This window comes from Paenibacillus sp. ACRRY (genome assembly GCF_022346995.1).
Classification (GTDB): Bacteria; Bacillota; Bacilli; order Paenibacillales; family Paenibacillaceae; genus Paenibacillus.
This window is the reverse complement of the sequence record NZ_JAKRNM010000019.1, coordinates 1-54883: the sequence shown is the minus strand read 5'-3', so window position 1 is coordinate 54883 and position 54883 is coordinate 1. Positions and strand designations below refer to the sequence as shown.

The following is a 54883-nucleotide window of genomic DNA, read 5'->3' as shown; positions in this document are numbered from 1 at the left end:
AGACAGGCCTATCCGCTTTGTCTGAACTAGATCATCTGAAATGGCTGGAGATTTCCAACAACGAGATTGCAGATCTGACTCCGCTGGTCAATCAATCCCGGCTGCAGCAGCTGAACGTAGCGAATAATCGGCTTCAATCACTGGCTCCACTGGCCGATATGGACAATACATTATTGAGATTAAACGTGGCAGGCAATGCAATCTCAGACCTGACCCCCTTGCAGCATATGACGCGTCTTCAGGCGCTCGATATCTCAAGTAATCAAATTCAGCATCTCAAGGCACTTGAAGCCTTAGTGCGGTTAACCGAGCTTAATGTGGAATCCAATCAAATCTATGATCTGGAGCCATTACGACAGCTCACCAAGCTGGAGGTGCTGAAGCTCGCAAACAACCGTGTATGGGATCTGACACCGATTGCCGATTTTACTTTTACACAGGCTAATCCCGTGAATGCAGTACAGGACATCGGAGCTTCCACATCTGTATCTCCGAACGTACAGACCCCGGTAACCGAAGCAGAGTCTGCCGGATTGACGGTGCAAAACAACTACCTCGACGTATCGAGCGGCAGCAGCACCATGGGCCTGCTTAACGAGATGAATGTGCGGGAACAAAAACGCACACCGCAAGGCCGTTTCCAGCGTCTGATTGAAGGATCTACCACGGCCTACGTGGGGGATCGCACATACGCTCTGGAAGCTGCACCTTTTATCCATGAAGGGCGTACGTATGTGCCACTGCGTTTTGTGTCTGAACAACTGAATGCCCAGGTGGATTGGGATCGCAACAAGCAGGAGGCCGTAATCACACAAGGTGATAAAACCATTCGCTGGACTACCGGCAACAAACAGGTGGTTGTAGATGGTTCGCTCCTGATGAATGATGCCCCATTGTTGACCGAAAACGGCACAGCTTTTGTGCCTGTCCGCTTTGTTTCGGAGCAGCTTAATACAACTGTCGGATATATCGGGCGAAGTAAAACGATCCTGATTTTTGAAAATAAACAGGCGGGAAACAGTTTAGGATTATAAAGGTTTACGAAAATAAGCCTACCTCATGTAGTATCCTTCTCCGCAAGAGATACATGAGGTAGGCTTATTTTTCTGCTTTTCAAAGTGTTATATTAATATGTTATAACAGGTTGTTGGCGGTCCACTCAAGTACTTTAAAACAAATTAATATAATCGTTCGGCTCAATCAAAAATTCAACAAGGAAACCCGAAATTGCTATAAGAATACCTACAAAAATATTGGTTTTCCTCTCACTTAATCCTGATTTCTCGCATAACACAACAAACAATATTAGAAAAAGTAAATACCATAAATTTTGCCTACCTAGATTGCCACCCAGAATCTCTGAAAACCAGGTTGATAAACTAAGTGCTAATAGTATCAAAGGTATTCTTAATTTAATTTTTTTTCATTGTTAAAACTTCCTTTTTTACCAAATTTAGTTGTATGATGTCGACGGCTATGATAACATTATAATAAATTATGGGAAAAAAGAGAAAAAATATGAAATTTACCAAAATTATTGTTTCTTTAGCCTTATTAATTTTTATGTTTAGCTCAACTTCTTTTGCTGCTAATTTGAAGAGTGAAGGCTCTCTAGCCGAATTAAAAGAAAAATTTGATTTGAGAATTTCCGAACTAAACCATCAGCTTTTAAATATTTATAAAGATTACAATGGTTTAGAACGCGAAACTATGTTAGAAGATTTTTTTTCAAGTGAAGAGGTAGTAAATCTGCAGCAGGATTATAAAGAGGAAGTTTTAGGTAAACCGGAGTTAGAACAAGCGTACTTTGATCTTATTAAAGCTATTAATACTCCTGCAGAGATCAAAGAAGAGCAAACATTCTCACTTAATTCTCTAATGAAAAGTGATAGCTCTAAAACTGAGGAAATAATTGAATACGAAGATGGAAGTTTTACTGTAGTCACTAGTAGTGTCAAGGAAATTAAAAAGGATGACGGCTTAATTACACCTCAAGCTTATACAAATGGTATTGGAGATTATGAATATAAATGGACATTTGAAATTAGACACCTGCTTTACCCTAATACTAAATTAGATTTGAACACCTATTATTCGACACATCAATCTTCACCACACCTGAAAGTATATAATGCTTCGACATCAGGTACCTTTAGTCAATTACCAATCGTGACTGTTGCCTCCTCAGCTGCAGTTAACCAGCCAAATGCAACTAAATCAACACCCGCTAGAACTAGTGGTACTTATACCGTCACTTATGCAGGGTACAACGGTATAGGCTTAGCCTCCGAGACTTACACGACTAACGCAAAATTTATAATACGTTCTTATACAAGCAATACAGTAACAATCTCTACTGAAGCCACGAATACTTTGTAGTATTAATATATTCCGTCTAGTAAATTGTTAGCCCTCGGCCTTTCTAAATAAAAGCCGGGGGCTTTTTAGATTTAAAATTCTATTTGGTTTAATATTATTTTTTATTGAGCAATATCTGAACATACCCTGCTAACTGTGTGCTAGCTCCTTAATCTTCTGAATAAAAGAGTCCACCTGGATGCCGTTCGTTTGTTCCGTAAATTCACGCAGCTCCTCTGATTCCCCTTCATACGCAGATAGCACGTAATCCCCATCCACAATATAGTACGTTCCGTAACGGGTAAACGAATAACCTCCTACCTGCTCCCCCGTTGTACCCTTCTTGACCACGGTAACGATCCTCATGCCTGGTTTGAGTTCCGGCTCCATGCCTGCAAAGTCAGCATTATAAAAGAGAAATGTGTCCTCTTTCACATCCTCACCTGTTAAAACCTGATGCACGTTCACCTTGTACGCAATGAACTCAGGCTTGTATGGAGCAATGCCAGCAGCCCGATCCTTCTCTGCAGAATCACCTTCAGGTGTACCCGGTTCGGCCCTCAAGTCGACGCTAAAATTCGGGAGTTCGCTCACTACCTCTGCAACAATGACGGCTTCCCCGAAATCCATCATCTCTCTGAAACTCACTTCCCTCATATTGATCGTCGGTGGAACGCCAGTGGAACGTGGATATTCTTCTCTAAGTTCCTCTATCCGGTTCAGGGGCAGTCTGTTCCCTGCATCTTCATGAGCGTTGGAAAAAGGGGTAGAGCAACTAGTTAAACCCATCAGTAATACAACACTTATGAACCAATGCTTGGCACGAACCCGTTCCACATCCCCACCCCCTCATCCGGCGTATTCAGATTCATACAGCCTGGTTTAATCCTGCGGCACATCCCAGTTAGCCAGCATGCCTCTCGCCATCTCCATGGTCGACTCTTCCCCTGTGATTAGAGCAAACTTAGCAACCAGTACCGGGTAAGCAGCCCACTGCTCCCGAATATGTTCAAACATCAGGGGCCATGTTCTTCCTCCTGCCTTTTCGTACCGCTTTAACAGATCGCGCAATCCATCATCCTCGAAGAGTCCGTAATAAATCACGAAATCCTTACCGGGATCAGCGATCTCCGCTTCCGTCCAGTCGATGAGCCCGGTTACCCGCTGTGTATGATCGACGATAATATGCGGTGGATGCAGATCACCATGATTGAATGTGACGTGCTCAGGCCAGAAATGGTCTGTTGATAGCCAGTTCTCCCACCTCTTGGCCAGCCGATCTGGCACCGTGAAGCTCTGCTTGATCTGCTCCATATTGGCGGCAAACTCCTGCCGCACTTCTCTAGGCGTCTTGCTCCGCACTCCGCCTTGTACCGCTTCACTGGCATCAATGCCATGCAGTTGTACGAGTGCAGCAGCCAGCGAGTCGAAAAATACATCCGATAAGCCTTCCTGCGGAAAGCGCCATGCATATCCTCCCCCAGCAGGATCGACCACAGCAATGGGTTCACCGTCCAGCAGGGGGTAAGCAATTAGCTCCGGTGTACAGATTTGCCAATCCGGCACCTTAACAGACAAGTGCTCCTTCACAATCCCCAGCACATGACGCTCATTTTCAGCACGCTGCCCTACGTCTCCACGTCTTGGCTGACGCAGTACCCACTTTTGCCCATTCTCGTCCGTAGCAAAGGTCACCCTAAAGTCCATCCCGGACTCATTGATTTCCATCGAATCTTTGCGGATTCGAAGCCCATTTTGTTCAGCGAGCAGCCATATCTCCTGTTGAAGTTTTACCTGTTCATTCGAAATTGGTCCTGTCATACCCATTCCTCCCCTTTTCCTCAGAAAATAAAAAAACACAGACATCCACGCCTGTGCCTTGATCTCGGATTAAGGGATATACCTAGATATGTGCAGTCCCGTAGTAGTACAGCAAAGAACCACTCCTATGCAAGAGTGTCCACTATGGATTACGGCATACGTGTAAATAGGCAAACCTCTCCCGATTATCTGCACACAGGCAGCAAACAGCACGCGTAAACAAACGTTTCGCTACTATCTCAATCGGAAAAAATGTGCCACACGTATCCCTCCGTTCAGTAAGTTACCCCTATGCTAACATATTCCAATTCCTGGTTCCAGCATGAATTTCCTGATTTGCCCACCTATCTGGATCAATTCCTCCGCTGGCCTTCCTGCATATAGAGTATAATGAACAGGTATACGATATAGGTATGGTGCAATGCTTATAGTAAGCATCCTGCACATCTCTGGTATGAGTACTTAAAACTAATGCAAAAGAGGTTAACGATGAGCAAGCAACAATTCAAAGATTATAAACTTGGTGAAGAGATCGTCCGGGCACTGGATAGTCTGGGTTATGAAACGCCAACTGAGGTTCAGACTGAAGTGATTCCGGTCGCTTTGGAAAATAAAGACCTCGTGGTCAAATCCCAGACAGGCAGTGGTAAAACAGCTGCGTATGGTATTCCGATCTGTGAGCTGGTGGAATGGAATGAAAATAAACCGCAGGCTTTGATTCTCACACCAACCCGTGAACTGGCCTTGCAGGTCAATGAAGACATCACCAACATTGGACGCTATAAGCGGATTAAAGCCACGGCACTCTATGGACAATCTCCTTTTTATATTCAAAAAGCAGAGCTAAAACAAAGAACACATGTCGCCGTAGGTACGCCGGGACGTGTGCTGGACCATATCGAACGCGGTACACTGCCGCTCGAGCGGATTGCCTATCTCGTCATTGACGAGGCGGATGAAATGCTGAACATGGGCTTTATCGAGACAGTACAAGCCATTATTCAGGCCTTGCCTCGCGAGCGCGTAACGATGTTATTCTCCGCTACATTCCCTGAGGACGTTGCCCGTCTCTCACGTAAGTACATGGATCATCCGGTAGAGATCGAGATCAAAGCAAGTGGTCTCACAACAGCTACAATAGAACATGAGGTTGTTCGGGTATCCGAAGTCAACAAGACTGCTGTGCTGGAGGATCTGTTCATCGTAGAAAATCCGGACAGCTGCATTGTATTCTGCCGTACACAGGAGAACGTGGATAAACTGTTCCGGGTGATGGCGGACCTGGACTACCCAGCAGACCGAATCCACGGAGGCATGGAGCAGGACGAGCGGATCGAAGTCATGAATGCATTCAGAAGAGGCCAATTCCGTTATTTGGTCGCAACCGATGTTGCGGCACGCGGGATCGATATCACGAATATCACTCATGTTATCAACTATGATATTCCGCTGGAAAAAGAGAGCTATGTGCACCGCACAGGCCGTACCGGACGTGCTGGTAAGACAGGCAAGGCCATCACGCTGGTTACACCGAAGGATGGCAGACGCCTGGCCGAGATTGAATCCTATATCGGATTCAAGATCCCCGTTGTTCCGGCACCATCTGAAGAAGCCGTCGATCGCCGTAGGGAAGAATTCGAGAAGCGTCTGAAGATTGTACCTGAACGTAAAAAGGACAAGCGTGAACAGCTGAACCAGCAGATCATGAAGCTGAACTTCAATGGCGGCAAGAAGAAAAAGCTGCGTGCCGTGGACTTTGTAGGTACCATCGCCAAACTGGAAGGCGTCACCGCAGATGATATCGGGATTATCACTATTCTCGATAATGTAACCGATGTGGAGATTCTAAACGGCAAAGGCCCGCTTGTACTGGAAATGATGCAAAACACAACGGTCAAGGGTAAGCAGCTGAAGGTCCGCAAAGGGAAGCATGTATAAGCAGAAGATACGAAGTTAATACACTTTAGAAGAGGGAGTGTCTTGAGGCACTTCCTCTTTCATGTTGTTTTTTTACTGTCTGGAATCCCTGACGTTGGCCTCTACAAACGCTGTAATATCATTTGAGTACTCATCCCATCGGTAATCTCTATTCTCGATTACCAATTTTGGTATGTCCCATGCATCTATTGTTGTTCTAACAAAGGTCTGGCTACTTGACCAGAGTTCACCCGCTTCTCTGAAATCATCGTCCGTATGTAACGATACAGGTCCCCACTCATTGCCACGCACGCTGCAAATAAACCGCCAATGTGCCTCAACATCCATCTGATAAAAGTAAATCAGGACCGGGTTCAGCGGAGCTAGAATCTTCGCAAGACTAACCGCAAAGTGGCGCAGCTTATCCGAATTCATTCCCATATGGTGTGCACTGTTAATCGTATCCTGGAGCATTACACTCTCGATGATGGTTACCTCATCTTCATGTTCCAGTCTCTCTTGAACAAACGCTCGGTACTTCTCCAAGAGCAATGTGATAAACAACTCCGCCTGTTCTTCTTCTACCAATGAATCAAAGGAATAACCATAAATGAACAGCGGATGCTCCGCTTCAAGCTCCACAATGCATCGATTTGAGATATTCCAGGCCGAGAGCTGCTCCGCAACCCGCAGTGCACTGGTCGTCTTGCCCGACCCTGGCATGCCATCCATAATAATCAGTTTCTTTTGTCTTACCCCCATGTTACAGACCTCCATATCAATCTACTCTGTACTCCTCTGCTAGCTACTTATCTCATGTTAAACGCGAGCTAAATTATAAAATATACCATTAATTACAATACATCTCTATTCTTATTCTAACGGTTGAATCTTGATTTCACCATAATGATTCTTTCGTCTCTCGTGAAGGATCCCTCCCGCTCTCGCCGCTTTGTATCGAAAAGCACTTCTTTGTTCATTAATGGATGAATTGTTCACTTGAAACAAATGGGAGTCAAGCTAGAATATATGTGAAAGCGCTACAATTTACTCATAACCTTGGGGAGGTGCATGTAATGAGAAGCAGGAAGTATGCATGGATTCTGGCTCTGACCCTGACACTGACGATGTTTGGCTTCCATCCCGAACGAACGGACGCGGCGAGCGTGACCATTAACAACGGCTCCGATTGGCTGGATACCGCAGGTAACCCCATTCATGCGAACAGCGGTAATATTCTGAAAGTGGGAAGCACGTATTACTGGTATGGCGAGCATGCGGTAGGTGGCAAGTTTGACAGTGTTAACGTCTATACTTCAACCGATCTGAAAAACTGGACATTCAGCAATGCCATCCTCACCAAGGATTCTGCAACGGAGCTTGCCTCCAGCAAGATTGAGCGCCCCAAAGTGATCTACAATCCCGCTACGCAGCAGTATGTGCTCTGGGCACATTATGAGAACGGAACGGATTACAATTTGGGACGTGTCGCCGTAGCGACCAGTAATACACCGAATGGAAAATTCACGTATGAGGGCAGCTTCCGGCCACTGGACTATGAGTCCCGTGATATGACGGTGTTCGTGGATACCGATGGTACGGGTTATCTCATCAGTGCTTCACGCAAGAATGGCGGCGCGAACGATACGATGGCCATTTTCAAAATGAACGCAAGTTATACAGGTGTCGAATCCTTTGTAGGCTGGCAGTTTGAGAACAGCTACCGTGAGGCTCCTGCCGTTGTGAAAAAGGGAAACCGCTATTACCTCTTCACCTCCCAGGCCGCTGGCTGGTATCCGAATCAGGGGGCTTATGCTACAGCCACATCCATGGCTGGACCATGGTCTGCACTTACCCCCTATGGCAATCCTTCTGCCTTTGGATCACAGATTCATGATATTGCCACGGTTACGGGCAGCAGCACCACGTCCTATATCTATATGGGAGACCGCTGGAATCCAATGAATCTGGGCGAGCATAAGCACATCTGGCTTCCCTTGACCCTGAACGATACCAACGGAACGGCATCACTGGAGTGGTACAAGGATTGGAGTATTGATGCTGCTACAGGTACGGTAGCGCCGTCCTCTCTCGTCAACCACGCTCAAGGCAAGACAGCTACGGCCATATCGACAGCCTCCGGTTCATCCGCCGCCCATGTGAATGACGGCAACTATCAGACTTCGTGGGCAGCTTCTTCCAATACATGGCCTGCGTGGTGGCAGGTTGACTTCGGATCGCCGAAGACCATTACCGAGATCGATATCTCCTGGTTTATGTATAAAGGATCGGAGGGGTATTACAAATACAAGATTGAGATCAGCAATGATGGCGTCAACTATTCCACACTGGATCGGACCAATAACCTGACCTATGGATTTACCACAGATGCAGTACACTTCACGGCCCGCTATGTACGTATCAGTATGGTGAATGCCGTGCTGTGGAACAACCCGGGCAATTGGTACACTCCAACGCTGCATGAGGTCAAAATGCTGGGTCCTGCTGCCCCGGAAGCGACAGGCTACAGCCAGTTCAGCTCACATAATTATCCGGATCGTTACATCCGGCATTCCAATTTCACAGCTCGTGTTGATGCGAATGTCTCACCTGTACTGGACTCCCAGTTCCGCGTTGTTCCAGGTCTCGCCAGCTCTACGGGCATTTCGCTGGAGTCCATCAACTTCCCGGGGTACTTCCTGAAACGAAACAGCAGCAATAAAATTGTGCTTGAAGCCTATGCAGACACTACTGCTTATAAGGGAGATGCAACCTTTCTGAGCAGCCCCGGCTGGGCAGACAGCTCCAAAATATCACTTCAATCGTACAGCCAGCCCGGATATTATATCCGGCACTATAACTACGTACTGCAGCTCGATACCATTAATGCATCCAGCAGCTCAACCGTGAAAAGCGATGCCACGTTTGGGCGAACCAATTTCTAGTTTTACGTTATGAAGTCTGTCTGATCTAAGATTCCACTATCAAAAAGGCTGCCTCTTAGAATCTGATCTAAGAGTGCAGCCTTTTGTTATCTTGATCCGTTCGTATCACGCTACTCTTTTACTTCATAAGCGATATTTTGCAAATCTTTGATATTATAGGTGTCGTCCTGGATGCGCCATTCGCCTTGGTCCTGTAAAAAAGTGATATCACCTGATAATGGTATGTTTTTCAACTGTTTGCCTTCGCGATCAGTCAAGACTAGATTCAGTCTATATTCTACAAGGATCCAATCGTTCTTGCTCTCTTTGATCTCCACGAGTATATTTTCGGGATGAAGTAGAGCCTTCTCCTTGTCTGCCACCATTAGGGGTAACGTTGCATACCGATTAGCCATGTAGGACTCATAGTTCTTCTCCGTCAGAAATGGTTTCAACGTCTCCCCTTTGGCCAATAGCCCCTCTACGGTCAGAGTATCTTCATAATCTGCGTAATCAACAGTTAATTCTGTTTTCTTATATTCCAAGGACATATCCAGAGCCTTCTGTTCATCCTGAGCCGTAGCCTTCTCGCTCGTTGGCATATTCTGCTCGTTGGTTGGATGTGTTGTCTCTTGAACAGGATCGGTCGTCTTCGATTCAGTACATCCCATAATCATTGCTGATGAGAGTAGTACCGTACTCATAGCACTGACTAACTTACGCATAGTAGATCAAACCCTTTCGTTCCTTCATTACTTTCAATTATCACCTTTATTTGGTTAAAATGTCCAGTGTTCAGAAATATTCAGCTGGATTACCTTAACGTTCATACGTAACCAATCTCCGTATTCAATTTATACATCCCGTTGTACAGGGCGATAATTTCATTGTATGTTCTTTCGCTATATATGAAGGTGTAACGAACATTTAATAACGGATCTTTACACAAAAAACCACATTAGATTTCTCTAATGTGGCTCTTCATCTTTATTTTTTGGAATACACAATTTTCTTGATACTGTCGATGGACAGGAAAAATCGTTCCGTCAGCTCATGCACGGTTAAACCTGCAGCGAACAGGCGCCGGATCTGCTCATTACGCTCTTTCACAACCGCCCTGCTGCCCGATTTTTCGCCCCACCTTTTATGAGCTTCCTTAGGCTTTGGAATGTAAACCAGCCCACCTGGGATGTGCCTCTGGATCTCTTTTAATAGTTCTTCCGGCAAGATGGCATCTGCATTGATATAATTCATGCTGCTCCGCTCCTTAAAATTAGTCTTTAAGGCAGCAGAGTCCTACGACGTACACTTCTGAGTTCTATGTGGCGGAAAGGAAAGTCATGGCTCTATGCAAACAACCGCCGTTGTTCATCGCATGGACTCTGCATAGAGCGCATCGTGAAACTTCTTATGAATTGAATCATGGTAGCCCCCCATTCGGCACCCATATGTTAGGCGCTGTTTGATCCCTGCACATTAATTCATTCGATTACAACGGAGCGATATCCTCTTAATATACATAAGGTTCATGAATACTGACTCAGACTCTTCTCCAACATCTCCCGAACAGCATCCTGCAAGGGTGCTGGTGTGACCACCTTAACTTCAGGACCATAGGCAAGAAGCCTCCGTGCGGTGAACGGGAATTCCTCCGGGGGAACCAACCCTCGCCATTCATTGCCTTGAATCGACTGGAACAGCACATCCGAATGTGCGAGCCTAGTACCAAACTCGGTGAAATGCAGTACTACTTCCACGCCTTCCCTGTCGTCTTCGGATTTAAACCATGCTTGCAGGCTGGGAATGGACTCATCTATGGAATCAAGCAATCTCAATTGCTGCATGCGGTCCACGCGATATAACAACACGCGCTCCTTATGGCGGGCAGGCATGTACCAAAATCCATTTTCATAATAGATGCCGATGGGATACACCTGTGTTGTTTTATTTCCATTCCGGGAATGATACGTAAATTCAATCTCTCTTTTATCTACAGCAGCATGAAGGATCTCCGTCGTTAACATCTCATCGTGCTCACCCGGATGCTGTACAAACGTCACATGTTCTCTCATGCGTACAATCAGATCCTGCACATCCTGCGGCAACGTGGAGAAATACTGTTCCGCCAAATGCTCGCGCATGGATCCATACGGAAAATCCGGGACCTGCTGCAAATATTCGATCATCAGGAACAGACCGAGTGCCTCGTTCTGTGTCAGCTGAAGGGGCGGCAGAATTCGATTAGGCAAAACCCTGTAACCTCCATTCACGCCAACCTCCGTGTACAAAGGAAACCCTAACTCCTGCAGCGCATCCAAGTCACGCTGAATGGTCCGGACGGATACACCGAATCGTTCCGCCAGTTCACGGGCGGTAAACTTTTTTCTTGAATCCATCAGTCTCATTATGGCTAGTTTTCGACCATTCATGATTCCACCACCTAACTACGTCAATATTTGTCATAGTTAAAGTGTATCATACGAAACAGAAGGGAGCGATCAATAATGTCCAATAAAGTAGTGCTGTACATTGCGATGAGTCTGGATGGTTATATTGCAAGAAAGGACGGTTCGGTAGATTGGTTGTTTGACGTGGAAGGTGACGGTGGAGATAACGGGTATGCTGCATTTTATCAAACGATTGGAACGGTAGTCATGGGCCGAACCACGTACGAAGATGTGCTTAAGCTATCCGAAGATTTCCTATATGCAGACCGACCCACATATGTACTCTCCCGTTCGGAGCAGCCACCCGCCCCGCATGTGCAGTTTACAACCGAGCCAGTGGAGAGCCTGATTCCCCGTTTACAGCAGGCATCCGATGCCGATCTATGGATCGTTGGCGGTGGCCAGCTGGTTCAGGCTGTTATGGAAAAACGGCTGCTTCATGAAATTGAAGTTGCCATCATTCCGAAAATTCTCGGAGAAGGCATTCCCTTATTTCCTGAAGGAATTGTACCGAGTAATCTGAAGATGATGGGAACACAGACACTCGGTCAGATCATATCCATCCGTTATCAGGTTCAGATTTAACTCAACCAATACGAGAGAAGACCACGCCTCCCCAAAAAAGAAGTGTGGTCTTTGTTTTATTCAGGCCAGCCTTGGTCCGGCATTCTTCATTAAGCCAGAATTCCTTGCAGGTATTCTGCTAACGTCTCTGCTGCCCGCCTGTGGGATAACTCGCCCGGATGAGTCCGAGCCCCAATTGTCTCTTCCGTTGTATCCGGGAGCTGCAGGATAGAGACCATTCGGTCGCCTGTCCGCTTCGTATAACGATCAACCGCACGATAGATGGCAGGCATCATGGGAGAACCAAGCATGCCATAGGCCCAGACAAGCTGTGCCTTCGGATTATTTTTGCGGAGTTTGACCAGAAACCGGTCTACCGCATTCTCAAAAGCAGTCAAATCCTCTTCATGATAGCTCCCGTCATCGTTTAAACGCTGTTTATGTACCTTTCCAGTTACCGGATCTCTCCATTCCGGTGTCTGGAAGGCACCTCCATCGTTGCTTCCCAGGTTGATCACAACCACGTCCGGCTGCCAGGACTCAAAATCATGCTGGTCCCCGGCTCCGAGTGCCTGGTTATTCTCACCCGCGAGCAGGCCACAGACTTGTTCATAATAATCAGGAATGTTATTGTTCGGGTTGTTGTCCCAGCTTGTGAGTACACCCCAACCACTCTGGGAAACGACCCTGTAGTCCGCGTTCATTGCTTCTGCTGTCATGTACGTATAGTTATGTATCGCGCTGAACCACATTGGGATCCAGTCTTCTTCCGCTCTGGCCCCTATTGCACCTTCTCCAGATGTGATGCTATCACCAATAAACTCAATCTTGTACGGCTTCTCTTCCATAGGCAGGAATGCACCATCCGACTTCAGGGCGTAGAACTGCAATAAGCAACCTGGGTCTGCACTCATGGCTTGCACATCCTTGACGATGCGTACGTTTTTCACCGTACCCTCACTCATGCCCCGGAAGACACAGATCCAATACCGTCCTGCTGTGACCATCTGCCTGCTTACAGGAACTCCATTGATCAGGATACTGATCCACGGTTCATAGATATCATAGTCCGACTCCACTTCCACCCAAAGCTCAGATCCTGTGACCCGAAGTTCAATGGCGCTGCCTGTCCAAAATAACGTCAGCGGTGTCCTCTGCTCTGTTGTCCTGCCATGCACTTTCAGATTCTGTATCTCTGACAGGACATGCACCTGTAACTTGTCACTCTCTTTCACCCGGTATTCCTCCTCTACGATAACTAATCCAAGCCATGCAGGATATGAAGCGCTTCCTCTTTTGTTTTTACAAAAAACACATGCTTGCCATTATTGCACTCATAAATGAAATCCTTCAGACTTTTGCTGCTGTAACCGTCAAAATCGCCAACGATGGCAAGCTTCACCTGGTAGTTAACGTACTTTTGCAGGATCTCACCGGCCAGCTTCGTCTTCAGATCGAAGAATTCTTCCGTAATGTTGGATTTGTCGATGATGAGCTTGTATGCCTCGTTCAGATAATTCACCGACGCCATCAGATCCAGCGCATCTTGCACTTCGTTGATGACGATGTCGTTACTCTTAATAATAGCCACCTTGGAGTTACCCTGTTGATCGATCATAATATCCATTTCACGTGCTCCTTCCATATCTCATTTCCCTATACTATCTCGCAAATCCTTCGTAAAAAGCAATGTGTTTTTCACAATCGGAATGGAAATTTTCAGTCTTCCGACATTCTGGGTTTTGCTTCTTATTTGTAATCACTCGCTGGAATTCCTCTGCTATAATGGATTTATTTCCTATAGAACTATATTTCGAGATTTGCCTAAGAAAGAGGGATGCTAACATGGACATGAAGTGGCTCGATTGGGCTAAACAGATTCAGGCTATTGCTCAGACCGGTTTAACTTATGGCAAAGATGTATACGATATCGAACGCTACGAGGAATTAAGAAAGATTAGTGTGGATATCTTGGCTAACTATACTTCTGTAAACAAGGAGAAGATATCACTCACTTTCGCGAATGATTCTGGATATGCAACGCCCAAAGTCGATATTCGAGGTGTTGTTTTCAAGGATGATAAAATCCTTTTGGTGCAGGAGAAAATCGATGGAGCCTGGGCATTACCAGGAGGCTGGAGCGACATCGGTCTCTCTCCATCGGAAGTAGCCGTGAAGGAAATCAAGGAAGAATCAGGCTTCGATGTAGTGCCCCTGCGCCTATTGGCCGTATTGGATAAAAAATTCCATGGCCACCCACCCGAACCTTATCATGTATACAAGATGTTTATTCAATGCGAGATTACAGGTGGTACAGCTGAGTCCGGTGTGGAAACCAGTGCAGTCCAGTTCTTCGACAGGCATGATCTGCCTGAGCTTTCGCTTGAAAGAAATACAGCAGCGCAGGTGAAGACCATGTTTGAGTTTCTCGATCATCCCACCAAAGAAGTCATTTTGGATTAAAGTCGAACACGCCAAATAGCGACTCTCCCTTGTGATGGGTACAGTCGCTATCTTTCTGTTTATCACAGATTCTGATCTGCGCGGATCGTGTTCTCGAGTTCCGCTCCCTTAATCAGGTTCCTCTTGGGAATCGACACATCAAAGGCGGTTCCTTGCCCGCTTTTCTCAGCAAATTTGACCGTGATATGTCCCTCCAGAGACTGGACAATATCTCGGACATGGGACAGACCAATTCCTGTCGCGGCAATGCCAGCCTGATTGAATTTTGTCGTATAGCCAGGTTCAAAAATAATATTTCGTTTGGCTTCAGGTATACCCTTGCCAGAATCGATTACTGTAAAATGTACATCCTCATCCTGCTCATGTACCTGTATCCGAATAGTCCCTTCGAACTCGATCACTTCCACCGCATTGGCGATCAGATTGTTCATCACCGTTAAGAGTGGAATATAAAAAGGAGATTCGCAATCATACTGTTGCTCCATTTGAATTTGTATTCTTTTATCCAGCATCTCGCCATATTTAAGATTGCCCTTCACGGCAAAATTCAGAACCTCCGACAGGCTCATGTTGACTGCTTTCTCACTGTCATATAGTTTCAGCAATCCGGCCAGAATGCGCTGCGAGTCTTTCTTCACCTCATGGATCTGCTGAGCAATCCCCAGTGTCCGATGACTGTATTGATTCATGTCCTGTTCCCTAAGATCCCGATAGAGGTCGTAGCTATCCGCCGTTATGCCTTCGATTGTCTTCATGGCCTTTTTCAGATAAAAGACCTCGCCGTAGAGGCCGGAGTTTACATTGAGCATTTGTTCCATTCGCTTCTCCTGCTCCGCATGCATGAGCCTCATCTGTCTCACCGCGATACTGTTATACAAACCGCTTATAAAGTAACTTCGCAGCCCACCCACAACGAGCAGATACAGCCATTCTCTCATATCGAAGATGCTGGTCCCATTCAATACGCCGCGAATGAGAAGCTCAATGAGATTGGAGGAAAAATCTACACATGTAATTAAGCCACCCAGGAGCAGTGGTTGGATCTCGTGAAATCTGTTCTTGAACTTGCTTAGACCATAAGTGAAGACGATATAATAGATGCCAGCTCCAATGTTGTCATGCAAGCTTTCCAACACCGACATCGAATTCACATCGTACAGTAAATCAATGGATTGCACGATAAAGCTCACGATGCCCGTCAGAATCCCCGTCTTGACATAAGACAGATGCGGCATGATCATAAGCAGGAATAATAGGATACTTACGCCCAAGCCGATTCGAAAATAGTCTTCCTGAAAAGGATTAATCTTAAATTGTGCACCAATGGCCGTAGCCAGGGCGATCGCTGTCATTTGTACATTCTCATTTTTAAGCCAATTACGCATATCTTTCTCCTACTGTGAACTGGATCCGTATTGATCACTCGTGCTGTATTTCTGATGCCCTTGTACTAGCATACACATTTTCTATATGAATTAGTTAAGGTAGCGGCTTTCGTTACTTACCCATAAAAAAAGCAGCCCTCGGGGCCGCTGGACATTCTTCATTTCAAGCTCTGCAGAATGTTTTTCATTTTGTTGTAATGCCCGCTTACCCGGTCAACCATGTAGTTATACATGAGCTGGTTCTCCGACAGGTTCGCCATTTCGGCATCAATATCCACATTATTGCCGTTGTTGTTCATCGTTGTTTCGGTGTTCTCCACAATCCGGTATGGAACGACGGAAGAATTGAGATCTTTGGCAGGCAGATGCTTCGGATGTGTCCGGTGCATGTCCAGCTCTCTGGTTGTACCATTTTCAACGATACGTCTCAGCGCTTCTTCAAACTCCACCGATTTCTTTTTGTAATTGGGTGTGTCTGCATTGGCAATATTGTCAGTGGTGACTTTGTGCTGCACGTTCAGCACTTGCAAAAGAGATTCATTGCGTCTTGACGTGTTGGATTCAATCACGGCTCAGTCTCCTTCAGAGCATAATGGTGCAGTCCCACTTATCATAAGAAAAAAAGTTGCCCTATGTCAACATTCACTCAATTCTTACATATAAAACTTAACACAACATTACCGATTCAACTTTTCAAAAATCTCCGCTAGTTTCTCCCGGTCCTGTGCTGTTAGCTTTTCAAATAACGCTCTGCGCAGCTTTTGCCCCTCCATGGATGCTCTGCTAAGAACTTCGGAGCCATCCTCGGTGATATCCAGGTAACTATTGCGGCGATCGGATTCATCAACGACTCTGACAGCCAGTTTCTTCCCGACAAGCTTATCGGATAAATAACTGAGAGTCGGCGGGGTAAGCCCTAGCACTTTCGCAATATCCGACGGTCGACTTTTTCCGTTTTGCTTCAAATGGGAAAGCACAAGAACATGAGATACGCCCAGGTCCTCATTAAATGATTTGTTCCACTGTATAATCAACTTGTTGGTGAAGGTATCCATATTGTGTATGATTTCAAAAATTGTTTTCTCTTCCATAACTGCCTCCTCATAAAAAAGACAGCCCCTAATGAAAATTAAGAGCTGTCATTATTCTACACACTATTGTGCGGAGTATCCACCATCAATAACCAGCTCGGAGCCGGTAATATAGGAGGAATCATCGGAAGCCAGGAACAGTGCAGCTTTGGCAATATCCATGGCCTGACCCAGACGCTGTAGAGGCGTTGCCTGAATCAGCCGACCGAGCAGTTCTTTGGACGTGCTCAGAGATTGGGTCATAGGCGTTTCGATAATCCCTGGGAAAAGAGCGTTGACACGAATGCCCTGACGTCCGAATGTCGTAGCCGCTGCTTTGGACAACGCACGTACCGCGCCCTTCGACGCCGAGTAGTGATTGAAGCCCTGCCCAATCATCGCAGTATACGAAGAGATATTAACGATAGAACCTTTCTGCTGAGCTGCCATATATGGAGTCACATGCTTCATGCCTGCAAACGGGCCAAATCCATTAATGGAAAGCATCTTCTCCCAGTCCTGTGCATTGATCTCCTCAAAAGGTTTTTCGGATGAGATACCTGCATTGTTGACCAAGATGTCAATTTTGCCAAAACGTTCGCTCACGACCTTCGCCAGTGCTTCCCAGTTCTCGTCTGACGCAACGTTTAATTTCATTCCATATACATTCTGCTTCTGGCTAGCTGTCTCCAACGCTGTCTCATTAATATCCGCTGCAATAACGATGGCACCTTCCTGTGCAAAAAGATCCACCATGCACTCGCCAATGCCTGAAGCTCCGCCTGTAATAATAGCTACTTTACCTTCCAATTTTCCCATGTCAGTTACTCCTCACTTTGTTTTGAGTGTTTTTTTATAGAAATAAAACCAGCGGTGAAGGCTTATAAGCTTTGCATAAACTGCTCGAAGTCAGGAACCGTTGGATTAGCGATATAATGCCCGCCTTCCACCTGAATCGTCTGGCCGGTAATAAACTTAGACTCGTCGGAAGCCAAGAAGAGAACAGTATGTCCAATATCATCCGGTTCTCCGTGATAAGGCAGTGCATTATACTTCGCAAACATGTTCAACACGTCCTGTGGCATGTTATCCTGCGCTGCCGGTGTCAAAATCAGACCAGGTGCAACAGCATTACAACGAATGTTGTGCTTCCCGTATTGAGCTGCAATATACTTTGTGAGATTGACAACACCTGCTTTGGAAGCTCCATAAGCCACACGAACGGCATCACCTGTAAAACCTGCCATGGATGCTGTATTGATGATGGATCCTCCACCTGCACGGATCATATGAGGAATGGCGAATCTGCTGCCCAGCAGTACACTCTTGAGGTTAACATTCATCAGTCGATCCCACTCATCCAGATCTACATGAACCACGTCCAAATCCTTCTTAAGGTTCGTCAAGCCCACATTGTTAAACAAGCACGTGAGTTTACCATACCGCTGTGCCGTAAATTCAACCGCTTCACTGATCGAATTTTCTTTTGCAGCATCGACGAATATGCCTACGGCATCGCCGCCTCGGAGTTGAATGTTTTTGGCAGCTTCTATAGCTCCATCGACATTAAAATCAGCAATGACCACTTTAGCACCTTCCGCAGCCATCAGGTTGGCAGTGGATAAGCCGATGCCAGAAGCTCCTCCGGTAATAAGCGCAACCTTGTCCTTCATTCTGTCCATATTAACCACGCTCCTTATATTTAAGAAACCTGTAATGGTTCTAAGATGATTATTACTTAGATATATAACTATTAGATGTCTAAATAATAGCACCATAGCATCCGATATGCAATGGCATGGATACATTTAACTTATTTTGGTTATCGGGTGAACTAAAATACCCTGTCCAACGCTCTCATTTGGAATGATAGAGTCAGACAGGGTATTGGATGAACTAACTTACATCGAATCAGAAAGGTCAGGACGATGATTGTCCTCATTGACGAGACTACGGACAAAGGTATCAAAGTCGGGAGCAATCCATGTGATCTTATAGTTGTTTCCCTTATCCACATGAACGACCTCAGGCTCACCCGCATTATCCGATGCACGGTAATCCAGCATAATGATCTCAGCGTCGGATGGGCACTTACATAGAACCACCCCAATCTCCGGATAGCCACCTTGCTCAATGATCCATCTGCTGCCCTCTTCACCGCACAGGGAATGTTTCTTCTCCTGACCGATGCCCAGCATTCCGGAAATCTCAATGAGTCTCTTCTCTGCAGCCCCAGCCTCGCTGACTGGAATATACCTGTAACGAGGGATCCCACCATTATGTATTTTCATCATGTCGACATAGGCTCTAGGCAATTTGAAAACGAGCCGCTCCTCTACCGACTCAACCTGTTCGTCCGTAGGTGAAGGCAGAACCCAGTTCTGCATAGCTTCCGCGTCGTCATTCCAGAAATCCGTGGAATTCGGATCACTAATACTGGATTGCTCCATGGAGATTGCCGGGACGGAGTAAGCCGTCTCCTGAGCTTTCACTTGAGTTATCTCCTCAGCAGGCTTCTCGGCAGTTTTACTATGAATCCATTCGAGAAACTCCAGTGTATCTTCATCTCCCGGATCCAGTCGGTCTGCTGTTTCAAAAGCACCACGTGCCTGCTCATATTGTTCCAGGTAATAGTATGCCAGTCCAATACGATAATGCCACAAGGGGTCGTCCTGCCCCTCTTCGGCAACCGTCAGAAATTGTGCAACTGCCTCTTCGTAACGCTCCAGGTTGTTCAGCGCTCTACCCAAATGACCGATCAGCTCATAGTCGCGCTCTTCCACATTAATGGCTGTGATCGCATCCACAATCTCTTCGAATTCATCCTGTTCATGCCACTCTTCCAGCTGCTCCAATAACTCTTCTCTCATCCTGCTTACCTCCCTGATCATTCGCTCGATATACCTTGCTGAAAATTATACCATTTATCAGATTGCCTTCTCCAGCAATGTCATTCCTAACAAGTATTCAAGTTGGCCTCATGTCATATTCAGCACGAGCGAATAGGTTTTGAATACCCAGGAGTTTGCCAGTTCTGCTGCTGCATCTCTACTAACCCGCACAGAGGGCTTAAGCTCCTGCACATCATCCGTTGAAGATCCTACTGAAAAGCGCAGCAGCTTCGTGTATTTCTTGATATACTTTCCCACGTCCTCGTAGAATGCATGCGTTAACGGGAGATGTTCACGAATATCTTCATAGACGTAATACTTTCCTTTTTCATCTTCAAGATGTACTTGAACACCTTTGGGAAGTGAGAGCATAATGCTCGGTAATTCGTCCTCAGCCCACGCTCCGCGATAAGGAAAGCTGATTCCTTCGTTTTTTATAAAAAAACCAGAGATCTTATCATCTAACTTCATTGTTATGGAGTATACAAAATGGGGGTGGTAATGGAGCTTTTCCTGTCCTGTAAAGTACTGATAATAAGCAGTATAAGCCTTGTGCACCTGATTTAGATCATGGGTGGTTCTCGCAGCATTCGAAAGACCAAACTGTGCTTCCTTTTGTTCAAAAAGCTCTAAAATCCCTTTGAATTCCTCTGGTGTGACCAGAAACTTAAGCTTATAAAATCCACTGTTTTTCAAGCGATCCATGGTTACCACCCCCAAGTATGATGTCATACGACTGAATGAATGTAATTCTTCCAATGTTTATGAAACAGGTCGGTTACCCTTTCCACGTATCCGGTCTATTTTCCTGCTTCACCTTAGGAATACTAAACGTTGCTTTAGCTCTTACGGATCGGAATCCATATCTCGCTTCTGTATTGCGGCAAGGTAACATCCTTGTGCTCATTCCACAGCATTTCCGGTCCTTCACTAAGTTCATAATCCGATGAAGGAAACCACTCGGAGTAGATTCGTCCCCACACATTCTGAAGCGCACTCGGAAAGGGGCCAACTGCAGTAAACACAGCCCATGTCGATGCGGGTACTTCCAAGCATGCCAGGCCCTCGGGGGCCACTTGGGTCGTGGCTGCACCGATATAATGATCCAGTTCGCCCTTCTCCTCCATCCGTCCTTCGCTAAAATGAGCCGAAGCACTGATGATCCCCAGCGGCTGAACATTGGATAACCCCTTGATCGTCTCGATCAATTCCGGGGTAAGCTGCTGATACATCGCAGCAATGTCCGGGTTCACCCCGTTGAACACGATTGGCACCCTTTTACTGATTCCCACAATCCGAAAGGCTTCTTTCTCTTCGATACGATAGTTCATTTCGCTTCCTCCTTGAATGGTCAATTGAAATGTCATCCGGGGGAAGGCCTTGAGCGAAGGGCCATGATTCCTCGCTTCCGAGGGTGTGACCCCATGCATGCTCTGAAAAGCCCTGGCGAAGGAATCCGGCGAGGTATATCCATATTTGAGCGCAACATCGATGACTTTGCTATCATGACTGCTGAGCTCCATCGCTGCCAGCGTCAAGCGCCGGCGACGAATGTACTCTGATAAGGTAATACCGCTAAGAAAGGAAAACATTCGTGTAAAATGGTATTCCGAGCAGCACGCGATTCGCGCGACCTCCTTCATATCCAATGTCTCCGTCAGATTATCCTCAATATAGGCTAACCCCTCATTCAGTCGTGCCAGTGTATTCATCATCATTCCCTCCCCCATTGATCCAAGCATAACAAAGCCTTTCTTCCGGCATCCGACAATCCCTGCACCATTCTGCAGGCAGCATTTTATTGATCCGCAGACGTCCAGCATAGACGGCGAATTCTCCATTTTATAGCAATGCCGTTCCTCTTACTTGTCATGTACATATTTTATAGAAAGATAGTTTTGAACCTCACGGATAAGGAGCGCGATCGAATGGGAGCCAGCCCGGGAATAGTCAAGAGCAAACAAGGCGTGTCTATCATTGCCTGCACCAAGCGCCACAATTATATCCATAATCTATTTAAGAATTACAGCCGACAGAAGCACCCCAAGAAAGAGATGATCGTTATCGTCAACAATGATAATATTCCTCTTGCTCCTTATCAAAGCTTAGCCAAAAAGCTTCGGAACGTACACGTTTTTCGTCTGCCAGAACGTACCTCTCTCGGTGCTTGCCTCAATTATGCGATCAAGAAAACAAAATACAGCTATATTGCCAAGTTTGATGATGACGATTACTATGCTCCCTATTATTTGACGGAAAACCTGCAGACTTTCAAGAGAACGGATGCCGATGTCATTGGCAAGCGGGCACATTATCTGTATTTAAGAGGATCCAGGAAACTGCTCCTTCGTTTTCCCCAGGATGAACATCGTCCTGTAACCCTTCTCCCTGGTGCTACGCTTGTCTTTAAACGGGATGTATTCAGCCATGTTCAGTTTCCGAATCGAAGCGTCGGTGAAGATGATCTGTTTTGCATAAGAAGTAAACGGAAGGGATACAACGTATACTCGGGAGGCAGGCATAACTTTGTCGCGATCCGCAGGAAAAACTCTTCCGACCACACATGGATCATCAGTGATCACGAACTCATCTCGCAGAGCAAGAAGATCCGAACAGCGAAGCATTATAAGCGATATGTACAGAAGAAACCAAAGGGCGATTTCTGATGGCAGCTCCAGTTCGTATTCGTAGTCAACATGCCGTTTCCATTATTGTCAGTACCAAACGGCAAGAATGCATGGACAACCTTTTCCGTAACTACGGGCGCCAAAATTACAAGCATAAGGAGCTTATCGTCATATTAAACAATGACAAGCTGAAGGTGAGCAACTATATGAAGGCCGCTAATCAATATGAGAACGTAAGGGTAATCTCCTTACCAGAAAATCTATCCCTTGGCCTTTGCCTTAATCACGGGACTGCACTGGCCAGATATGCCCTCATTGCCAAATTCGATGACGACGATTATTATGCACCGAGCTATCTAAGGGATAGTGTGCGTACCCTGGTAAAAACCAATGCAGATATTGTAGGGAAACGCGCCCACTATATGTACCTTAACAGCAAAAAACTCCTTCTTCTTCGTTACCCTACGAAGGCTAATCAATATGTCCCCCTGATTCAAGGCGCAACCCTTCTTGTTAAACGGCAGGTGGTCACTGAGGTTGGATTTCGTGATAAAAATCGAGGAGAATGCGTAGCATTCTGTTCGGACAGCTTGGCAAAAGGCTACAGGATCTACGCGGGGAGCCCGTCCAACTTCCTTGCGGTCCGTAGAAGGAACTCCGCAGATCACACATGGATTGTGAGTGATAGAGATCTTTTGACGAAAAATGTGAAGGTGCTGAAAGTGAAGAATCCAAGAAGATTCGTACGTGCTCACTAGCCTTATCTAACAATTAATTTCACCTGTTCTCTGTGAATTTAAAATGAGATAACACAGCAAAAAGAGCAGCGATCAGCTGCTCTTCTTCAATGTATAGCTGTAGGTTTCTCTATCTTATCAAGCCAGGTACTCCGCCATAATCTGCTCGATATCATACGGGGTAACCCCTTGCTCCACCGAATAGACTGTGGCCGCCTGATCCAGCGTATCTACCCGTTCGCCTCGGGCCTTTGCATGCAGCATGAACAGGTCGTACAGATTGGGCTTGCGTAATGCGGTCATGGCTTTGCCCATCAAGACCATTCCCTTCTCATTGCCCTCTACATTGTTGTAATAGTGTGGGTGGCTGGTTAGGGCAAGATCGGTCCAGATCACCGTGCGATCTACTAGATCAAGTATGACAGGAATCGTAATCTGTGTATCTGCTGTAATATCAATTTTGTTAGCCACCGTAGATGGTTCAAAAATCTCTCCCGACCCTGGCTTCTTGCGCATCATCCACCCCGCGAAGCATTCCGGAAGATCGCAATACGGATGACTCGTGAACGACAGCAATGAAGCCACAACATATCGGCCGCCATAATTAACGATTGACGGAATATGCAGGTCAATGAACTCGCATGCACCCTGCGGAGCCGATACGATATCTCCACTGTGGACAGCCTTGTACTTGGTGGAACGCAGATTCGTATAGGAGATGTGCTCGACATAACTCCAGTTCTCGTCATACATTACCGCAGACAGGTCAATATCGACGCGACCTGTGTCCTGCCCGTTGACCATGCCTTCCTTCCACCAGTTGAAGAAACGAATTGTATCTCCTTCGCCCATGGGTACCCGGCTGCCTCTTACAAGGGTACGCAGGGCTTTGCTAGCGGAACGTTGGGAAAAAGGCACGAGATAGTCATGAAGCCGTTCATCGATATACGTCTTACCAAGCGGAGGAAGCGCAGCGAACCGTTCGACCAGAGCCTGCTCGCACAATTGCACAACTTCCCGGCACGTCGCCTCATCCAGCTCTGGCAGCTGATTCGGAACGCCAAATGCCTTTGCCACGTTTCCTTTTGGGAAAAAGACACGAAGATCCTGTGGTTCATTACGCTGGGCAAAATGTTGTCTCACCTGCAGCAGCACCGGCGTCGATACCTGTGCAGTTACCTCACTAAATGCCAGCAATACATAGGCCTCATCCTCGGTAATTCGCAGTAGATGATCCAGCCTTCTGGCAAACTCACCCGGACGCTGCGACAGCAGATCGATCAGGCTCCAGGTGTTGTGATACTGGAACGCCAGCTCCATGCTTCTATTAAAGGTGGCAAACGGCTTGTTATTGCGCAGAATATTAAAGGCTTCTTCGCAGCGAGGATACCGAAGCTTATATTCGGAAGGATGCAGAATCTCGCCCAGACGCACCCAGCGATCCTTATACCGGAGCATGTCCTCGGTGATCGGCCCGCATTGCTCCAGTAGACCAAACAATAGACGTCTCTCACGACGTTTGAACTTGCGGAAGCGTGCAGGTACAGCCAGACTGACATCGCCATCCGACCAGGCAGCAGCCAGACGAAGGACGTCGGTTGCCGTTTTGAAGTACGGGCCGATTCGTTCCATACTCGCCTTTTCATGCTTCAACAGCGAAGCCACCACGAAGCCCACATTCTCCTTGAATGGAATTTCAGTAGGCAGTATCGCATCTACCTCATCCGGTTCTGCATGTTCCAGTACGGTATCAATGTCTTTCTTGTCCGTCTCCGAAATGGAGCCCTTTGCTTCAATCAACTGGCGGATAAGTGTTCTGAACCCTTCCTCACATCCCAAGTGGATCACTTTCAGATTGCTTTTCTCGGACAAAGGCTGTCTATCAACCGGTTCACGATCAGGATATACGAGGGTTAGGTAGTGAATGATGGCATTGAGATACAGCTCTGCTTCATCTTCCTGCATGACCTGCATGGGGAATCCCGGATACATCGGTTGGTACTTCACATGTGCCCCGACCATCACTCTCAGATCCGCTACCAACTGAACAACGAATGCTTCAAAGTGTTCTTTGGATAATCTTCGTACGGCTCGCATCAGTTCGTCGGAGAACATGTATCCTAGCGTTTCTATATTTTTTAGGGCAGTAGCCAGGTAAGACTTGGGCAGTTGTTCCTCCCCTTGATGTTCAATAATCAATTTGTTTGCTCGTCGCAAATAAATGGTGTTATGGTTCATGATAAAAGAGTCCAGGAAAGCTATATCCCTATATAACATGAAAGGTTAGCATAAGAAGGAAGGAATATAATAGCCTGGACGCCTCCTCTCTTGAATAGAAATTCTTCAGGAGAGCTGCGACCCTATTCATCCAATTGAGTTAGAAGGAAGGATCGCAATAGCCTGAAGGCCAGAGGTCCGAAGTTCGTGACCCGAACCTTTGGTAGACCCATCATCTCAGATTCCACGATCTCCCAACAGGGTGAAAGTATTACGACTGCATCAATCGTTTCCCAATATCACCCTTAATCGATACAGCTCACTTGATGGAAGGCCGAAAATAGGGAACACCACAATTGGCGTCGAATACCACTATGTAAGAGTTAGTATAGAACTACGCATGAATCGAGGTTAGGACAGATGGAACTTCAGACGCTATATAACGAGTATCTCAATATCAAGTTCAAACGCGGATTGCCGCCTGTACGGACGAAACCTTTCGAATACGGCTTATACGAAGATGACAGTGCTGGTTTGTTTCTGACGGATCACCCGGAAGAGACTTTCACGAATTGGATGTCCGAATTGATACCAAGAGATCCGCATTATATATCTGCACCAGACTGGCAGCCTGTTCTCGCAGATGTTTTTCAGCAGATGGATATATATGATGAACAGGTCCTGTATTATCTTCTGTTCACCCTCAACACTACGCTGTCCATTAACTCGCACAACGCATACAGCACCATGAATGATTTCATGAAAAGCTACAGCTTCTTGCAGCTGTCTCACTTGAGCGAGATCACTCGTTTAAACGAGGAACAGAAGCACCAGGTAAGAGACTTTTTCTTCTTTTACTACCTTTATGCACATCCGGTTAATGAGGAAACGCTCTACGCATGTTCATTTGACAGTCAGAACTTGGTACATACCAAAACGGATATTTCATTGGAGCGTTATTTCACGGCATTTCATGATCACTATAGTACAAATATGAATAAGTACAGCGGGCAGATCACCATTGCTCCACACGACATCCAGGTCTGCAAACACCTTACATTGGAGATTTTGCGTTGTATTGAAGGAAAATCTGCCAAGCTGAACATGCCTGAGGAGGAAGGATTAGAAGCAATGCTGCGGCTCATCAATGACGTGGATCAGATGCTGCATATGAATGACGACAATAAAACCGCGTTGTTTGAGATCATGAAGGATTTCCTGACTGAAGCTCGTTCCACTCCCTATCGGGACCATTGCTTCAAGACGCTGCTTCAAAACTATGTTTCCTACATCCTGTTTTTCAGGTTTGACGAAATTCATGCATTGGTTGATTATTTCGAAGTCAACTCGGAATGGTGCAGAACGATCATCAATAAAATCTTCATGGACACAGTTTTCATTGATCGGATAATGAGACAGCAGCGCATTGATATAACCGCGTACCCGAATGTAACTCAGTTCTTTGAAGACGAAGCAAAACGGATCTATCTGTAGTTTCGGAGGGAGTTTCGTGCACTAATCCAAAATAGTACGTCAAAAAGCCTTCGCCGACGTTAATGTCAGCAAAGGCTTTTCGCAATTATATCTTTTACTTATCAATCAGATTCGTAATTTTTAGCATTCTGGCAACAAGTGCCGAAACTTCCGCTCGGGTCATTTTTGCGTTTGGACTGAGAACCTCAGGCCCGTTGCCTTGGATAATTCCTGCTTGGATCAGTTGCGCCACATCTTCTTGGGCCCAAACGGACACATCAGCAGCATCCATGTAGCGAGCAAGCTCAGAGGTAATCTGGTCACCATTCATTGCAGTATCGGGTTCAATCAGACGGTATGCACGAGCCACCATGGCAAATCCCTGTTCACGGGTGATTTCCTGATTGCCATAGAAGTTTCCGTCATCATAACCCCGAACGATACCGAATTCATTCGCCAGAGATACACTTGAACGGAACCATGCAGAATCAGTAACATCAGGGAATATATTTTGCGCTGCATCCTGGCGCATTAATCCCAGACCGAGTACCACAATCTCCGCAAACTCTGAACGAGTCACACTGCGATTCGGTGAGAACGTGTTATCTCCGTTCCCCTTCAAGTCCAGTCTTGCAGCAATATTATTAATGTCCGTTTGGCCCCAGTGGGAGCGAACATCACTGAAATCCTGTGGATTCCAAATGACGGAGTAGGTGCCACTGCTGCGCAGATCATTAATGAGTGCATAGTAACGGCTGTCGATCTTCGTTACAACCGTCGGCACGTGGAAGATGCTTCCGTCCGGATTGATAATCACACCTGTTGTAATTCGGTTTGGATCTACCCCATCCGGGAGTGCAATATATTTCGGCGCGTATCCGCTCAACTGTCCGGATCTAATAGTCTGTCCATCTTTGGTGAATGTTAGGTCAAGATCGACCGGGTTCACGAGCAGCTCATACCCTTCGGCAGCCGCTTTATTTTTTGCATTTTCAATGGTCGCTTCCGAAGAGCGTTTAATATCAACAAGTACAACAATATCGGTAGGTGCAGCATTACCAAGCTGCTTGGATACACCTGCTATATCCATTTTGCCGCCAGGTACAGGATAGATGGCAAGCGGATTACTGATATTCAGCTCAGCTCCCTGATCCGTCAATCGTTTCAACGTCTCCACTGTTAATCCGTCTACCTTCAGATTTCCTTCGTTAGGCGAATAGATGACAAACTGCTGGCCTTTGCCTTGATTCAAGGCATCGTTCAGCTTGGATGTATCCACTTGGACCAACGTTTGGTTGTCGCCGCTTGACTTGGAAGTGGCAAACGGTTGATTATTCCCATCCAACGTTGTTACCAAATTATCCTTCGGCGTTACAGGTACAGGAGTTGGAGTTGGCACAGGTATGCTTCCGCCGCTACTTCCACCATTGCCGCTATTGCCACCACTATTATTGTTATTGGCCGGTGCTCGGTTTGCGATAATGTTGTACTCCGTTACATGGCCAAATGAATCAGTAACCTTAACAACGATCTTGTTTTCCCCTACATGAAGGGGCAGATTCTCACTTGCGATACCACTTGAAACCACCTGCCAATCGCCATCTCCAACGGAAATTTCAATTTTGGCATTTGGATCAATCGCTGTGGGTGTCAACTGAATTTGGTATACGCTATTCGAGACCGAAATGGCGTAAGATTTTTTTGCCGGGTCAAAAGCCGGAGATAGACTGCCTGTAGATGGAATTAGCATTTGCAGCATAGAGGAGTCTGTATCTACTACGTTCGTAAGTTCCCTCCGCGCATCGGACAGATCCTCAAGTGCCTTGTCTACTTGCTCTTGGGTTGCTTCCGGGTCATTCAGTACCCGATCTGCTTCAATCAGCGCATCTTCGAGTGTTTTCCAGCTTTCTGGTGTGTATTGAGACTCTTCCAGATTCTCGCCTGTAATATCATCATGCTTGTGTTGCAGGAGACTTTTATCCACACCAGGTATTGTAGGTGTTAACCCAGTCCGTGCATTCAATAGATCCTGAAGTGCCTTGTCCACCTGCTCTTGGGTTGCTCCCGAATCATTCAGCACCCGATCAGCCTCAATCAACGCATCTTCGAGTGTTTTCCAGCTTTCTGGTGTGTATTGAGACTCTTCCAGATTCTCACCTGTAATATCATCATGTTTGTTTTGAAGTGCTTCTTTATCGACCACCACTATATCCCTCGTTAGCGGTCCAGCAGATACGCCGTTATTGGTCGCCGTTACTTTTAACGTATATGCTCCAGGGACCAAAGGTGAAGACGGGGTAAACTCCCAACTTCCATCATCAAGAATGGTTGCTTCCCCTTCAATCGACTTAGATGGGTCCAGCTGATTGATTAATGTTACCGATACTGTTGCTCCAGCACTAACCGTGCCGCTTAGTTTCGGATTGGTGCCAACAACATCACCTTCTGCAGGCTTTGTAATGTCCAAATCAACAGGTTTTCGATACGTTAAAACGACTTTGTTGACAGTCTCATCGTAGGCAATAGCCGCCGTTGTGTTGATATCAGATACAAAGTAAGCTTGATCAGCTTGCTGTGCCTGATAGCTGCCCCCGCCGATTGCAATATCGACCACCGGATTGATGTCGGCATCAGGCATGATTTTAGCGTACACGCCAACCTTAGCCCCTTGTAGCATAGGACTGATCAAGGTCAAGTAGGCACTGTTTGTAGCCGTCGTATTTTTCAGATATACGTTTCTCTGCTCCCCAGCCGTATTCAAATTATCGTAGACATAGGCTGTACCGCCAAAATCAAACCGGGCTTGGGAGGCACTGCCACGCATAAAAACAGCCACATTACCTACGGTTTCCCCTCCATTTAATTCCGTTCCAGACAATATGTTTCCTGTTATCTTCCCACCAGTCATCTTGAAGTTTGGGCTCTGATATAATCCAACCCCAACAATAACGCCGTTTCCTTCTAAGATTTCATTGTCCGTGATCAGGCCGCCCTGAATTTCCAAAGTCCCACCCGATCCAGCGCCAAGTATTGAAGATGGGTTCTCTGCTATAAAGCCAAGGACCTTATTGTGATGAATAAGCGTTCCCTCCTGAATCATGACCGCCGAGTTGCCGCCACTTGTGGTGATGACACTTCCCGGCTGACTGCTGCTGGCTTTTGCAGTATGATTTCTGATCTCGGTATTTATGAAAATCACTGTACCACCAGTTGCACTGACGCCATAGACTTGGGCATTGGTATCAACGTTGTTTCCCTCTATAATCAGGTTATCAAACGCAATGCTATTCGTCGCTTTACTTCCAGCACTTACTTGGATTAGGTGACCATTAACCAAACCTTCCCCGCGAATAATAGAGAATTTGTTTCCTGACTCTGAGGTTATTGTGATATTCCTCCCCAGAGAGGAGATGGCTAACGTTGTGTCCAACGTAATGTTACTCTGCAAAATAATTGTCCCGGTATTGCTTACATTTTCAAGGGCCTTCTCAATGGTTGCAAAAGGATCTCCTTCACTGCCTGTCACGTTCTCTTCGTCGCTTCCGTTAGAAGACACATAAATAACGTCACTTGCTGCCATCGCTATAGGCGCTGGTGAAATTATGGACGTGATGACCATAATAAGAGCCAAGAGTGATACACTTAACGCTCTAATCTTACTCAAACTTCTCATACCTCCCTATTTATGCTTACAATAAAGTCATTGAATCTCTTCACATTTCAGTCTATTAAATCGAGCTATACAAAAACTCTACATCCCTCTACCAGTATGAAAATGAACCTAAAAAACACCCGAATATTCTGGTGTTTTTTGTATGGTTGAACGACAAAAAGCCAAGTACGGCTTAAGCCGTCTTAGCTTTCTGTGTTTATTAGATTCAGATCCCGTGCTTAAGCATATGATTCAGCACTTTACTCGCTATACCGAAGCAACCTTCTTCTCATCTGTCAGCCCAAGTGCCTTGGCTGTCGTCGTATGAACCTTGCGAAGAAGATCCGGATTCTCCACCAGGGACTCGCCGTAGGAAGGAATCATTTCCTTAATCTTCGGCTCCCATGAATCCATGTGCTGCGGGAAGCATCGCTGTAGAATCTCCAGCATGACTTGCACTGCAGTGGAAGCCCCTGGTGAAGCGCCGAGTAATGCCGCTATTGAGCCATCTGCAGCAGTAACGACTTCTGTACCGAATTGAAGCGTTCCTTTGCCGCCTTGCACCGTATCCTTAATAACCTGCACACGCTGACCTGCCAGAACCATATCCCAATCTTCGCTTTTGGCACCTGGAACAAAATCACGCAGTTCCTGCATGCGCTGCTCTTTGGACAACATAAGCTGTTGAATCAGATATTTGGTCAGTGAGATCTCTTTGACCCCTGCAGCAAGCATGGTCAGAAGGTTATGTGTTTTGACTGACGTGATGAGGTCGGCATTCGAACCGGTCTTTAGGAATTTAGGTGAGAATCCGGCAAAAGGGCCGAACAGCAGCGACTTTTGATTATCAATAAATCGGGTATCCAGATGCGGAACCGACATCGGCGGAGCGCCCACCGAAGCTTTACCATACACCTTGGCATGATGCTGCTCCACGACCTCCTGATTTTTGCACACCATGAAGAGTCCGCTGACCGGGAATCCGCCGATATGTTTACCTTCCGGAATGCCGGTTTTTTGCAGCAAATGAAGGCTTCCGCCACCTGCACCGATAAAGACAAACTTGGCTGTATGGCGCTCTACTACACCGTTGCTGAGATTCTTCACCGTTAATTCCCAAGCTCCATCTTGCTTGCGTTTAATATTTTTCACACTATGTTGGTAGTGGATATCCACGTTTTGATTTTTCAGGTGATCGAGCAGCATGCGCGTTAAAGCACCAAAGTTAACATCCGTACCGGAGTCGATTTTGGTGGCTGCGATCGGTTCTTTCCCCTTGCGGCCTTTCATCATCAGAGGAATCCATTTTCGCAATTTTGCCGGGTCGTCCGAGAATTCCATACCTTCAAATAAAGGGTGGTTCGATAAGGCTTCAAAACGTCTTTTCAAAAACAGGACATTGCTCTCTCCATGCACATAACTCAAATGGGGAAGCGGCATAATGAAGTCCCGCGGATTACGAATCAGATTGCTATTGACGAGATAGGACCAAAATTGTCTGGAGACTTGAAAATGCTCATTCACCTTAATGGCTTTGCTGATATCTACAGTTCCGTCCGGTCGCTCAACGGTATAGTTCAATTCGCAAAGTGCAGAGTGGCCGGTTCCGGCATTGTTCCATTCGTTGGAGCTTTCCTCTCCTGCACTGGCGAGCTTTTCATAAACCTTAATATTCCATTCTGGTGCCAATTCCTTCAGCAAGGTTCCCAATGTTGCACTCATAATTCCGGCACCAATCAAGATAACATCTGTACTCGTTTGTCCCTGGCTCATGTCTACCGTCCTTATATCCTATATTTGCCAAAAGGATGTAAGCGTTATCGATTTGGCATTTGCAGCGAGCCCGTTCTAGACTGGCCCAAACCTCTTCTGAACGAAATTAAACCTTGGTCATAGTGTATCAATATTACGGTTAGATTGAAATATGCAATTTTAAGTTACTTGGTTTACCTGTTAGTATACTTTAGTTTCATCCTTACCGCTAACCCGCTTATAGGGGTGAAAGATTTATTTTTTCAAGATAATAGAAAACATGGCAAGCCATAACGCCACTTTAGGTCAGGTTTCTAGTTCGTATTCTCCTCATGAGGAAAAAGGAATTGAATCGGCCGCCTCTCGGCAAGGAAAAAGCCTATTCCAAAGGGTGAATTCCTGGAACAAGCTTTGTTTTACTGTGTCCTCTTAGACCAAGCGTCCGATTAGCATGTTACTCGCCAGCATGTACATGGTATCTTCCCCGGGGTACGACCAAGGGGGAGCCTGACAACGGATCTTCTACTACAGTACAGTCCAGGCCAAATATGTCTTTCACCATGGTGCTTGTAATGACGTCAGAAGGAGCACCCTCTGCGACTAGCTTCCCTTCCACCAGCGCAATGATATGATCCGCATAACGGGCTGACAGATTGATATCGTGAAGCACCATGACAATGGTTGTTCCATGCCTCCGGTTAAGGTCGGTGAGCAGATCGAGAATCTCAACCTGATAGGTAATATCCAAAAAGGTTGTTGGTTCATCCAGAAAGAGGATATCCGTCTGCTGCGCCAGAGCCATCGCAATCCAGACCCGCTGTCGTTGACCGCCTGAAAGCTCATCGATGTTATGGTTGGCAAACTCGGTAATGTCCATGATCTCCATGGCTTCTGCTACCGCTTCGTAATCCTTCTTGGTCCATCCGCTCAGCAAGGACTGGTGCGGAAACCGCCCTCTCCCCACCAAATCGGCCACGGAGATCCCTTCCGGTACAATAGGGGATTGGGGTAACAGCCCCACCACCCTGGCCAGCTGCTTGGGTGGGAATTTACTGATCGGCTTTCCATCCAGTGTAATTTTTCCCGATATAGGCTTGATCAGACGTGCCAATGTTTTAAGAAGCGTAGACTTCCCGCAGCCGTTAGCCCCAATGATGACACTGATTTGGTTGCTGGGAATCGCAAGGTCTACGCCATGAATAACGGTTTTATTGTCATAGCCAGCCACTAAGTCTTCCGCTTGGAACACATGCGTCGGTTTCATTATAATTCTCCCTTTCGATTCATTCGGATGAGCAGGTAGATCAGATAAGGTGCTCCGAGAATGCCGGTGATGATGCCGACAGGATATCTGACCTCGAACGCAAATTGCCCGATGAGATCTGCAGCCAAGACCAGGTTAACGCCAACAAGCCCCGCCGGAATGGCATTTGAGAAGCCTGACCCAGCTAGTCTCTTCGCGATAGGTCCCGAAAGGAAAGAAACAAAAGCGATCGGACCGGTAGTGGCTGTCGCGAGAGCGATCATACCTACAGAACACAAGATGAGTACCACTCTTGTCTTATCCGTAGCAACGCCAAGTGATGTAGCCGATTGTTCTCCAAGCTCCAGTAAACCAAGATGTTTGCCTAGCACAATAATAAACGGCGACAGGATCAGAACTGCTATGATTAAAGGAGGAAGCTCGTCCATCTTGGAGCCGTTGAGACTACCGCTGAGCCAGCGAAGTGCAGTTGGAATATCCTGCTGCGAACTTACCAGCAAAAGATAGGATATGACCGCATCCAGCATGGCTTGTATGCCTATTCCGACAAGGATCAATCTTCCGATCGAGAAGGTTCTTCCCTTGGATAATACATAGATCAATACCACTGTCGCTAGACCTGCAATGACCGAAGCAATGGAAACAACGGCTCCGTTTGCATGAATGACTGTGATGCAAAACACGGCTGCTGCGCTTGAACCGGAGGTTATACCGATGACATTCGGATTCGCCAAGGGGTTGCGCAGCATGGTCTGAAAGATATACCCGGCCATACCGAAGGCAAAACCGGCAAACAATCCTGCAAGCATCCTTGGTAAACGTATGGTATGGATTGCAAACGTCGCCCCCTTGATCTGCTCACCGGAAAGGACCCGGATGACATCACCAAGCGGGTAAATGGTATTTCCCAGCAAAAGCATGGCGCAGCATAGAGCGAGCGCGAGTATAGCAAGTAATGCAGTAACAACGGCCCACCGACGTCGTCTTTGACGTCTGCCCGATATGATAAATTCCATCGTATTATTTTTCATAATGAACGCACTTTCGATTTGATCGCTAAAATGATGAGAATTGGAGCTCCAATGAAGGCTGTAACCACACCGACCTCAAGCTCTCCCGGACTGCCGATGAGCCTGCCAAGTACGTCGGATATCGTCAAAATAATCGCACCTGAGATGGCCGACATCGGAATAACAAAACGCAAGTCAGAGCCGAGTATAAGCCGAATCACATGCGTCGCCAAAAGTCCGATAAAACCAATGGGACCGGCCAGTGCCGTTGTTGCACCGCACAATAGAACCGCCGCAAGTGCTGCAATCAGCCTGAGCACTCCCGTTCGAACACCCAGCCCGGTTGCTACGTCGTCACCCAGTGCCAATGCATTCAGTGCTGGAGCTGTAATAAAAGCAATGATGATACCAATGGCCAGAAATGGCACAAACGTACCGATATCGCTCCAGTTGCCTGAACCGACGCTGCCGACTTGCCAGAACCTGAATTGATCCATAACATAGGCGCGTGGAATCATGATGGCAGTCACTAGAGAAGAAAGGGCTGCCGTTATGGCCGCTCCCGCTAGCACCAGTTTGATGGGTGTAGCGCCGCCCCGCCCCATGGAACCGACAGCAAATACAAATACAGCAGTAAGCGCAGCACCGACCAAGGCCAGCCAGATATATTGGCCTGCCGAGTTTATGCCCAGAAAGGCAATGCCGAAAACAACAAACAGAGACGCCCCCGTATTCACACCCAGAATACTCGGGTCTGCGAGCGGGTTGCGCGTGACCGATTGCATCAATGCTCCGGAGACGCCCAGTGCAGCTCCGCAAAATAAACTGAACACGGTCCGGGATATTCGTTTGCGGACAATATTTGCCCCGTAGGAGTCCACATTGGAGTGAAACAAACCGTCCATCAGTTCATTCCATCTTACGAGCCGGGAACCCAGTGTGAGTGATGCCAACACGCAAACGCCGAGCAAGACGATGCAAATGAACAGCACCGTCTTGAAATGTTTAGGCATATGAAGTTTTAAAGAATGCTTTTGGGAAGTCGAAGAACTATTCATTGATCTTGTCGATCGCTGCCCCGATTAATTTCAGGTAATCATCAATAGTATACGCAATCGAAAGCGGGTTCGGTGTTCCGGCAGCCACCAGAGGTGTGTCGCTATCGATGAAGGCAACCGAGCCTCTCTCGATCGCAGGAATTTTACCCAGCAAGGAATCGGCCTGAATGGCCTTTAACAATTCATCATTACCGTATCCAATCAGCAGATCGGCATCGTTAAGAGCCTCTGCATTCTCAGCACTTAGCTCCAATGAGTAGCTTTTCGGATCCTTAATGAGTTCGGTGATACTTTCGGGATTACTCAATCCCAGTTCTTCCAAGAAAGAGACACGAGAGTCAACTGGCGTATAAATATGCAATTTGGACATATCTTGCGCAGAGAAGTTCACCCAAACAACTTTTTTGCCAGCAATCTGAGGATAAGCACTCAGTTTCTCCTTAATCATGTCTTCGGTATCTTTGATCAGCTGCTCACCTTCCGCTTCCATGCCCATGCCTTTAGCGTTAAGGTTTACTTGTTCACGCCACGTCGTTGCCCATGGAGCTGTTGGATAAGCCACAACTGGAGCAATCTCGCTTAATGTATCGTAGTCTTCTTGTGTAATACCGGAGTACGCGGCAAGAATCACATCAGGGTTAGCATCCGAAATGGCTTCAAAATCAAGACCATCTGTATCCTGGAACACGTTGGGATCTGTTACACCAAGCTCGTCCAGTTTCTCTTTGGTCCAAGGAAGCAGTCCGCTATCATCCTGAACACCGAAGTTTGCTGCTGAGAATCCAACAGGGACAACGTTAAGAGCAAGGGCAATGTCATGGTTGGCCCATTGTACGGTAACCACTCGCTCAGGCTTGCTTTCGATCACTGTCTCTCCAAGAGCATGCTTGATGGTAATTGGATATTGTGTACTTTCATCTGGAGTGACCGCTGTTTCTGTCGTTGATTCATCCGTGTTTGCCGAACTGTTCGCTGCTGGAGTTGAACCTGTTGTCGAATCGGATTGCTGTGTTGAGCAGCCCACCAGTGCCAAGATCATAATCATCGAGATGATTAGTGCTTTTAATGAAATGTTCTGTTTCCCCTTCATGTGTAGACCCTTCCTTTTCTCCATTAAATTTTTGGATATCATGATGACTATCCTGTCTTGCTGTTACTGTAACTACGGTCACGAATCATTGCGAGAACGTTTTCAATCAACCTGGGCGATTAAATGAAGCTGATGTCCCGAATTGTTGTGGCATGCATCTGCTCACCTGAAACTCAGTCTCTATGTATCGGTGTCAAACAACCTATAACAAAAGTAGAGAATGATGTTTTCGTATATTTATGCATTTATACTTATTGTGACACTGATAATGATTATCGATATCACAAATCTACATTTGTTTTAGTAGATTGTCAACAAAAAATATGGATACATACTATCGGGAGTCATGAAATAAAGGGGGACACGAATTATTAATAGGTATCTTATGTTAATAAGTAAGACGGGCAAGAGTATTAACTATTCGGACTCACAGACAAACAAAAGTAACATCAAAAAGCCACAATCAATATTAATTGAAAGTGGCTTTTCAATTTGGGTATGTCTAAGTCCCTCTGTATCGGGATTTAATCAGAAAATTGAAATGAGTTCCTTCGTATACGGATGACGTTCCTCAGCGAATAGCGCAGCCGCACCAAATCGATCGACGATTTTTCCTTCTCTCATGACGATGATACGCTGGCTCATACGGTGTACGGCAGCCAGATCATGCGATATGAACAAATATGAAAGTCCCAGTGATGTCCGTAAGTCGGTTAGCAATTGCAGCACAGCACCCTGTGATATCACATCCAGGCTGGCTGTCGGTTCGTCAAGAACGATAACGTCCGGTTCGATACCAATGGCACGTGCGATGGTTACGCGCTGACGTTGCCCCCCGCTTAACTCGTGCGGATAACGCCCCGCGAGTTCACTTGGAAGCTCAACAGCTTCAAGCAGCTGCTTCACGTAGGCGTCCTTCGATGTATAGGCGAAGTGTGACAGCTTAACATCTCTCCCGAACTGCTCATACGGGTCGATCAGTGAATCAGCAATCTTCAGCTTAGGGTTCAGTGCCGCAGCCGGATTCTGAAATACAATCTGGATCTTCCTGCGATGTGGACGCAGGCGTCGGCCGCTAAGCCGCGCAATGTCCTCTTGGCCCAGCATGATCGAGCCTGAATCAGCGTCTTCGATCCGCAGCAGACAGCGGGCGAGCGTACTCTTGCCACAGCCGCTCTCGCCAACCAGGCCAAGGCACTCCCCTCGATTTAAGGTGAAGGAGACGCCGTTTACAGCTGGATGCTCAGCGCCAGCATAGGTGCGGCTGAGATGTTCCACGCCCAGTACGGGTTGGGCAGACAACTCGGATTGACCCTTGTCCTGCTGCACAGGTGCCTCTACCGGGAATGATTCCTCTTGGTACTCCATTTCAGTTGTCTTCATTGCGTTTCTGCCTCCTTTAGACCCGATTTCAACGAGCGGCTCAGGACAGGGGCTGCTTCAATTAGTTGACGTGTATACTCATGCTGCGGATGGTCAAGAATACGGTGTTTCCCGCCCGACTCGACGATCTGTCCTTCCTTCATAACAGCTAGCCGATTGGCGTAGCGGCGCACATGACGCCAGTCATGTGTAATGAAGAGAATAGCGCAGCCAGTCTCAGCCTGCTTACGCGCTAGCAGCTCCAACACGCGGTGACCCGAGACGCTGTCGAGTGCCGTAGTTGCCTCGTCGGCAATCAGCAGCCTTGGCGATAGCATGAGCGATGTCGCGATGGAAGCACGCTGAAGCTGACCACCGCTCAACTGGAACGGATAGCGCCGAAGCAGCTCTGCGCCAAGCCCGACGGACTCCAACGCCTCGATGGCGCGTTTGTGCCGGACGGCAGAAGACTTTTCTCCATGGATTTTCTGGTATTCATCGAAATGTCCGCCAATACTTCGAAACGGCGTAAACGCCCCCTGATAATCCTGAAAAATATATGAGATGCGGCTTCCCCGCAGGGCGCGCATCTCCTTCGGTTTTTTTTCGAGCAGGTTACTGCCTTCAAACATGATTCGCCCCGATGCGTGCAGGTTAGATGGAAGCAGTTGGCCGATCGACTGCGAGAGAAGACTTTTGCCACTACCGCTCTGCCCGACCAGCGCCATGAATTCGCCTTCCCGAACGGCGAGAGAGACGCTGTCGACAATAGTACGCTCACGGCTGAAGATGCTTAATTCCTCTATGGAGAGAATCACGGCTGCACCTCCTTTTTCACGTCAAAGCGGTCTCTCAGATAGTCGCCGAGCATATTCGCAAGCAGTACTACCACTACGATGGCTAGACCAGGATAGACCATAAGCTCTGGCCTTGACTGGAAGTATGGTCTGGAGTCATTTAGCATCGCTCCCCATTCAGGTGTTGGTGGCTGAGCCCCAAGTCCGATGTAGGATAACGAGGAAATGAGCAGGATGATCTTCCCCAGATCGAGGCTTGCCAGTACGAGCACATGCCCAGCAATATGCGGGAGCAGATGCTTGGTCATAATGCGTGCGTCTGACAGTCCATTGGTCCGGGCAATACGGATGTAGTCCTTTTGCGACTCGGACAGGACGGTACTACGGACAAGGCGTGCATAGCTGACCCACTTGACGATCACGATCGCCAGCACCAAATTACCGATACCCGCCCCAAGCAGCCCACTCAGCACGATAGCAACAATCGTGTCAGGAAAGGCAAGGAAGCCATCAGCAATCCGCATAAAGAGCTTATCTATCCAACCACGCTTGTATCCTGCAATTAGGCCAAACGGAATTCCAATGAGCAGTGCCGCTCCAAGCGCCAGCAGACTATAACCGAGCGTCTGTCCGCCTCCAAGCAGCAATCTTGTCAGTACGTCTCGACCCAGATGGTCGGTGCCAAATGGATGGAGAACACTTGCACCCTGCAGCCGTCCACGCAGGTCGGTTAGTGTAGGGTCATGCTTAAGATAAACAAAGGCATACATGGAAGACCCGATGATCAGCAGCACAAATAACAGGGCAATGATCGCCTGTAGGCTGTGTTTTTTCGATTTTTTAGCGGCCAGTGGACGCAGAAGCATCGTTTTCATCGGTGGGCCTCCCTTTCCTTGAGTTTCATTTCCGGATTCAAATATCGATAGGACAGATCGACCGCCGTATTCACGAAGAATACAACGACCGCCATGATCAGAATGTAACCCTGAATCAATGGATAGTCGCGCTGGCGGATGGCATCAACGACGAGCTTGCCAATGCCCGGGTAGGCGAACAGCACCTCAATGACGACAACCCCACCAATGAGGCTGCCTAGACTGACACCAAAGACGGTTATGACTGGTGGCAGACTGTGACGGAAGGCATGCAAAAAGAAGATGCGACCTTCAGATAACCCCCTCGCCCGAGCAGACCGAACGAACTCCTGACTCAGTGAATCCAACAGGCTGGAACGCAAAAGTCGTACATAAACGCTGGAGATGGCAAGTCCCAGCGTCAGAGATGGCAAAATAAGTGATGCGAATCCGTCCCGCCCCATCGTCGGCAGACTGCCGAAGCGCACGCCGAACAGGTCGATCAGAATCAGTCCGAGCCAGAAGCTGGGCACCGCCGCGCCGACAATGGACAACAACCGGCTGCCCCGGTCGCTCCAGCTGCCACGATGCAATGCTGACAATGATCCTAGTGGGATGGCCACAGCCAGCATGACCAGCAGAGCGCCGATCGTAAGTTCCGCTGTAGCCGGAAGCGCCCTCATTAGCGTTTGCATAACCGGCTGCCCTGTCGAATACGATACACCGAAATCCAGGCGGATGAAGTCAAGCAGCCAATTGCCAAATTGAACTGGCAGTGAATCATTGAAGCCCATTTCTTCACGCATAGCCTCAACCTGTTCCTGACTGACAGATAGTTCGTCTACGTTCAGAATCGTGAGCACCGGGTCGCCGGGAGCCAGACGGATGAACAGGAAGCTCACGAACATAATGAATAGTAGAAAAATAAAAACTTCGAGAAACTTGCGAAGCAAAATGCGAAACATTACATCACATCCAGCTTATTGGTAATCATGTAATACTCACTGCGCGTTGTAACCCAGTTTTTGATCTTCTTGCCGTTGTAGGCAACGATCGTCCCCGGATGCAGGACAAATGAATTCAGCACGTTGTCGTGCACGTAATTGGCGGCCTTTTCCGCAAGCTCTGCGCGCTTCTCCGGATCGACTGTGAGGTTCAGCTCATCGATGATCGCCGTTAGCTCCGGATCCTCTGATCCACTAAAGTTGAGTGCGCCCTTCGGATGATATGTTGCATTCAGATAGTAACCAGCATCACCTCGCGGTGCTGTTAGATTACTATAGGTTGCGATATCCCAATCCCGATTGGACGCCATATAATCCTCCGGCGTGTCGATCTGGCGAATTTGCACATCGATGCCAATCTTCTTGGCGTCAGACTGGAAGACTTGGGCAATGAGCGGCAGGTCTGCGCGAGCCGAGTATGTAAGCAGCGTCAGCTGCAGTGGCTTGCCATCTTTGGTCATAACGCCGTTTTGCAGCGTGTAGCCGGCTTCCTTCAGGTAATGAACCGCAGCTTCTTCACCTGATTGTGATGCTGACTTGTCATAGGTAGGTGCGAACGGCAGAGACGGCAGAAACGGCCCGATAGCCGACTCACCATAGCCAAGCAGAATGGTATCAACGATACCCTGACGGTCAATTAATGCATCCAGTGCACGGCGTACGTTCAGGTCCTTAATACTTTCACGCTGCATGTTCATCGTCAGCTGGTGAACGCGGAACGTGGAGGTGGACTCGACCGTCATGCCATCGATTGCTTTAAGTGATTCCAGACTTTCTACTTCCGGACGGTATACGACATCGACTTGTCCGGATTGAAGTGCGAGTGTACGAGCATTGGCATCCTCGTTAAACGAGAACGTTACCGAGTCGAGCGGTGAAGCACCGTCCCAGTATTCATCATAGCGATCCAGTTCTAGCTTGCTGCCCGGAGTAAATGAAGTCAGCTTGAACGGTCCGGTGCCGATCGGCTTGTTTACGATATCCGGCTCGCTCACGTCAATAATGGCTGTATTCGGGTTAACCAGCTCGGATGCGAATTCCGGAAACGGCTGTGTAGTTGTGATCTCCAGTTTGTCGCCCTCGGCTTCAATCGTGTCGATCTTAAGTGCATTCTGAATGGCTGCACTTTCAGTCAATGCACGCTCAAGTGATGCCTTAACAGATTCACCGGTCATCGGCTTGCCGTTCTGGAATGTTACATCGTCGCGTAGATCAATGGTCCAATGCTGGCCGTCTTCACTTTCCCAGCTCTCAGCGAGCCATGGTGCAACCGTCAGATTATCTTCGTCGAGACGAACCAGCGTTTCCGTGATGCCCGCACGTAGCGGAACATAGCTGGAGTCGACATGGGGGTCAAGTGAGTTTGTGGAAAAGTTATATAGGAAGTGAACGTTTTTATCGGTGGAAGGCTGCGCAGCGGGACTCGTTTCGGAAGATCCACAGGCGCTCAACAGTCCGGCGCTCAGGACCAGGGAGGTCAGCACCAGCAGCGGCGTCTTTTTATTCAAGGTAATGCCCCTCTCTATCAATCGTTATCTTAATCGTAATAATTATTATTTAAACAATGAGTATTATCATATCGTAATGATTACGTTTTGACAAGATTAATATTATGTTGAAATGCAAAAGAAACCCGACTCTCAAAAAGAGAGCGGGTTATCTTATCTCGGTGTATTGGAACAATATTCTATTAATCTCTTTTTTGCCTGCTTTAGATTATAGCCTTAAAATTAACTTACACGTACTGTGAATTAAAACAATCATTGATTCACCCATGCTGTTAAGCCTTCATCACTAATATCAATAGGTTTTTGTTTTGACATGTAGTCAGCGTTTGCTAACGGAAACACATAGCCCCCAGCAATAATGTCTCCGTGTCGTCTTCTAACGGTTCCTCCTCTTTCAATTAATCGAATGAGGGGTTCGTACAAATCATTAAACTTCAATGCTATTTCATTTCCTGAATCAATTAAGAATACCCACTCCAAATATGCTTCACAGGTCCCTTTCATAAAACTGTTTGTCAGCTTCGCTAACTCAGGGCATTTTTCTGTTAAATCCAGATCAACGTCATGACCGATTGCATGAGAAGCTTTAAAAAAAGGGTATGGAGATTTTAAATCATAGGACGTTATTAATAAGGCTGCTCGTCTGATATATTCTTGTATTAGTGCCATATTTGACGGTACGTCAACACTGCCAGAGATGCTCCAATCTATGTTGTTAATTCTTTCTAGAGCCTCGGAAAAACGATTCATAATTACCTCCACTGTTCCAAATTCACATATGGTTTTTACGATTATTTAAAAGGATCAAAACCTTCAAAGGTTCCATACTCAGGTTGCTCTGGGGCTTTTTTATGTGCACCATCATTAGGTGGTTGATCAGTATATGTTTTCCTCTCATCTGACCATGACTCAATTCGTCTATATGGGATCCCTTCACTCATCAATTTTGCTTCAGTAAGTTCATGATCGGCTAGCTGCTTAAACCAATCCTTCTGTGCTTGAGTCAGTTCTTTCTTTTGGGCCAACTGCCATGCATATGCTATTTCATCGTCAGGCGAGAAATGCTCTTTTTTTATTAGAATGCCTCCAGCCTTCGGGATCTCATGTTTCTCCAAAAATAAATGCTTTTTTAAAGCTGTTATATCTGAAACACTCAAACCAGTATTGTTAGCAACATCCGGAACATCCTCTAAATGCATGCTCCTAATTTTATCATATGATTTCATACCGTAATCTGAAATGCTATCTTCAAAGAGAATAAGATCATCCAACTTGTCGAAGGAAGAGTTCGGCATCTCATGTTTATTGACTTTTATGACTTTATTATCATGGGTAGTAATCTCCGAATAATCATCGTAAACTTTCACTTTTTTTGCATGTTTACGAATGTCCTGTATATTATCACCAGAGATTATTTTCCTTATTGTATTCTCTGTCTCAATAGGAGACTTTCTTGATAAACCTGAAGTCTTGCCATCTATCTTACCATTTTTCGTTTTAGCAGCCTCAATATGCTGCTTAATCTTCGCCACAGCTGGGTTGGATGATGGCAAACGGAACGGACCTTTGCTGCCCGGCATACTCCCTTTAACCATCGAAACGGCCATAAAAATCTGACTAAGCTTAAGCGACGTAACCATTGTTTGAGCATATTTATCTGAGACAGGCTCGCCTGTAAACGGATGTATCCCATTCTCAAATGCCTTGATCTGGAGTGCGAAGATATCTTCACCTGGCGGCTCCATGTTCATAGGACCTTGCATGCCTTTTACATCCAAATTCCCTTTATCCTTCTCATAGGCCTGGAGAGCCGCCTGATCCGTAACGCCTTTCTCATTCACAGGAAGCCATACTCCAAATGCTGAGTTATACGCCATCCGATAACCCTTATCTTCCGGGTTTCCATTACCGATCAATCTTGTCGTCATCCCCATCGCACCAACAGCTCCGGTTGCACCTGCCAAACTTATCTGCTCCGCATCTGCTTCTTGAAAACGGGTAGCGATATCCTTCAGATCCTTGGACGTGTTGACCATACTCTCTAATGCTTTCTCCAGTATAGGCTTGGATCGCTCAAACTCATAGTAAAAACGTTCCTGCGTCGCACCCATCCACATCGCCTGGACGAACATAATCTGCCTGGTCAGATCACTCCGGATGCCCTCCAATTGTTGTCTGGCCTGATCTACCTGATTGGATACGTGATGTAGTTGTTCAGGGGTAACTTTAATTGTACTCATATGTATCTCCGCTCATTGAAATAGGATTAACCTATGTTAGCAGAAGTTTCAAGCACAATACATCCGGCTAACATCCTGATTTTACCTAATTAATAGCATAAAACCCTGCTCTCATCAGTCCTATGGTCCTATATGCATATACCCAAGTTAAGGGTTTAAAAAACAAATGACACCAATTTGGCTTGGTGCCACTTGTAAGACATTATTTATAGAAGTGTTGTTATTCCCACCTCATCAAGAAACGCCCCGCTCTAACTCCGCAAACTCAATCCTATTCCGCCCATTCTGCTTCGCCTGATACAGTGCCTTGTCTACCGCTGCAAACAGTTGGGTCAAGTACCCCTCCGGATTATCCGGTACATAATCACATTCAAAATCTTCAATAGAAAGAATCCCAACGCTGATCGTAATGGATACCTGTCCAACCTCATGATTCACCACCATACGGTTGGACTCCACGGACAGCCTCACGCGTTCTGCAATTTTTTGAGCTAACTGGCGTTCCGTGTGCGGAAGGTAGATCATGAACTCCTCTCCGCCATATCGCGTTAGGATATCGGTGCCTCGAATGGACTGTTTCACAGCTTGAGCTGTGCGGTACAGCACTTCGTCACCGATGACATGTCCATAGCGATCATTGATTGCCTTGAAGTAATCAATATCCAGGAGAAGGAGTGAAAACGGCGTCTTATAATGAACATTCGTAATGACCTCATGCGTCAGCTGCTGGGTCAGATAACGGCGATTGTAGCAGTGAGTCAGACTATCCGTAAGCGCTAGTTCCTCCAGTTTGAGATTAGCCTCGGATAACTCCTGCCGAATGCGATCCAGCGCATGATTGCGTTCCTGAAGCATTTCATTCTGTCGATTCATTTCTTTTGCATAGTAGCGCTCTTGCGACACATCCTGAAACGTCAGAAGATGACCAAGAGACATCTGATAATGATCAACGATTGGAGATGTCTGGAGGATAAAATGACGCTCCATATTACGCTCCTCCACAATAATCTCAATCTGAGACAGGGTATTTTCCTTTTCCCTATACTGATCCAGAAACGGCCCACTGCTGCCCTCTACACGAACCGATCCCAGAAATGCCTCCATATCAAAACAATCCCCAACATGCAGATCCATAAAGGATCTAGATGCCTTGTTTGCTTCAATAATGGTCTCATTCTCATCCAAAACCAGGATGCCATAGGGAATCGTATTAATCACATCCTCATGAGCAATGGAAACCAGATCGAAGACATTGTACCGCTTAATAACATAGACAAAAAATAAATCCGACAGAAAAATCCCCAGCGACGTCAGTCCGGGAATGATGAACGGTATCCATGCTCGCAGAACCACATTTAGGAGGGCATCAATTGCCGCAAAAACGGCCAGGACGAATATGCCCCACAGCGTGATTTTCACCTGTTTTTTAATCGTTGGTGATTTATCGGAGGCGCGAAGTGCCCCGAACAAAATAAAGAGGGAAGCTACAAAGTAGCTCACCAAAACAATCATGACCACCCAAAACCATGGGCCATATGCCCGCTCGACATACCCACCCTCCAGTGGGGTTACAAACCAACTGGCTGGATTGATAATCACACCTATGGCTGCAATAATAGCCGGTACGAACAACAGCATAACTCTTTTTGTCCCTAATCGATCCGCATAACCGGTAATGAAGATCGTCAACAGCAACCAACCACTTCCAAGTAGGGAGACGGCGACGAAAGACAGGGTCACATAAAATAACTGCCAGCCCGGGTTATCCGACAACACGATCGCAAATTGACAGAAGGGCCAGAGCATCATCAACCCATGAAATAGAAAGTAAACCTTATGTAAGTTCGTGATTCTAGCGGTAGCAAAAACATAAACGTATACACCAAACAACAGGACGAATAAAAAGAGATCATACCATACCAATGGGTTCACAAATCTTCTCCTTCTTGGTTGCGACTACTACGATTTCATTGAACTAGGCTGTTTTCGTAAAACTAAGTAATACTAGATTCAGACTATAAAATGCTTTCTCTCACTAAAGTTTTGGTTAAATTAACCATATCTTATCACACACCCCTATGGGTGAGTAGGCCATACACTGGAAATACAGCCAAGCTCTGCTTTATTTATGCGTCTATTTTGCTGATTTGTGAGTGTTTTTGAACGTTTAACTATTGAAAAAAGAACAAACTCCCGCCCGTTGCCGAGCGGTCTTTCTGACATGCCTACTCTTTCGCCAGCGGCAGGTTATCCGAGAAAAGATCCGGATTGGCCCTCAGCATCTCTGTAATAACTCCCTCTACTTTGGCCGCATCACATACTCGTACAATAGCGTCTCCAAGCTTTCCTTGACGCATTGCTCCTTGGCGCTGTAATACCTCATCCACTTTCCAAAAATGCTCCGACCACGACAACCCACAATGTCTGCGGGAAGGTACTGAAATCTCTGTTCCATCTGGCAATACGGTGTAGAGCTGCTCGTGCTCATCTGTTAAACGCCCCGGAATGTCCACCCACTCCTCTACGCCATGGATAAACGTGTTTCGTTTCAAGTCAACACCAACAAGGAGAATGGTAGCTTTACGATCAAGCAGCTTGCCCCAAGCTGAGCCTCTTGCACATGGTGTGTCATATAGGTGATCGTCCTTCGTGAATGCCACCCCATCTGGGCCGAATGCTGCAACCGAGTGAGTCGGATGCCATGAACGTACTACGCCTGGCCGTTTTCGAAATAGCTCAGGTAGAATCCCGACGCAGCATGGTGATGATTCCACGTGGAACATTGGATTACTCGCATTGATGGTGGACCAGGTGTGGGTTGGCAAAACCAGCAGTCCATCCTTCATATAATCTGTAAAAGCATCCAGTACGGTATCCGCCCTACCTTCGACCTCACCCATACTTTTCATGGAAGAGTGAACAAGCAACGTACCTCGTCCGTCAATGCCAAGCTCTTGAAGCTGATCAAGCAAGCTTTGTTGAGTATGCATAATGAATCGATAACCTCCTTTGGGCTATTATAGCAAAATGAAGGAAACTCTAAGTTGCGCAGCGGTGTGCTCCTCCTGAGACTGCACTACAGACTGTGACTTCTCTGCCAACCACATTACAGCATGACAAAGGGCCGAGGGAATCCCCTCGGCCGCTAGGCAATCATGGATATGAGTCGAATCACGATAAAAATTATCTTATGTTTATTTAATGACTACGTATTCCAGGTTAACCAGCTTCGCGTACGTTACGATCTGATCTGTTGTCAGGTTCAAGGAAACAACGGTGTGGTGACCGCCGCCATTTTCGATCCAGGCTTTAACCCCATCCTGGAAGTTTGGCTTCACGTTCCACAGTACACGTGCCACGGGCAGATTCGGTGCTGGTACAGTTGGCTCGAATGCAGAAACTTCATTGATCAACAGTTTATAATGCGTGCCGAAGTCAGCCATGGATACGACAACGCCCTCGCCTGCTTTGCCATCGAATACCAGACGTGCAGGATCTTCGCGATCGCCAATACCCAGTGGAGACACAATGATTCTCGGTTTGGTGCTGGCGAGAGTAGGATCTACTTCAAGCATGTGAGATTGAAGGATAGCTTCCTGTCCAGCAGCCATTTCGTATGTGTAATCTTCCATGAAGCCCGTATTCTCGTTATGGCTCATGACTTTCAGCAAGCGATCAAGTGCAGCTGTTTTCCAGTCACCTTCTCCAGCAAAACCATATCCTTGAGCCATAAGGCGTTGCACAGCCAGACCCGGAAGCTGCTTCATGCCATGCAGATCTTCGAAGTTGGTAGTGAATGCACTGTATCCTCCGTCGTCGAGGAAACGTTTGATCGCAATTTCATAACTGGCTTGCACACGAACACTGGCTTCCCAAGCTTCCTTGCTGTTTGTACCATAATCGAATTCATACAGCTCCGCGTATTGGCCGATCAGGTCATCAATTTCCTGCTCTGTCACATTATTCACAACTTGTACAAGGTCACCGATGCCGAAGTAGTCGACCGTCCACCCGAATTGAATCTGTGCCTCCACTTTATCCCCTTCAGTTACACCCACGTTGCGCATGTTGTCGCCAAAACGGGCTACTTTGATGTTGAAGCTTTCGTTATAGGCAACCGCCACGTCCATCCAATCGGCAACCTGCTGCTGCACTTCTGGACGCTCCCAGTAACCAACGACAATTTTGTTTTGTTTTCTCAGACGGGCATTGATGAAACCATATTCACGGTCACCGTGTGCTGCCTGGTTCAGGTTCATGAAGTCCATATCGATGGTGGCCCAAGGAATGCTCTCATTGTATTGCGTAGCCAGATGAAGCAGTGGTTTTTGCAGCAATTTTGTGCCACGAATCCACATTTTCGCTGGAGAGAAGGTATGCATCCAAGTAATAACACCCGCTACTTCGTCGCGGTAGTTGACTTCCTTCATGATGCTTGTGATTTTATCCGCGCTTACCGCCAGATCCTGCAATACGAGCGGGTATGGCAGAACGCCGCTTGCATTCAGGGCATCCGTAATCTTCTGTGCATTGGCTTTGACCTCGCCCAATGCTTCTTCACCATAGAGATGCTGCGAACCAACGACAAACCAAAATTCCTTTGCTGCTGTTGCTGACATGTAATCATCCTCATTTCATTTTTTTATAGTTCAACATATGGGTTTACACTTATCACTCTGATTGCAGTACCATCTTCCGATCGCTGGTTATCCCTGGATTTTTTTATTCCCTTTTTTAAGGGAAAATCCTGTGATAAACGCGAGGTATATCCTTCCGAAGTAGCTTTCTTACAGAAAGCTTTTAGCTTCGCTTCTTCAGATTGGTTCTGCACTCTCCGTTATCGTGTAAAAGTTTTATACAACTTCTTTGGTAGTAGTAACAAACAACTTATTCGATTGAAATATTATCAACCGATCGCTACATAACCACATTACTTCTGTCCGTAATACGCGTCTTTTCCGTGTTTCCGCAGATAGTGTTTATCCAGAATGCCTTGCGGCAGTTCTTTGGCGAAGTTGTTTAGTTGCCGCGCATACAGGTTCATTTTGCATACTTCCTCCAGCACAACACTGTTCACCACAGCCGCCTTTGCATCTTTCCCCCAGGTAAACGGTGCATGACCATGGAGCAGCACGGCCGGAACGGCCATAACATCAATCCCACGCTGTTCAAACGTTTCAATAATGACGCGTCCTGTCTCCGCTTCGTACCCACGATCAACCTCGTTCTGGTTCAGGAAACGTGCACAAGGTACCGCACCATAGAATGTATCCGCATGTGTTGTTCCCATAACAGGTACATCCAGTCCAGCTTGCGCCCAGATGGTCGCCCATGTGGAGTGCGTATGCACAATCCCGCCAATTTCAGAGTAATGCTTATATAAAACGGCGTGAGTTGCTGTATCCGAGGATGGTCTCATCTCGCCCTCGACCACATTGCCATCCAGATCGACAACGACCATGTCGCTTGGCTTCATGGCATCGTAGCTGACGCCGCTCGGTTTGATCACGAACAGTCCACTATCCCGATCAATGGCACTGACGTTACCCCAAGTGAACTTCACAAGACCATGCTTCGGCAGCTCCAGATTCGCCTCATAAACCTCTTGTTTCAGTTGCTCTAACATCTTAGTCCCTCCCGTTCTCTACCAGATGATCAACGGCCGCCTGCTCAATGGCCAGACCCTTCCGGTAGCGTTCGATAAATGATTCAAATCCTTTGACATCCGATGGATTCGGTGCTACTTCCTCTCCAGCGACATCACTGAATACCTTTTGCTCCAGGAACACATCCAGACTCTCCTGCTCATCCTTATTGATCATGTACGAAGCGAGAAGCGCCATGCCCCATGCTCCGCCTTCCCCCGCTGTGGACATGACGGATACAGGCACATTCATCGCGGCTGCAACAATCCGCTGTCCAACGACTGGCGTTTTGAACAAGCCACCATGAGCCAAGATGCCGTCGATAGCGACATGTTCTTTTTCCGTCAAAATATCCATCCCGATCTTCAGTGCACCGAAGGCTGTGAACAGATGGGTACGCATGAAGTTGGCCAGGTTAAACCGGCTTTCAGGTGAACGAACGAACAACGGACGGCCCTTATCGATCCCCGTAATGTTCTCGCCAGAATAGTATCCGTAGCTCAGCAGGCCGCCGCCATCCGGGTCCGCTTCAAGTGCTTTGTTAAACAAGACACTGAAGAGCTTGCCACTATCGGCCTCGTATCCCATGGCCTCAGAGAATTCCCGGAACAATCCAATCCATGCATTGATGTCGCTGGAGCAGTTGTTGGCATGAACCATACCCACCGGGCTGCCGTCCGGCGTTGTGACCATATCGATCTCGGGATACACTTTGGACAGCTCATTTTCCAGGACGATCATGGCAAAGACGGATGTACCGACAGAGATATTACCCGTGCGTTTTTTTACGCTGTTCGTCGCGACCATGCCTGTTCCGGCATCACCTTCCGGCGGACATAGCGGAATGCCTGCTTGCAAGTCTCCTGCAGGGTCGAGCAGCTTGGCTCCAGCATCCGTTAACGTACCTGCATGCTCTCCAGCGAGATGTACCTTGGGAAGAAGCTCTTCCAATGTCCATGAGTAACCTCGGCCTGCGATCAGTTCGTCGAACTGCTTGATCATGGTTGGATGATAGTTATGTGTAGACTCATCGATTGGGAAAATGCCTGAAGCATCACCAATTCCAATTGCTTTATTGCCGGTTAACAACCAGTGGATATATCCAGCCAGCGTGGTCAGGGCATCAATACGAGGCAGATGCTCCTCATCGTTCAATATGGCCTGATACAAGTGTGCGATGCTCCAGCGTTCCGGGATGTTGAACTGAAGGAGATCTGTTAACTCCTTCGCTGCCACTCCGGTCGTCGCATTACGCCACGTCCGGAACGGTACCAGCAGTTCACCCGTACGATCCAGTGCAACATATCCGTGCATCATGGCGGAGAACCCAATGGAGCCGATGGTTTGCAGCGTGATGCCGTACTTCTGTTCCACATCCTGCTTCATCTCGCGATACGCGGTTTGCATGCCTGCAATAATATCCTCTTGGTTGTACGTCCAATATCCGTCTTTCAAGAGATTCTCCCACTCATAACTTCCCGATGCGATGGTGTCGAAACGTTCGTTAATCAATACGGCCTTGATCCGCGTCGATCCGAATTCGATGCCGAGTGAAGTGGCTCCCTTCGCAATCGCCTCTCTCGTCTCCTCATGACTCATAACCATGGTTGTCCCCTCTCTAGATCGCCGTTTTACATCCCAAGGCTGGTAATTACGTTAAAGAGCCAAAGCTGCAACGGCATAAGATGAATTTATGAATTCGTATAAAATGTCTACTACTGTTGCGATCACTTCTGGTGAATGAACAGCAGCAAACCTTATTTAAGAAGGCGCTTTCCTTTTCTGACAGCCTTAGTATAATTTTTGTACGTACATCTGTCAATAATATATAATATTTATACTTACAAAGAACATAAAATTAGTGTTTAGCATGTCTTTTCCTGCTCGCTTAAGGGTATGCTGTAGTGTACAGTTTCATGTAATTAAACCAGAATTGTACGGTTTATTTCGAGAAATATGCGGTTTTATTTTCATTAGACTAGAATCATGCTAAAATATGTACGTACAACTATTTGAACCATAACGTTTCTATAGATGAGTAATGATGAAAGAAGTGGATTGCGTGAAGCCAAAATATCAAGTCATTATTGATGATATAAAGAGTCATATCCTTTCGGGTACATATAACGTGGGCGAACAGATCCCAACAGAGTCTGCTCTGCAGGAGAGCTACAATGTGAGCCGCCAGACGGTACGGAAGGCCATTTTGGAGCTGTCGAACGAAGGTTTTTTGAGAAGCGAGAAGGGATCTGGCACCTATGTCAGCAACCAATACCGCTCGAGATCCGGCGGAACAACGATGAAGAAAACGATTGGTGTCATCACGACGTACATCTCTGATTACATCTTCCCCTCGATCATTCGCGGCATTGAAAGCCGACTGAACGAAGATAATTATTCACTGCTGTTAGCCAGCACCAATAACGATGTCGCCCAGGAGAAAAAAGCGCTGGAGATGATGCTTTCCTACGGGGTCGATGGCCTGATTGTGGAGCCGACCAAGAGCAATCTGTACAATCCCAACATTGCGTACTACCTGTCATTTAAGGAGCAGGATGTACCGTTTACGATGATCAATGCCTTTTACGAAGAGCTGGAGGTTCCCTTCTTCTGTCTGGATGACGTACAGTCCAGCTATCTTGCCACCCGAGAATTGATTGCCAAAGGGCATACTCAGATTGGGCTTATTGCGAAAATGGATGATTTGCAAGGAAAGTACCGGATGAAGGGGTATATCAAAGCATTGGGCGAAGCCAAATTACGGTTCCATCCCGAGCAGGTGCTCTCTTTCGATACAGCCTCAAAACCGGATCTGTCCGCTAATCTGGAAACGTTTCTGAACGATAATAGGGAAGCTCTAACCGCCATCGTGTGTTATAACGACGAGGTGGGGCTGGAAGTGGTGCATGCCTGCCGAAGACTGGACATATCCATTCCGGATGAGTTATCCATTATTGGACAGGACAACTCGTATATCGCCAAGAACGCCAACATTAGACTTACCACGCTAACCCATCCCCAAGAGCAAATGGGCCGTGACGCTGCCGATTGGGTCATTAAGAAACTGCAAGGCAAGAAGGATCTGCCCACCGACACCTATTACCAGCCTGTCCTGGTCGAGGGTGAGACGGTGAAGGAGATTGAAATGGAGTAAGGGACGAATTGGTGTATCCCATACCGCTCACTCATAAATATTCGTTCCTTAACCACTAGATATAGGTGGCACTCAAGGATTTTACAAATGCACAAAAAGGCCGTCGAATTCATCGACAGCCTTTTTCGCTTATAAGTTCTCGCTTTATTACTACTATATCTTGTTTAAATTCTTAATTATCAAAGAACTGCTCTTTATCGTTTCCGGTAATAGTTATATCGGTATTCAAACTGTTGGATACAAGTTTAAATTGACTCTCATTTACTTGCTCAGCTGTGACAGAAACTGAGGCAGACTGCAATTGATTATTTAGATAGGTTACCAGGTTACTCATGTCGGTAAATTTTTGACGCAATACAATAGACGCCTGATTCACACCATCACTGACAACAAACGTGCGATTTTTGGTACTATCTTCGTCTGTGCCGGTCCAATGATTATTTTGAAAGAAAAATGACCAGTCGTTCCCACCTAGTGTTATAGCAGCCGAGGATCCAGTCTTAAATGTAGATATAAAGAATGTGTCTTCAAATCCGGATCCATAAACTGTCCGATCCCCCAAATTAATTCCATGTGCATTGCAGTAGTCCTGAATGAAACTATCGATAGCCGATCCAACTACCTGCCCGGTAGAGAAACCATTCAAAGGAATATCCCAGGTCAGGTCAACAGGTATTGTAATATTCCCATCACTGATTGTGAAATGTTTAGGGTTAGTTTTGAAATCTGTTGAGGTGATTTTGTTACTTTCTTCCCTAGCTGAAGTCGCATAGACATTGGTAAAATCGAAATTTGCAATTTCTTTACTGAGGATAGACTTAGGTTCAGCAACCTCAGCATGAACAGTAATATTAAATTGCTTAGTAACCGCCTTAATTCCTGAGGTAATGTTGGCTATGAGCACGATGTCGGTATCAGTTGTTAAACCAGCGCGGTTAATGTTACCATTCAAAACATCAATAATAGATGACTGCGTTGGATCTTTTAATGACCAAGTAACATTAGCTCCATCCTGATAGTTTGGCAATAAAACTGAAACATCGACTCCACTATACGTTACTTTCAAATTCTCTATAGCTAATGCAATTACTTGCCAATCAGCAATTGCTGCCTCTGCATCCGTCAAACGGGTGATATCTCCTACCAGCGCTTTTTGAGTCGCAGTGAGTGCCTCATACTTTGTTCGCGCTGCTTCCACCGCTGCTTTGTCTGTCAGCACTACTTCCTCTTTTACAGGTAAGCCTTCAATTGCTGCCTTCACCAGATTGGCCGCTTCCAGATCCGCTGCGGCTTGGGCTTCCAATTCAGCAATTGCTGCCTCTGCATCCGTCAAACGGGTGATATCTCCTACCAGCGCTTTTTGAGTTGCAGTGAGTGCCTCATACTTTGTTCGCGCTGCTTCCACCGCTGTTTTGTCAGCAAGCTCTACTTCTGCTTTTACAGGTAGGCCTTCAATTGCTGCCTTCACTAGATTGGCGGCTTCCAGATCCGCTGCGGCTTGGGCTTCCAATTCAGCAATTGCTGCCTCTGCATCCGTCAAACGGGTGATATCTCCTACCAGCGCTTTTTGAGTTGCAGTGAGTGCCTCATACTTTGTTC

Annotated in this window: 46 protein-coding genes; 10 read left to right on the top strand and 36 right to left on the bottom strand. The window is 46.8% G+C overall.

Annotation, left to right across the window (positions count from 1 at the left end; translation table 11 throughout):
• Together MH144_RS29470 and MH144_RS29465 are read left to right on the top strand one after the other, a co-directional pair.
• A partial coding sequence (locus MH144_RS29470; RefSeq protein ID WP_239305700.1) for a stalk domain-containing protein occupies positions 1-1034 on the top strand: 1034 nt, incomplete at its 5' end.
• 484 nt (positions 1035-1518) lie between these two features.
• Positions 1519-2379: a hypothetical protein gene (locus MH144_RS29465; RefSeq protein WP_239305699.1), complete on the top strand. Its 861-nt coding sequence runs from the start codon at positions 1519-1521 to the stop codon at positions 2377-2379.
• Positions 2380-2508: 129 nt separating this feature from the next.
• On the opposite strand, the gene MH144_RS29460 is transcribed toward MH144_RS29465, so the two are convergent.
• Together MH144_RS29460 and MH144_RS29455 are read right to left on the bottom strand one after the other, a co-directional pair.
• Positions 2509-3195 (bottom strand): hypothetical protein, encoded by a 687-nt coding sequence (locus MH144_RS29460; RefSeq protein WP_239305698.1) that lies wholly within the window; start codon positions 3193-3195, stop codon positions 2509-2511.
• 45 nt (positions 3196-3240) lie between these two features.
• The gene (locus MH144_RS29455) at positions 3241-4179 is read right to left on the bottom strand and encodes a macrolide 2'-phosphotransferase (RefSeq protein ID WP_275440372.1); all 939 of its coding nucleotides are present in this window, start codon (positions 4177-4179) and stop codon (positions 3241-3243) included.
• A gap of 489 nt (positions 4180-4668) precedes the next feature.
• Between MH144_RS29455 and MH144_RS29450 the strand changes: the two genes are divergently transcribed.
• Positions 4669-6117, top strand: coding sequence for a DEAD/DEAH box helicase (locus MH144_RS29450; protein ID WP_239305696.1), 1449 nt, complete (start codon positions 4669-4671; stop codon positions 6115-6117).
• 72 nt (positions 6118-6189) lie between these two features.
• Here MH144_RS29450 and MH144_RS29445 read toward each other — a convergent pair whose 3' ends face one another.
• A complete protein-coding gene (locus MH144_RS29445) occupies positions 6190-6858 on the bottom strand; it encodes a P-loop NTPase family protein (protein ID WP_239305695.1) in 669 nt (222 codons plus the stop codon).
• 314 nt (positions 6859-7172) lie between these two features.
• On the opposite strand from MH144_RS29445, the gene MH144_RS29440 reads away from it, so the two are divergent.
• Positions 7173-9041: an AbfB domain-containing protein gene (locus MH144_RS29440; protein ID WP_481857410.1), complete on the top strand. Its 1869-nt coding sequence runs from the start codon at positions 7173-7175 to the stop codon at positions 9039-9041.
• Between the two features lie 110 nt (positions 9042-9151).
• On the opposite strand, the gene MH144_RS29435 is transcribed toward MH144_RS29440, so the two are convergent.
• The 3 genes from MH144_RS29435 to MH144_RS29425 form a co-directional block, all read right to left on the bottom strand.
• Positions 9152-9745 (bottom strand): hypothetical protein, encoded by a 594-nt coding sequence (locus tag MH144_RS29435; RefSeq protein ID WP_239305694.1) that lies wholly within the window; start codon positions 9743-9745, stop codon positions 9152-9154.
• A gap of 262 nt (positions 9746-10007) precedes the next feature.
• Positions 10008-10274, bottom strand: coding sequence for a CD3324 family protein (locus tag MH144_RS29430; protein WP_239305693.1), 267 nt, complete (start codon positions 10272-10274; stop codon positions 10008-10010).
• 272 nt (positions 10275-10546) lie between these two features.
• The gene (locus tag MH144_RS29425; RefSeq protein WP_239305692.1) at positions 10547-11449 is read right to left on the bottom strand and encodes a helix-turn-helix transcriptional regulator; all 903 of its coding nucleotides are present in this window, start codon (positions 11447-11449) and stop codon (positions 10547-10549) included.
• A gap of 75 nt (positions 11450-11524) precedes the next feature.
• Between MH144_RS29425 and MH144_RS29420 the strand changes: the two genes are divergently transcribed.
• Entirely contained in the window at positions 11525-12052 is a 528-nt protein-coding gene (locus MH144_RS29420) for a dihydrofolate reductase family protein (protein WP_239305691.1), read from the top strand.
• 89 nt (positions 12053-12141) lie between these two features.
• Here MH144_RS29420 and MH144_RS29415 read toward each other — a convergent pair whose 3' ends face one another.
• Complete coding sequence (locus MH144_RS29415) at positions 12142-13266, bottom strand: SGNH/GDSL hydrolase family protein (protein ID WP_239305690.1); 1125 nt, start codon at positions 13264-13266, stop codon at positions 12142-12144.
• Positions 13267-13289: 23 nt separating this feature from the next.
• Positions 13290-13658, bottom strand: coding sequence for a DUF4180 domain-containing protein (locus MH144_RS29410; RefSeq protein ID WP_239305689.1), 369 nt, complete (start codon positions 13656-13658; stop codon positions 13290-13292).
• A 218-nt stretch (positions 13659-13876) separates the two neighbouring features.
• On the opposite strand from MH144_RS29410, the gene MH144_RS29405 reads away from it, so the two are divergent.
• Positions 13877-14494 carry an NUDIX hydrolase gene (locus MH144_RS29405; RefSeq protein WP_239305688.1) on the top strand — a complete coding sequence of 206 codons (618 nt, stop codon included), beginning with the start codon at positions 13877-13879 and terminating at the stop codon, positions 14492-14494.
• A gap of 62 nt (positions 14495-14556) precedes the next feature.
• Here MH144_RS29405 and MH144_RS29400 read toward each other — a convergent pair whose 3' ends face one another.
• The 8 genes from MH144_RS29400 to MH144_RS29365 form a co-directional block, all read right to left on the bottom strand.
• A complete protein-coding gene (locus tag MH144_RS29400; RefSeq protein ID WP_239305686.1) occupies positions 14557-15879 on the bottom strand; it encodes an ATP-binding protein in 1323 nt (440 codons plus the stop codon).
• 158 nt (positions 15880-16037) lie between these two features.
• On the bottom strand, positions 16038-16448 hold the full coding sequence (gene flgB / locus MH144_RS29395) for a flagellar basal body rod protein FlgB (RefSeq protein ID WP_239305685.1): 411 nt from the start codon (positions 16446-16448) through the stop codon (positions 16038-16040).
• Between the two features lie 108 nt (positions 16449-16556).
• Positions 16557-16970: a MarR family winged helix-turn-helix transcriptional regulator gene (locus MH144_RS29390; protein ID WP_110758206.1), complete on the bottom strand. Its 414-nt coding sequence runs from the start codon at positions 16968-16970 to the stop codon at positions 16557-16559.
• A 63-nt stretch (positions 16971-17033) separates the two neighbouring features.
• Positions 17034-17768, bottom strand: coding sequence for an SDR family NAD(P)-dependent oxidoreductase (locus tag MH144_RS29385; protein WP_239305684.1), 735 nt, complete (start codon positions 17766-17768; stop codon positions 17034-17036).
• Positions 17769-17830: 62 nt separating this feature from the next.
• Positions 17831-18631, bottom strand: a complete 801-nt coding sequence (locus tag MH144_RS29380) for an SDR family NAD(P)-dependent oxidoreductase (RefSeq protein WP_239305683.1) — start codon at positions 18629-18631, stop codon at positions 17831-17833.
• Between the two features lie 219 nt (positions 18632-18850).
• Positions 18851-19819: an SMI1/KNR4 family protein gene (locus tag MH144_RS29375; RefSeq protein ID WP_239305682.1), complete on the bottom strand. Its 969-nt coding sequence runs from the start codon at positions 19817-19819 to the stop codon at positions 18851-18853.
• A gap of 108 nt (positions 19820-19927) precedes the next feature.
• On the bottom strand, positions 19928-20599 hold the full coding sequence (locus MH144_RS29370) for a hypothetical protein (protein ID WP_239305681.1): 672 nt from the start codon (positions 20597-20599) through the stop codon (positions 19928-19930).
• 80 nt (positions 20600-20679) lie between these two features.
• The gene (locus tag MH144_RS29365; RefSeq protein ID WP_239305680.1) at positions 20680-21552 is read right to left on the bottom strand and encodes an AraC family transcriptional regulator; all 873 of its coding nucleotides are present in this window, start codon (positions 21550-21552) and stop codon (positions 20680-20682) included.
• 216 nt (positions 21553-21768) lie between these two features.
• Between MH144_RS29365 and MH144_RS29360 the strand changes: the two genes are divergently transcribed.
• Both MH144_RS29360 and MH144_RS29355 read left to right on the top strand, forming a co-directional pair.
• Positions 21769-22506: a glycosyltransferase family 2 protein gene (locus MH144_RS29360; RefSeq protein WP_239305679.1), complete on the top strand. Its 738-nt coding sequence runs from the start codon at positions 21769-21771 to the stop codon at positions 22504-22506.
• The gene (locus tag MH144_RS29355) at positions 22506-23225 is read left to right on the top strand and encodes a glycosyltransferase family 2 protein (RefSeq protein WP_239305678.1); all 720 of its coding nucleotides are present in this window, start codon (positions 22506-22508) and stop codon (positions 23223-23225) included. Before MH144_RS29360 ends, MH144_RS29355 begins: the two co-directional genes overlap by 1 nt.
• 117 nt (positions 23226-23342) lie before the next feature.
• Here MH144_RS29355 and MH144_RS29350 read toward each other — a convergent pair whose 3' ends face one another.
• A complete protein-coding gene (locus tag MH144_RS29350; RefSeq protein WP_239305677.1) occupies positions 23343-25442 on the bottom strand; it encodes a TerD family protein in 2100 nt (699 codons plus the stop codon).
• Between the two features lie 399 nt (positions 25443-25841).
• Here MH144_RS29350 and MH144_RS29345 point away from each other — a divergent pair, with 399 nt between their 5' ends.
• A complete protein-coding gene (locus MH144_RS29345; RefSeq protein WP_239305676.1) occupies positions 25842-26915 on the top strand; it encodes a hypothetical protein in 1074 nt (357 codons plus the stop codon).
• A 94-nt stretch (positions 26916-27009) separates the two neighbouring features.
• Here the strand turns inward: MH144_RS29345 and MH144_RS29340 are convergent, their stop codons facing one another.
• The 18 genes from MH144_RS29340 to MH144_RS29255 all read right to left on the bottom strand — a co-directional run bounded on the left by MH144_RS29340 (position 27010) and on the right by MH144_RS29255 (position 51729).
• Positions 27010-30558 (bottom strand): S-layer homology domain-containing protein, encoded by a 3549-nt coding sequence (locus MH144_RS29340; protein WP_239305674.1) that lies wholly within the window; start codon positions 30556-30558, stop codon positions 27010-27012.
• 255 nt (positions 30559-30813) lie between these two features.
• The gene (locus MH144_RS29335) at positions 30814-32319 is read right to left on the bottom strand and encodes a malate:quinone oxidoreductase (protein WP_239305673.1); all 1506 of its coding nucleotides are present in this window, start codon (positions 32317-32319) and stop codon (positions 30814-30816) included.
• A 433-nt stretch (positions 32320-32752) separates the two neighbouring features.
• Entirely contained in the window at positions 32753-33562 is an 810-nt protein-coding gene (locus tag MH144_RS29330) for an ABC transporter ATP-binding protein (RefSeq protein ID WP_239305672.1), read from the bottom strand.
• On the bottom strand, positions 33562-34593 hold the full coding sequence (locus tag MH144_RS29325; protein WP_239305671.1) for a FecCD family ABC transporter permease: 1032 nt from the start codon (positions 34591-34593) through the stop codon (positions 33562-33564). The genes MH144_RS29330 and MH144_RS29325 overlap by 1 nt, the downstream gene beginning before the upstream one ends.
• A complete protein-coding gene (locus MH144_RS29320) occupies positions 34590-35630 on the bottom strand; it encodes a FecCD family ABC transporter permease (protein ID WP_239305670.1) in 1041 nt (346 codons plus the stop codon). The genes MH144_RS29325 and MH144_RS29320 overlap by 4 nt, the downstream gene beginning before the upstream one ends.
• Entirely contained in the window at positions 35623-36720 is a 1098-nt protein-coding gene (locus MH144_RS29315; protein WP_239305669.1) for an iron-siderophore ABC transporter substrate-binding protein, read from the bottom strand. The genes MH144_RS29320 and MH144_RS29315 overlap by 8 nt, the downstream gene beginning before the upstream one ends.
• Positions 36721-37248: 528 nt before the next feature.
• Positions 37249-38103 carry an ABC transporter ATP-binding protein gene (locus MH144_RS29310; protein ID WP_239305668.1) on the bottom strand — a complete coding sequence of 285 codons (855 nt, stop codon included), beginning with the start codon at positions 38101-38103 and terminating at the stop codon, positions 37249-37251.
• Positions 38100-38900, bottom strand: coding sequence for an ABC transporter ATP-binding protein (locus MH144_RS29305; RefSeq protein ID WP_239305667.1), 801 nt, complete (start codon positions 38898-38900; stop codon positions 38100-38102). Before MH144_RS29305 ends, MH144_RS29310 begins: the two co-directional genes overlap by 4 nt.
• Positions 38897-39754, bottom strand: coding sequence for a nickel transporter permease (nikC, locus tag MH144_RS29300; RefSeq protein ID WP_239305666.1), 858 nt, complete (start codon positions 39752-39754; stop codon positions 38897-38899). Before nikC ends, MH144_RS29305 begins: the two co-directional genes overlap by 4 nt.
• Entirely contained in the window at positions 39751-40698 is a 948-nt protein-coding gene (nikB, locus tag MH144_RS29295) for a nickel ABC transporter permease (RefSeq protein WP_239305665.1), read from the bottom strand. The genes nikC and nikB overlap by 4 nt, the downstream gene beginning before the upstream one ends.
• Positions 40698-42245, bottom strand: coding sequence for a nickel ABC transporter substrate-binding protein (gene nikA / locus MH144_RS29290; protein ID WP_239305664.1), 1548 nt, complete (start codon positions 42243-42245; stop codon positions 40698-40700). Before nikA ends, nikB begins: the two co-directional genes overlap by 1 nt.
• 252 nt (positions 42246-42497) lie before the next feature.
• On the bottom strand, positions 42498-42995 hold the full coding sequence (locus tag MH144_RS29285; protein WP_239305663.1) for a hypothetical protein: 498 nt from the start codon (positions 42993-42995) through the stop codon (positions 42498-42500).
• Positions 42996-43036: 41 nt separating this feature from the next.
• Positions 43037-44485, bottom strand: a complete 1449-nt coding sequence (locus tag MH144_RS29280) for a WXG100 family type VII secretion target (protein ID WP_239305662.1) — start codon at positions 44483-44485, stop codon at positions 43037-43039.
• Between the two features lie 234 nt (positions 44486-44719).
• Positions 44720-46417 carry a histidine kinase N-terminal 7TM domain-containing diguanylate cyclase gene (locus tag MH144_RS29275; protein WP_239305661.1) on the bottom strand — a complete coding sequence of 566 codons (1698 nt, stop codon included), beginning with the start codon at positions 46415-46417 and terminating at the stop codon, positions 44720-44722.
• Between the two features lie 293 nt (positions 46418-46710).
• The gene (locus MH144_RS29270; RefSeq protein ID WP_239305660.1) at positions 46711-47475 is read right to left on the bottom strand and encodes an AAC(3) family N-acetyltransferase; all 765 of its coding nucleotides are present in this window, start codon (positions 47473-47475) and stop codon (positions 46711-46713) included.
• A gap of 204 nt (positions 47476-47679) precedes the next feature.
• On the bottom strand, positions 47680-49104 hold the full coding sequence (gene araA, locus MH144_RS29265) for an L-arabinose isomerase (protein WP_239305659.1): 1425 nt from the start codon (positions 49102-49104) through the stop codon (positions 47680-47682).
• Positions 49105-49415: 311 nt separating this feature from the next.
• A complete protein-coding gene (locus tag MH144_RS29260) occupies positions 49416-50111 on the bottom strand; it encodes an L-ribulose-5-phosphate 4-epimerase (RefSeq protein WP_095290617.1) in 696 nt (231 codons plus the stop codon).
• Position 50112: 1 nt separating this feature from the next.
• Positions 50113-51729, bottom strand: coding sequence for a xylulokinase (locus MH144_RS29255; RefSeq protein ID WP_239305658.1), 1617 nt, complete (start codon positions 51727-51729; stop codon positions 50113-50115).
• A gap of 463 nt (positions 51730-52192) precedes the next feature.
• Between MH144_RS29255 and MH144_RS29250 the strand changes: the two genes are divergently transcribed.
• Positions 52193-53284 (top strand): GntR family transcriptional regulator, encoded by a 1092-nt coding sequence (locus tag MH144_RS29250; RefSeq protein ID WP_239305701.1) that lies wholly within the window; start codon positions 52193-52195, stop codon positions 53282-53284.
• Between the two features lie 172 nt (positions 53285-53456).
• On the opposite strand, the gene MH144_RS29245 is transcribed toward MH144_RS29250, so the two are convergent.
• Positions 53457-54883, bottom strand: a 1427-nt coding sequence (locus MH144_RS29245; RefSeq protein WP_481857409.1) for a hypothetical protein, incomplete at its 5' end; no start/stop codon positions are given.

Coding starts and splice junctions, on each gene's coding strand:
- MH144_RS29465 (WP_239305699.1), top strand. CDS start 1,519: ATGAAATTTACCAAAATTATTGTTTCTTTAGCCTTATTAATTTTTATG.
- MH144_RS29455 (WP_275440372.1), bottom strand. CDS start 4,179: ATGACAGGACCAATTTCGAATGAACAGGTAAAACTTCAACAGGAGATA.
- MH144_RS29450 (WP_239305696.1), top strand. CDS start 4,669: ATGAGCAAGCAACAATTCAAAGATTATAAACTTGGTGAAGAGATCGTC.
- MH144_RS29445 (WP_239305695.1), bottom strand. CDS start 6,858: ATGGGGGTAAGACAAAAGAAACTGATTATTATGGATGGCATGCCAGGG.
- MH144_RS29440 (WP_481857410.1), top strand. CDS start 7,173: ATGAGAAGCAGGAAGTATGCATGGATTCTGGCTCTGACCCTGACACTG.
- MH144_RS29435 (WP_239305694.1), bottom strand. CDS start 9,745: ATGCGTAAGTTAGTCAGTGCTATGAGTACGGTACTACTCTCATCAGCA.
- MH144_RS29430 (WP_239305693.1), bottom strand. CDS start 10,274: ATGAATTATATCAATGCAGATGCCATCTTGCCGGAAGAACTATTAAAA.
- MH144_RS29425 (WP_239305692.1), bottom strand. CDS start 11,449: ATGAATGGTCGAAAACTAGCCATAATGAGACTGATGGATTCAAGAAAA.
- MH144_RS29420 (WP_239305691.1), top strand. CDS start 11,525: ATGTCCAATAAAGTAGTGCTGTACATTGCGATGAGTCTGGATGGTTAT.
- MH144_RS29410 (WP_239305689.1), bottom strand. CDS start 13,658: ATGGATATTATGATCGATCAACAGGGTAACTCCAAGGTGGCTATTATT.
- MH144_RS29405 (WP_239305688.1), top strand. CDS start 13,877: ATGGACATGAAGTGGCTCGATTGGGCTAAACAGATTCAGGCTATTGCT.
- MH144_RS29400 (WP_239305686.1), bottom strand. CDS start 15,879: ATGCGTAATTGGCTTAAAAATGAGAATGTACAAATGACAGCGATCGCC.
- MH144_RS29390 (WP_110758206.1), bottom strand. CDS start 16,970: ATGGAAGAGAAAACAATTTTTGAAATCATACACAATATGGATACCTTC.
- MH144_RS29385 (WP_239305684.1), bottom strand. CDS start 17,768: ATGGGAAAATTGGAAGGTAAAGTAGCTATTATTACAGGCGGAGCTTCA.
- MH144_RS29380 (WP_239305683.1), bottom strand. CDS start 18,631: ATGGACAGAATGAAGGACAAGGTTGCGCTTATTACCGGAGGAGCTTCT.
- MH144_RS29375 (WP_239305682.1), bottom strand. CDS start 19,819: ATGAGAGAAGAGTTATTGGAGCAGCTGGAAGAGTGGCATGAACAGGAT.
- MH144_RS29365 (WP_239305680.1), bottom strand. CDS start 21,552: ATGAATACACTGGCACGACTGAATGAGGGGTTAGCCTATATTGAGGAT.
- MH144_RS29360 (WP_239305679.1), top strand. CDS start 21,769: ATGGGAGCCAGCCCGGGAATAGTCAAGAGCAAACAAGGCGTGTCTATC.
- MH144_RS29355 (WP_239305678.1), top strand. CDS start 22,506: ATGGCAGCTCCAGTTCGTATTCGTAGTCAACATGCCGTTTCCATTATT.
- MH144_RS29350 (WP_239305677.1), bottom strand. CDS start 25,442: ATGAACCATAACACCATTTATTTGCGACGAGCAAACAAATTGATTATT.
- MH144_RS29345 (WP_239305676.1), top strand. CDS start 25,842: ATGGAACTTCAGACGCTATATAACGAGTATCTCAATATCAAGTTCAAA.
- MH144_RS29335 (WP_239305673.1), bottom strand. CDS start 32,319: ATGAGCCAGGGACAAACGAGTACAGATGTTATCTTGATTGGTGCCGGA.
- MH144_RS29330 (WP_239305672.1), bottom strand. CDS start 33,562: ATGAAACCGACGCATGTGTTCCAAGCGGAAGACTTAGTGGCTGGCTAT.
- MH144_RS29325 (WP_239305671.1), bottom strand. CDS start 34,593: ATGAAAAATAATACGATGGAATTTATCATATCGGGCAGACGTCAAAGA.
- MH144_RS29320 (WP_239305670.1), bottom strand. CDS start 35,630: ATGAATAGTTCTTCGACTTCCCAAAAGCATTCTTTAAAACTTCATATG.
- MH144_RS29315 (WP_239305669.1), bottom strand. CDS start 36,720: ATGAAGGGGAAACAGAACATTTCATTAAAAGCACTAATCATCTCGATG.
- MH144_RS29310 (WP_239305668.1), bottom strand. CDS start 38,103: ATGAAGACAACTGAAATGGAGTACCAAGAGGAATCATTCCCGGTAGAG.
- nikC (WP_239305666.1), bottom strand. CDS start 39,754: ATGAAAACGATGCTTCTGCGTCCACTGGCCGCTAAAAAATCGAAAAAA.
- nikB (WP_239305665.1), bottom strand. CDS start 40,698: ATGTTTCGCATTTTGCTTCGCAAGTTTCTCGAAGTTTTTATTTTTCTA.
- MH144_RS29285 (WP_239305663.1), bottom strand. CDS start 42,995: ATGAATCGTTTTTCCGAGGCTCTAGAAAGAATTAACAACATAGATTGG.
- MH144_RS29280 (WP_239305662.1), bottom strand. CDS start 44,485: ATGAGTACAATTAAAGTTACCCCTGAACAACTACATCACGTATCCAAT.
- MH144_RS29270 (WP_239305660.1), bottom strand. CDS start 47,475: ATGCATACTCAACAAAGCTTGCTTGATCAGCTTCAAGAGCTTGGCATT.
- araA (WP_239305659.1), bottom strand. CDS start 49,104: ATGTCAGCAACAGCAGCAAAGGAATTTTGGTTTGTCGTTGGTTCGCAG.
- MH144_RS29260 (WP_095290617.1), bottom strand. CDS start 50,111: ATGTTAGAGCAACTGAAACAAGAGGTTTATGAGGCGAATCTGGAGCTG.
- MH144_RS29255 (WP_239305658.1), bottom strand. CDS start 51,729: ATGAGTCATGAGGAGACGAGAGAGGCGATTGCGAAGGGAGCCACTTCA.